General features: G+C 70.7%; 49 protein-coding genes, 1 tRNA gene and 3 pseudogenes (1 of these 53 running past the window's edge). 26 read left to right on the forward strand and 27 right to left on the reverse strand.

The genetic code is table 11. The annotated features are described in order from the left end of the window. The 5 genes from ACZ9QC_RS21715 to ACZ9QC_RS21735 form a co-directional block, all read left to right on the forward strand. Positions 1 to 1198, forward strand: partial view of a sensor histidine kinase gene (locus ACZ9QC_RS21715; protein ID WP_472914657.1) — the 3' portion only. It extends 605 nt beyond the left edge of the window; 1198 of the gene's 1803 nt are visible here — the last part of the coding sequence; its start codon lies beyond the left edge, outside the window; its stop codon occupies positions 1196 to 1198. A gap of 40 nt (positions 1199 to 1238) precedes the next feature. After that, positions 1239 to 2765, forward strand: a complete 1527-nt coding sequence (locus ACZ9QC_RS21720) for a bifunctional glycosyltransferase family 2/GtrA family protein (RefSeq protein ID WP_472914658.1) — start codon at positions 1239 to 1241, stop codon at positions 2763 to 2765. Next, on the forward strand, positions 2762 to 5023 hold the full coding sequence (locus tag ACZ9QC_RS21725; protein ID WP_472914659.1) for an ArnT family glycosyltransferase: 2262 nt from the start codon (positions 2762 to 2764) through the stop codon (positions 5021 to 5023). Before ACZ9QC_RS21720 ends, ACZ9QC_RS21725 begins: the two co-directional genes overlap by 4 nt. 209 nt (positions 5024 to 5232) lie before the next feature. Further along, the gene (locus tag ACZ9QC_RS21730) at positions 5233 to 6735 is read left to right on the forward strand and encodes an MFS transporter (RefSeq protein WP_472914660.1); all 1503 of its coding nucleotides are present in this window, start codon (positions 5233 to 5235) and stop codon (positions 6733 to 6735) included. A 193-nt stretch (positions 6736 to 6928) separates the two neighbouring features. Beyond that, entirely contained in the window at positions 6929 to 7690 is a 762-nt protein-coding gene (locus ACZ9QC_RS21735; protein WP_472914661.1) for a TetR/AcrR family transcriptional regulator, read from the forward strand. A 74-nt stretch (positions 7691 to 7764) separates the two neighbouring features. On the opposite strand, the gene ACZ9QC_RS21740 is transcribed toward ACZ9QC_RS21735, so the two are convergent. The 4 genes from ACZ9QC_RS21740 to ACZ9QC_RS21755 all read right to left on the reverse strand — a co-directional run bounded on the left by ACZ9QC_RS21740 (position 7765) and on the right by ACZ9QC_RS21755 (position 12557). Further along, positions 7765 to 8229, reverse strand: a complete 465-nt coding sequence (locus ACZ9QC_RS21740; RefSeq protein WP_472914662.1) for a PPOX class F420-dependent oxidoreductase — start codon at positions 8227 to 8229, stop codon at positions 7765 to 7767. A gap of 163 nt (positions 8230 to 8392) precedes the next feature. After that, complete coding sequence (locus tag ACZ9QC_RS21745; RefSeq protein ID WP_472914663.1) at positions 8393 to 9280, reverse strand: YceI family protein; 888 nt, start codon at positions 9278 to 9280, stop codon at positions 8393 to 8395. A gap of 132 nt (positions 9281 to 9412) precedes the next feature. Further along, positions 9413 to 11851: an MFS transporter gene (locus ACZ9QC_RS21750; RefSeq protein WP_472921754.1), complete on the reverse strand. Its 2439-nt coding sequence runs from the start codon at positions 11849 to 11851 to the stop codon at positions 9413 to 9415. Between the two features lie 217 nt (positions 11852 to 12068). Next, positions 12069 to 12557, reverse strand: coding sequence for a MarR family winged helix-turn-helix transcriptional regulator (locus ACZ9QC_RS21755; protein WP_472914664.1), 489 nt, complete (start codon positions 12555 to 12557; stop codon positions 12069 to 12071). A 172-nt stretch (positions 12558 to 12729) separates the two neighbouring features. Between ACZ9QC_RS21755 and ACZ9QC_RS21760 the strand changes: the two genes are divergently transcribed. Next, positions 12730 to 12930 (forward strand): hypothetical protein, encoded by a 201-nt coding sequence (locus ACZ9QC_RS21760; RefSeq protein WP_472914665.1) that lies wholly within the window; start codon positions 12730 to 12732, stop codon positions 12928 to 12930. Between the two features lie 441 nt (positions 12931 to 13371). Here the strand turns inward: ACZ9QC_RS21760 and ACZ9QC_RS21765 are convergent, their stop codons facing one another. The 8 genes from ACZ9QC_RS21765 to ACZ9QC_RS21800 all read right to left on the reverse strand — a co-directional run bounded on the left by ACZ9QC_RS21765 (position 13372) and on the right by ACZ9QC_RS21800 (position 18581). After that, positions 13372 to 14292, reverse strand: coding sequence for an RNA polymerase sigma factor SigF (locus ACZ9QC_RS21765; RefSeq protein WP_215456774.1), 921 nt, complete (start codon positions 14290 to 14292; stop codon positions 13372 to 13374). A 525-nt stretch (positions 14293 to 14817) separates the two neighbouring features. Next, complete coding sequence (locus ACZ9QC_RS21770) at positions 14818 to 15705, reverse strand: RNA polymerase sigma factor SigF (protein ID WP_472914666.1); 888 nt, start codon at positions 15703 to 15705, stop codon at positions 14818 to 14820. 249 nt (positions 15706 to 15954) lie between these two features. Next, a complete protein-coding gene (locus ACZ9QC_RS21775; RefSeq protein WP_472914667.1) occupies positions 15955 to 16248 on the reverse strand; it encodes a Dabb family protein in 294 nt (97 codons plus the stop codon). Between the two features lie 57 nt (positions 16249 to 16305). Further along, entirely contained in the window at positions 16306 to 16518 is a 213-nt protein-coding gene (locus tag ACZ9QC_RS21780) for a hypothetical protein (RefSeq protein WP_472921989.1), read from the reverse strand. A 110-nt stretch (positions 16519 to 16628) separates the two neighbouring features. Next, positions 16629 to 16713, reverse strand: a tRNA-Ser gene (locus tag ACZ9QC_RS21785). A 77-nt stretch (positions 16714 to 16790) separates the two neighbouring features. Beyond that, positions 16791 to 17276 carry a nucleoside deaminase gene (locus ACZ9QC_RS21790; protein WP_472921755.1) on the reverse strand — a complete coding sequence of 162 codons (486 nt, stop codon included), beginning with the start codon at positions 17274 to 17276 and terminating at the stop codon, positions 16791 to 16793. A gap of 190 nt (positions 17277 to 17466) precedes the next feature. Next, positions 17467 to 17991, reverse strand: a complete 525-nt coding sequence (locus tag ACZ9QC_RS21795; RefSeq protein WP_472921756.1) for a tRNA adenosine deaminase-associated protein — start codon at positions 17989 to 17991, stop codon at positions 17467 to 17469. Between the two features lie 380 nt (positions 17992 to 18371). Beyond that, a complete protein-coding gene (locus ACZ9QC_RS21800; protein ID WP_472914668.1) occupies positions 18372 to 18581 on the reverse strand; it encodes a hypothetical protein in 210 nt (69 codons plus the stop codon). 302 nt (positions 18582 to 18883) lie between these two features. Between ACZ9QC_RS21800 and upp the strand changes: the two genes are divergently transcribed. After that, on the forward strand, positions 18884 to 19519 hold the full coding sequence (gene upp / locus ACZ9QC_RS21805; RefSeq protein WP_184892106.1) for a uracil phosphoribosyltransferase: 636 nt from the start codon (positions 18884 to 18886) through the stop codon (positions 19517 to 19519). Positions 19520 to 19537: 18 nt separating this feature from the next. Here upp and ACZ9QC_RS21810 read toward each other — a convergent pair whose 3' ends face one another. The 7 genes and pseudogenes from ACZ9QC_RS21810 to ACZ9QC_RS21840 all read right to left on the reverse strand — a co-directional run. After that, a complete protein-coding gene (locus ACZ9QC_RS21810; RefSeq protein WP_472921757.1) occupies positions 19538 to 20224 on the reverse strand; it encodes a LytR C-terminal domain-containing protein in 687 nt (228 codons plus the stop codon). 312 nt (positions 20225 to 20536) lie between these two features. Beyond that, entirely contained in the window at positions 20537 to 20833 is a 297-nt protein-coding gene (locus ACZ9QC_RS21815) for a type II toxin-antitoxin system VapB family antitoxin (RefSeq protein ID WP_003999914.1), read from the reverse strand. Between the two features lie 334 nt (positions 20834 to 21167). Next, a complete protein-coding gene (locus ACZ9QC_RS21820; protein ID WP_472914669.1) occupies positions 21168 to 21335 on the reverse strand; it encodes a hypothetical protein in 168 nt (55 codons plus the stop codon). 60 nt (positions 21336 to 21395) lie between these two features. Further along, positions 21396 to 21782: a hypothetical protein gene (locus ACZ9QC_RS21825; protein WP_472914670.1), complete on the reverse strand. Its 387-nt coding sequence runs from the start codon at positions 21780 to 21782 to the stop codon at positions 21396 to 21398. Positions 21783 to 22602: 820 nt separating this feature from the next. Beyond that, the gene (locus ACZ9QC_RS21830) at positions 22603 to 23196 is read right to left on the reverse strand and encodes an HhH-GPD-type base excision DNA repair protein (protein WP_472914671.1); all 594 of its coding nucleotides are present in this window, start codon (positions 23194 to 23196) and stop codon (positions 22603 to 22605) included. A gap of 116 nt (positions 23197 to 23312) precedes the next feature. Beyond that, the gene (locus ACZ9QC_RS21835; protein WP_472921758.1) at positions 23313 to 23849 is read right to left on the reverse strand and encodes an SIP domain-containing protein; all 537 of its coding nucleotides are present in this window, start codon (positions 23847 to 23849) and stop codon (positions 23313 to 23315) included. Continuing rightward, positions 23835 to 24302, reverse strand: a pseudogene (locus tag ACZ9QC_RS21840) (siderophore-interacting protein); the annotation flags it as partial. The pseudogene ACZ9QC_RS21840 and the gene ACZ9QC_RS21835, both read right to left, overlap by 15 nt. A gap of 79 nt (positions 24303 to 24381) precedes the next feature. On the opposite strand from ACZ9QC_RS21840, the gene ACZ9QC_RS21845 reads away from it, so the two are divergent. From ACZ9QC_RS21845 to ACZ9QC_RS21860, 4 genes are all read left to right on the forward strand, one after another. Further along, on the forward strand, positions 24382 to 26751 hold the full coding sequence (locus ACZ9QC_RS21845; protein WP_472914672.1) for a penicillin acylase family protein: 2370 nt from the start codon (positions 24382 to 24384) through the stop codon (positions 26749 to 26751). Beyond that, entirely contained in the window at positions 26741 to 27403 is a 663-nt protein-coding gene (locus ACZ9QC_RS21850; protein WP_472914673.1) for a GNAT family N-acetyltransferase, read from the forward strand. The genes ACZ9QC_RS21845 and ACZ9QC_RS21850 overlap by 11 nt, the downstream gene beginning before the upstream one ends. A gap of 27 nt (positions 27404 to 27430) precedes the next feature. Further along, on the forward strand, positions 27431 to 27931 hold the full coding sequence (locus ACZ9QC_RS21855) for a cupin domain-containing protein (RefSeq protein WP_472914674.1): 501 nt from the start codon (positions 27431 to 27433) through the stop codon (positions 27929 to 27931). A 414-nt stretch (positions 27932 to 28345) separates the two neighbouring features. Continuing rightward, positions 28346 to 30403: a copper resistance CopC/CopD family protein gene (locus tag ACZ9QC_RS21860; RefSeq protein WP_472914675.1), complete on the forward strand. Its 2058-nt coding sequence runs from the start codon at positions 28346 to 28348 to the stop codon at positions 30401 to 30403. Positions 30404 to 30458: 55 nt separating this feature from the next. Here ACZ9QC_RS21860 and ACZ9QC_RS21865 read toward each other — a convergent pair whose 3' ends face one another. Then, positions 30459 to 31547 (reverse strand): DUF72 domain-containing protein, encoded by a 1089-nt coding sequence (locus ACZ9QC_RS21865; protein WP_472914676.1) that lies wholly within the window; start codon positions 31545 to 31547, stop codon positions 30459 to 30461. A gap of 99 nt (positions 31548 to 31646) precedes the next feature. Next, entirely contained in the window at positions 31647 to 32627 is a 981-nt protein-coding gene (locus tag ACZ9QC_RS21870; RefSeq protein WP_472914677.1) for a TauD/TfdA dioxygenase family protein, read from the reverse strand. Positions 32628 to 32884: 257 nt separating this feature from the next. Between ACZ9QC_RS21870 and ACZ9QC_RS21875 the strand changes: the two genes are divergently transcribed. Beyond that, the gene (locus tag ACZ9QC_RS21875; RefSeq protein ID WP_472914678.1) at positions 32885 to 33841 is read left to right on the forward strand and encodes an NAD(P)-dependent oxidoreductase; all 957 of its coding nucleotides are present in this window, start codon (positions 32885 to 32887) and stop codon (positions 33839 to 33841) included. Between the two features lie 112 nt (positions 33842 to 33953). On the opposite strand, the gene ACZ9QC_RS21880 is transcribed toward ACZ9QC_RS21875, so the two are convergent. Both ACZ9QC_RS21880 and ACZ9QC_RS21885 read right to left on the reverse strand, forming a co-directional pair. Next, entirely contained in the window at positions 33954 to 35315 is a 1362-nt protein-coding gene (locus ACZ9QC_RS21880; RefSeq protein WP_472914679.1) for a cation:proton antiporter, read from the reverse strand. 6 nt (positions 35316 to 35321) lie between these two features. After that, positions 35322 to 35807, reverse strand: coding sequence for a cation:proton antiporter regulatory subunit (locus ACZ9QC_RS21885; RefSeq protein WP_472914680.1), 486 nt, complete (start codon positions 35805 to 35807; stop codon positions 35322 to 35324). 444 nt (positions 35808 to 36251) lie between these two features. On the opposite strand from ACZ9QC_RS21885, the gene ACZ9QC_RS21890 reads away from it, so the two are divergent. From ACZ9QC_RS21890 to gap, 3 genes are all read left to right on the forward strand, one after another. Continuing rightward, entirely contained in the window at positions 36252 to 36695 is a 444-nt protein-coding gene (locus ACZ9QC_RS21890) for a hypothetical protein (protein ID WP_472921759.1), read from the forward strand. A 72-nt stretch (positions 36696 to 36767) separates the two neighbouring features. Beyond that, positions 36768 to 37727, forward strand: coding sequence for a GlxA family transcriptional regulator (locus ACZ9QC_RS21895; protein WP_472914681.1), 960 nt, complete (start codon positions 36768 to 36770; stop codon positions 37725 to 37727). Between the two features lie 116 nt (positions 37728 to 37843). Then, a complete protein-coding gene (gene gap / locus ACZ9QC_RS21900) occupies positions 37844 to 38920 on the forward strand; it encodes a type I glyceraldehyde-3-phosphate dehydrogenase (protein WP_472914682.1) in 1077 nt (358 codons plus the stop codon). Positions 38921 to 39020: 100 nt separating this feature from the next. On the opposite strand, the pseudogene ACZ9QC_RS21905 reads toward gap, so the two are convergent. Continuing rightward, a pseudogene (locus ACZ9QC_RS21905) lies at positions 39021 to 39143 on the reverse strand (PIN domain nuclease); the annotation flags it as partial. Positions 39144 to 39178: 35 nt separating this feature from the next. After that, positions 39179 to 41606 (reverse strand): annotated as a pseudogene (locus ACZ9QC_RS21910) (helicase-associated domain-containing protein). A gap of 1313 nt (positions 41607 to 42919) precedes the next feature. Here ACZ9QC_RS21910 and ACZ9QC_RS21915 point away from each other — a divergent pair. The 4 genes from ACZ9QC_RS21915 to ACZ9QC_RS21930 all read left to right on the forward strand — a co-directional run bounded on the left by ACZ9QC_RS21915 (position 42920) and on the right by ACZ9QC_RS21930 (position 47059). Next, on the forward strand, positions 42920 to 44200 hold the full coding sequence (locus ACZ9QC_RS21915) for a DNA sulfur modification protein DndB (RefSeq protein ID WP_472914683.1): 1281 nt from the start codon (positions 42920 to 42922) through the stop codon (positions 44198 to 44200). A gap of 81 nt (positions 44201 to 44281) precedes the next feature. After that, positions 44282 to 45343 (forward strand): HNH endonuclease, encoded by a 1062-nt coding sequence (locus ACZ9QC_RS21920; protein ID WP_472914684.1) that lies wholly within the window; start codon positions 44282 to 44284, stop codon positions 45341 to 45343. 649 nt (positions 45344 to 45992) lie between these two features. Then, a complete protein-coding gene (locus tag ACZ9QC_RS21925) occupies positions 45993 to 46232 on the forward strand; it encodes a hypothetical protein (RefSeq protein ID WP_472914685.1) in 240 nt (79 codons plus the stop codon). A gap of 2 nt (positions 46233 to 46234) precedes the next feature. Next, positions 46235 to 47059, forward strand: a complete 825-nt coding sequence (locus ACZ9QC_RS21930; RefSeq protein WP_472914686.1) for a helix-turn-helix transcriptional regulator — start codon at positions 46235 to 46237, stop codon at positions 47057 to 47059. Between the two features lie 254 nt (positions 47060 to 47313). Here the strand turns inward: ACZ9QC_RS21930 and ACZ9QC_RS21935 are convergent, their stop codons facing one another. Both ACZ9QC_RS21935 and ACZ9QC_RS21940 read right to left on the reverse strand, forming a co-directional pair. Next, a complete protein-coding gene (locus tag ACZ9QC_RS21935) occupies positions 47314 to 47997 on the reverse strand; it encodes a P-loop nucleotide/nucleoside kinase family protein (RefSeq protein ID WP_472914687.1) in 684 nt (227 codons plus the stop codon). Continuing rightward, entirely contained in the window at positions 47994 to 48752 is a 759-nt protein-coding gene (locus ACZ9QC_RS21940) for a GntR family transcriptional regulator (protein ID WP_472914688.1), read from the reverse strand. Before ACZ9QC_RS21940 ends, ACZ9QC_RS21935 begins: the two co-directional genes overlap by 4 nt. A 619-nt stretch (positions 48753 to 49371) precedes the next feature. Between ACZ9QC_RS21940 and ACZ9QC_RS21945 the strand changes: the two genes are divergently transcribed. The 7 genes from ACZ9QC_RS21945 to ACZ9QC_RS21975 all read left to right on the forward strand — a co-directional run bounded on the left by ACZ9QC_RS21945 (position 49372) and on the right by ACZ9QC_RS21975 (position 56485). Beyond that, on the forward strand, positions 49372 to 49638 hold the full coding sequence (locus ACZ9QC_RS21945; RefSeq protein ID WP_472914689.1) for a DUF6284 family protein: 267 nt from the start codon (positions 49372 to 49374) through the stop codon (positions 49636 to 49638). 56 nt (positions 49639 to 49694) lie between these two features. After that, positions 49695 to 49925 carry a DUF6303 family protein gene (locus ACZ9QC_RS21950; protein ID WP_472914690.1) on the forward strand — a complete coding sequence of 77 codons (231 nt, stop codon included), beginning with the start codon at positions 49695 to 49697 and terminating at the stop codon, positions 49923 to 49925. Further along, positions 49922 to 50971 (forward strand): DUF2637 domain-containing protein, encoded by a 1050-nt coding sequence (locus ACZ9QC_RS21955; RefSeq protein ID WP_472914691.1) that lies wholly within the window; start codon positions 49922 to 49924, stop codon positions 50969 to 50971. Before ACZ9QC_RS21950 ends, ACZ9QC_RS21955 begins: the two co-directional genes overlap by 4 nt. Then, positions 50968 to 52044: a hypothetical protein gene (locus ACZ9QC_RS21960; protein WP_472914692.1), complete on the forward strand. Its 1077-nt coding sequence runs from the start codon at positions 50968 to 50970 to the stop codon at positions 52042 to 52044. Before ACZ9QC_RS21955 ends, ACZ9QC_RS21960 begins: the two co-directional genes overlap by 4 nt. 212 nt (positions 52045 to 52256) lie before the next feature. Further along, on the forward strand, positions 52257 to 53831 hold the full coding sequence (locus tag ACZ9QC_RS21965; protein ID WP_472914693.1) for a hypothetical protein: 1575 nt from the start codon (positions 52257 to 52259) through the stop codon (positions 53829 to 53831). A 1-nt stretch (position 53832) separates the two neighbouring features. Beyond that, positions 53833 to 55941 carry a hypothetical protein gene (locus tag ACZ9QC_RS21970; RefSeq protein ID WP_472914694.1) on the forward strand — a complete coding sequence of 703 codons (2109 nt, stop codon included), beginning with the start codon at positions 53833 to 53835 and terminating at the stop codon, positions 55939 to 55941. Between the two features lie 232 nt (positions 55942 to 56173). After that, on the forward strand, positions 56174 to 56485 hold the full coding sequence (locus ACZ9QC_RS21975) for a hypothetical protein (RefSeq protein WP_472914695.1): 312 nt from the start codon (positions 56174 to 56176) through the stop codon (positions 56483 to 56485). Positions 56486 to 56566: the final 81 nt, after the last annotated feature.

Consider the following 56566-nt stretch of genomic DNA (forward strand, 5'->3'; position numbering starts at 1 on the left):
CAGCAACACCCTCAGCACCCTCATCGCCGTGGAGCTCAGCGTCACCGGCGCCGGGCTCGTCGCCGCCGGCATCGCCGGGTCCGTGCTCGTCGGGGTCGCGCTGCGGCCGCTGCGGAAGGTGGCGGCCACCGCGACCCGGGTCTCCGAGCTGCCGTTGCACACCGGTGAGGTGACCCTCAACGAGCGGGTGTCGGCATCCGAGACCGATCCGCACACCGAGGTCGGCCAGGTCGGCGCCGCGCTCAACCGCATGCTCGACCACATCCACGGCGCCCTGCACTCACGGCAGGAGAGCGAGACGCGCGTACGGCAGTTCGTGGCCGACGCCAGTCACGAGCTGAGGACGCCGCTCGCGTCGATCCGCGGGTACGCCGAGCTGACCCGGCGCGGCCGGGAGGAGATCGGGCCCGACACCCGGCACGCGCTCGGGCGGATCGAGTCCGAGTCCGGGCGGATGACCATGCTCGTCGAGGACCTGCTGCTGCTCGCGCGGCTCGACGCGGGACGGCCGTTGCAGTTCGAGCGGACCGACCTCATCCCCCTCGTCGTGGACACCGTCAGCGACGCGCGCGTCGCCGGGCGGAGCCACAGCTGGCGGCTCGACCTGCCGGACACCCCCGCCCTCGTGTCGGCGGACGCGGCGCGGCTCCAGCAGGTGCTCGTCAACCTGCTCGCCAACGCCCGGACGCACACGCCACCCGGCACCACCGTCACCGCACGCGTGCAGCGGCGCGGGCCGTGGATGTGCGTCGACGTCGAGGACGACGGACAGGGCATCCCGGAGGAGTTGCTGCCGCACGTGTTCGAGCGGTTCGCGCGCGGGGACTCGTCGCGGTCCAGGGTCTCCGGCTCGACCGGACTCGGGCTCGCCATCGTGCAGGCCGTCGCCGACGCGCACGGCGGTGCCGTGACCGTCGACAGCGTGCCCGGCAGGACCGTGTTCACCGTGCATCTGCCGGCCCTCGGCCGCGACGCACCGCTGCTCGACGACGCGGCGAACTGGGAGCTCGAAGACGTCCAGCCCGACGTCCAGCCCGACGTCCAGTCCGACGGCGAGCACCACAGTGAGCACCACGGTCAGCACGACGGCGGGTTCGACCGCGCACTCGACCGCGCACTCGACCGCGCCTTCGACGGGAGCGGGTCGGTGACCGGCGCGACACCTGACCATCGGACTCACAGGCCCACCACAGTGTGAGCACACGGGCATAACAGAGCGGCTCGCGAATGTGGTCGGCATGCGAACCGACTCTTCTCCCGGCACCCTGCCGGCGCGGGAGCACCTCCCGGCCGGAAACGCCGGTACGCCTGTCCTGGACGTAGTGATCCCCGTCTACAACGAGGAGAAGGACCTCCGGCCGTGCGTGCTCAGACTGCACGAGCACCTCGCGCACACGTTCCCGTACACGTTCCGCATCACGATCGCGGACAACGCGTCGACGGACACCACCCCGCGGGTGGCGGCACGGCTGGCGGCGGAGCTCCCCGAGGTGACGTCCTTCCGCCTGGAACAGAAGGGACGCGGGCGGGCCCTGCGGACGGTGTGGTCCGCGTCCGACGCGCCGGTCCTCGCCTATATGGACGTGGACCTGTCGACGGACCTCAACGCCCTGCTCCCGCTCGTCGCCCCGTTGATCTCCGGCCACTCGGACCTCGCGATCGGCTCCCGGCTCGCCCGCTCCTCGCGGGTGGTGCGCGGCACCAAGCGGGAGTTCATCAGCCGCGCGTACAACCTGATCCTGCGCGGCTCGCTGCAGGCCCGGTTCTCGGACGCGCAGTGCGGGTTCAAGGCGATACGCCGGGACGTCGCCCAGGCGCTGCTGCCCCTGGTCGAGGACACCGGGTGGTTCTTCGACACCGAGATGCTGGTGCTCGCGGAGCGGGCCGGGCTCAGGATCCATGAGGTCCCGGTGGACTGGGTCGACGACCCGAACTCGACCGTCCACATCGTGAAGACGGCCACCGACGACCTCAAGGGTGTCTGGCGGGTGGGCAAGGCGCTGGCCACCGGGTCCCTCGCGCTCGACCGGCTCGCACGGCCGTTCGGGGACGATCCGCGGGACCGCGAGATCCAGGACGTGCCGCGCGGCCTCGCCCGCCAGCTCCTCGGTTTCTGTGTGGTGGGTGGCCTCTCCACCCTGTTCTACCTGCTCCTCTACAGCGGCTTCCGGGCCCTCTCCGGGGCGCAGATCGCCAACGCGCTCGCCCTGCTGGTGTCGGCGATCGCCAACACGGCCGCCAACCGACGGCTGACCTTCGGCGTCCGGGGCCGCGGTGGTGTCATCAAGCACCAGGCGCAGGGGCTGGTGGTGTTCGGCATCGGACTGGCCCTCACCAGCGGCTCGCTCGCCGCGCTGAACGCGGCGACCTCCGACCCCGCGCACTCCACGGAACTGGCGGTCCTCGTCGCGGCCAACCTCGCGGCGACGGTGCTGCGGTTCCTGCTCTTCCGGGCGTGGGTGTTCCCGGACCGGCGTGACGGGTCGTTCGTCGACGGCTCGTTCGTCGACGGTTCCCGTGTCGACGGCTCCCGTGTCGAGGGCCCGACCGTCGTCGCCTCGCACCACCCGGTTCCGTACCAGCCGGAGCCGTACGGCCATCCGGACCGGTTCCAGCCGACGCACACCACGACCCCGTACCCCACGACCCCGTACCCCACGACCCCGTTCCGCGCCGGAGAAGCCGCGGACCGCACCTGGGGGGAGCCGACCGTGCAGATGCGGCCGGTGGGCCCGCACGATCAGGATTCGAGGAACGCACGATGACCGCGCAGTTCGAGACGACGAGCCGGCCGGGCGGTCCCGGTCGCGCCCCCGCCCCCGGTCCCGGCCCAGACTGGGGACCGCCGCCCACCCCGACCGCCGTACAGGAACCGGTTGTTCCGGAGACACCCGCCGAGCCCCCGGCCCCGGGCGCGGGCGAGCCCGGGCAGCCCTTCGCGAAGCGCCTGTGGAGAGGCAGGCCCGAGGACCACCGCTGGATCCGCCCCGGCTTCCTCCTCGCCCTCCTGCTCATCGGCGGGCTCTACACCTGGAACCTCACGGCCTCCGGATACGCCAACTCCTTCTACTCGGCGGCCGTACAGGCGGGCAGCCAGTCCTGGAAGGCCTTCTTCTTCGGCTCGCTGGACTCCGCCAACGCGATCACCGTCGACAAGCCCCCGGCCTCCCTCTGGCCGATGGCGCTGTCGGTGCGGCTGTTCGGCCTGAACTCCTTCGCGATCCTGTTCCCGCAGGTCCTGATGGCCGTCGCCACCGCCGGGGTGCTGTGGGCGGCCGTACGCCGTCGCTTCAACGCCACGGCCGGCTTCGTCACCATGGCCGTGTTCGCGCTCACGCCGGTCGCCGCGCTGATGTTCCGCTTCAACAACCCGGACGCGGCGCTCGCGCTGTTGATGGCCGCGGCGGTCTACTGCACGCTGCGCGCGATGGAGAAGGCGCAGACGAAGTGGCTGGTCTGGGCGGGTGTCGCCATCGGCCTCGCCTTCCTGGTCAAGACGTTGCAGGCGTTCCTGATCCTGCCGGTCCTCGCGCTCGTGTACGTCGTCCTCGCACCGGCTTCGGTGAAGAAGCGGGTCAGCCAGGTGCTGCTCGCCGGGCTCGCGATGGTCGTGGCCGGCGGCTGGTGGGTCGCGATCGTCGAGTTGTGGCCCGCGTCCTCCCGCCCGTACATCGGCGGCTCGCAGAACAACTCCTTCCTCGAACTGACCTTCGGCTACAACGGTCTCGGCCGTCTCAACGGCGAGGAGACCGGCAGCGTAGGTGGTGGAGGAGGCGGCGGTGGCGGCAACTGGGGCGAGACCGGTTGGGACCGGATGTTCAACTCCTCCATCGGCGGTCAGATCTCCTGGCTGATCCCGGCCGCGCTGATCCTCCTCGGCGCCGCGATCTGGGCCACGCGGAAGCTGAAGCGCGCGGACACGACCCGTGCGGCCTTCCTCCTCTGGGGCGGCTCGCTGCTGATCACCATGGTGGTCTTCAGCTTCATGCAGGGCATCTTCCACGAGTACTACACGGTGGCTCTCGCCCCCTACATCGCGCCGCTGATCGGCATGGGCGCGGCGCTGCTCTGGGACCGGCGGGACAAGTTCTGGGCGTCGATCACGCTGGCCGCCGCCATGACGGCCACGGCCGTCTGGGGTTACGTCCTCCTCAACCGCTCCTCCGAGTACCTGCCCTGGCTGAAGTGGGTCGTGCTCGTCGGCGGTCTGGTCGCCGCGCTCGGGCTGGTCTTCGTGGCCAGGCTCGGGCGGCGGCTGGCCCTGGCGGTCGTCGGGCTGAGCCTCGTCACGGCGGTGGCGGGCCCGACGGCGTACACCCTCACCACCCTCAACGAGGGGCACACCGGTTCGATCGTGACGGCCGGACCGTCGACCCGCGGGGGCATGGGCGGTGGCCCCGGCGGCATGGGCGGCGGTCCCGGTGGGGGCGGTGGTCCCGGTGGTGGCGGTGGCGGAATGCCGGGTCAGAACAACCAACAGGGCAACGGTCAGATGGGCCAGCCCCCGACCGGCGGCTTCGGCGGCGGCCAGAACAACCAGCAGGGTCAAGGGCAGCAGAACCAGCAGGGGCAGCAGGGGCAGCAGGGCCAGGGCAACGGCCAGACGCAGGACGGTGACGGCGGTCGCACGGCCGGCGGCGGCGGTGGCGGCATGGGCGGCCTGATCAACGGCACTTCCGTCAGCGACGAGGCCAAGGAGTTGCTGGAGAAGAACGCGGGGGACTACACCTGGGCGGCCGCCGCCATCGGCGCCCAGAACGCGGCGAGCTACCAGCTCTCCACCGGCGACCCCGTCATGTCGATCGGCGGCTTCAACGGCACCGACCCGTCCCCGACCCTCGCGGAGTTCAAGAAGTACGTGGCGGACGGCAAGATCCACTACTTTATCGCCGGTGGCTCGGGCGGCCGCATGGGCGGCGGCAGCGACGGCACCTCCTCGCAGATCAGCTCCTGGGTCCAGGAGAACTTCGAGTCGGTGACGGTCGACGGCACGACGTTCTACGACCTCACGCAGGCGAAGTAGGCCAAGGCCAAGGCCGCGACACGAGCGGGGTGGTGGCCCGGGGTGCGGACGAACCTCGGGCCACCACCCTTTTTCCTCCGCCCCCACCAGGTCTCTCCTCCACCCCCACCAGGCCTTTCGTACGGCCCCACCAGGCCTTTCGTGCGCCACCTGAAACCGCGTCCGCACCGCGTTGTACGCCGTATAAGAACTGTTCTACGGTGTACAGCATGTCGACCCCCACCGCCCCCACCGCCCCCTCCCCCCAGGGGCACCCACAGCGCTGGCTCATCCTCGGTGTCATCTGTCTCGCGCAGCTGACCGTGCTGCTGGACAACACCGTGCTGAACGTGGCGATCCCGTCGCTCACCGCGGAGTTGGGGGCGGCCACCTCGGACATCCAATGGATGATCAACGCCTACTCGCTGGTGCAGTCGGGCCTGCTGCTCACCGCCGGCAGCGCGGCCGACCGCTATGGCCGCAAGAAGATGCTGATCGCGGGTCTGGTGCTGTTCGGCATCGGCTCGCTCGTGGCCGGACTCGCCCATTCCACAGGGCAGTTGATCGCCGCACGGGCCGGGATGGGTGTCGGCGGCGCGCTGCTGCTGACCGCGACCCTCGCCGTCGCCATGCAGATCTTCACGCCCGAGGAGCAGCCGAGGGCGATCGGCATCTGGGCGGCGGTCAACGCGCTCGGCTTCGCGGCCGGCCCCCTCCTCGGCGGCTTCATGCTCGGTCACTTCTGGTGGGGCGCCATCTTCCTGATCAACCTGCCGGTCGCCGCGCTCGGCGTGGTGGCCGTGATCGCGCTGGTCCCCGAGTCGAAGAATCCGCAGGGCGACCGGCCGGACCTGCTGGGCGCGCTGCTGTCGACCGTCGGAATGACCGCCCTCGTCTACGCGATCATCTCGGGCCCCGAACACGGCTGGACCTCGGGCCGCGTACTCGCCACGGCCGCCGTCGCCGCAGTCGTCCTGGTGGCGTTCGCGTACTGGGAGAGCCGTATCCCGTACCCCATGCTGGACCTCCAGTTCTTCCGCGACCGCCGCTTCACGGGTGCCGTCGCCGGGGCCGTCCTCATCACCTTCGGCATGGGAGGCGCGCTCTTCCTCCTCACCCAGCATCTGCAGTTCGTGCTCGGCTACGACGCGTTGGAGGCGGGGCTGCGGACCGCGCCGCTCGCCCTGGTCGTCGTCGTCCTCAACTTCTCGGGGCTGTCGGCGAAGTGGACGGCGAGGCTCGGGACGCCGACGTCCATCGCGCTGGGGATGGTGCTGATGGCGAGCGGGCTGGTCTCCATCGCCACGATGGCCTCCGGCGGTTACGCCGGGACACTGCTCGGGCTGGTGCTGATCGGGGTGGGCTGCGCGGTCGCCAACCCCGCGATGGCGCACGCGATCATGAGCGCGATCCCGCCGGCCAAGGCCGGGGTGGGCGCCGGGATCAACGGCACGCTCGCGGAGTTCGGCACGGGGCTGGGCGTGGCGGTGCTGGGGGCCGTGCTCAACTCGCGGTTCGCGGCGCTGGTTTCGGTGGCGGCGGCGTCGCTGCCGGCGGCGTTGGCGGGGGCGGACACGGCTGCTGAGCGGGCGGCGGTGGTGTCGGCGTTCTCCTCCGGAGTGGAGACGAGTCTGGTGGTGGGGGCGGTGGCTGTGCTGCTCGGGGGGTTGGTGGCGGCGGGGCTGCTGCGCAGGGCGGAGAAGGGGGAGCGGGAGTTGGTGGGCGCCTCATAGGGCGGGGGGCCCTGCTGTCGGGGGGCTTCGGGTTGTGCGTGGTTGCTCGCGCAGTTCCCCGCGCCCCTGGAGGGCGTGCCGCGCGCGGCCCTACCACGCTCCCTGAAAGGGCGCGTGGCCCTTCCCAGTGCGGCATCCGCCTAGCATCGTCACCGGCGGAGAAACAGAGGAAGCCGTTCTCGGAAGGTGCGTCATGGTGAAGGGAGCCGGTCGGTCCGGAGGTTCCGCGCGGGCCAGTGTGTGGCTGGACGAGAAGGCGCGGGGCGGACGGGGCGGACAGCCCTCGGGGCTGGACCGGGAGCGGATCACCGTGACGGCCGTGCGGCTGCTGGACGCCGAGGGGCTCGCCAAGTTCTCGATGCGGCGGCTGGCGGCCGAGCTGCACGTGACGGCGATGTCGGTCTACTGGTACGTGGACACCAAGGACGACCTGCTGGAACTTGCCCTCGACCAGGTCTTCGACGAGATGCGGCTGCCCCCGCCCGGCTCCGACGAGGACTGGCGGGACCAACTGCGCACGCTGGCCGGAGAGTACCGGGCGGTCCTGGTCCGCCACCCCTGGGTGTCGCCCCTCGCGGGCACCTTCCTCAACATCGGCCCGCGCGCGCTGGACTTCTCGCTCGCCGTGCAGCGCGTGATCCGCCGCACCGGGCTGCCGGCGCGCGGCCAGGCCGGTGCCATCGCGGCGGTCTTCCAGTTCGTGTACGGCTTCGGCACCATCGAGGGCCACTTCGCGCAGCGCTCCGCCACGGCCGGGATGACCCAGGAGGAGTACTTCCGCGAGGCCATGCGCGCGGTGTCCGACTCCCTCGCACCCCATGAGGTCATCCAGCACTCCGCCGACCTCATGGAGGCCCGCGGCGGCGAGACCGTCGAGGAGATGCGCGAACGCGACTTCGGCTACGCCCTGGACACCCTCGTCGCCGGCATCGAGGTGATGGCGACGAGGGGTTGAGAAGCGCTCAGCTGTCATCGCGGACGGCGACGAGGGGGTGAGAGGCGCCCTCGTCGAGGACGGCGACGAGGGCGCTACCGCGCCAGCCGTGCCGGGAAGCCGCCGGTGGCCACCGGTCCCCACCTCACCGGGGTGATCCGGATGATCGACTTGCCCTGCTTGATCATCGCCTCGCGGTACTCGTCCCAGTCCGGGTGCTCGCCCGAGATGTTGCGGAAGTACTCCACCAGGGGCTCGACCGAGTCCGGCGAGTCGATGACCTCGGCCGTGCCGTCGATCTGTACCCAGGGGCCGTCCCAGTCGTCGCTCAGCACGACGACGCTCACGCGCTCGTCCCGCTTGGCGTTCCGGGTCTTGGCCCGCTCGGGGTACGTGGAGACCACGATCCGGCCCGAGTCGTCGACACCGCAGGTCAGCGGGGAGGCCTGAGGGCCGCCGTCGGACCGCCGGGTGAGCAGGAGCGCCCGGTGCCGGGGGCGTACGAAGTCGAGCAGTTCTTCGAGGGAGACCGACGTGTTGGTCGCGATGTTCCGTGCCATGCGCTCAGCGTAGGGCCGAGGGCGCCTAATAGCTTGGGGGGACTGCGGTTCGGCGGGTGCGGGTGCGGGTGCGGGTGCGGCTGCCGGTGCGGGTGCGTTGGGGCTGTTCGCGCCCACGCGGCGGAGCCGCACATCGATACAGCCCGCGCCCCCGCAGGGCACGCTACGCGCCGCCCTGCACCGCCTGTACGTCCAGCTCGACCCTCAGCGTCGTGCCGATCGCCGCGATTCCCGCCTGCACCACCTGGTTGTAGTTCATGGCGAAGTCCGCACGGCGGAGTTCGGCGGTGGCCCGGAACGCGGCGCGGGTGCCGCCCCACGGGTCCGCGCCGGTGCCCAGGTAGGCCAGGTCCAGGTCGACCGGCCGTACGATCCCGCGCATGCTCAGCTCGCCGTGGACGGTCCACCGGTCCGGGCCGACGGGCGTGAGGCCGGTCGAGACATAGGTGATCTCGGGGTGCCGTTCGACGTCGAGGAAGTCCGGGGAGCGCAGGTGCTGGTCCCGGGTCGCGTTCCCCGTGTCGATCGAGGCGGCCCGGATCACCGCCTCCACCCGGGACTTGGTCCCCTCGTCGGGGGTCGGGGCGATCTCGACGGAGGCCGAGAAGTCGGTGAAGCGGCCGTGCACGCTGGAAATCCCGAGGTGCCGGGCCACGGCGGCGACGGAGGAGTGGGCGGGGTCGACGGTCCAGGGCCCGGGCGGCGGCAGTTCCGTACCACCCAGCCGGGTCAGCGTGACCGTACCGACCTCCGCCCCTCCGGTCGCGGTCACCAGGGCGCTGGAGGCCATCGGCGTGTAGCCGACCGCCGTCACGATCACCGTGTACGCGCCCGGCGCGAGCGGCGTGGGGTCGTGCACGACCCCTTCGGCGTCCGCCTCGGCGCGCAGCACCTGCGTCCCGGTCATGTCCGTCACGGTGACGACCGCGTGCGACACGGCCCAGCCGTCCCGGGTACGAATCCTCGCGGTCAGCCCGGCCCGCCCGGTGGGCCCTGCCGGTCCGGCCGGGCCCACCTGTTCTGTCCGCCCTGCCTGCCCTGCCGGTTCCATGTCCGTCAACTCCTCAGCATGCGACCGGCCGGTGGAGCGGGGGGAGGCTCCACCGGCCGGTGGTTCAACTGTCATCTGCCCGAAGGCCCGAAAGCCCGAGAACTCGGAGGCACGAGAACTCGGAGGCCCGAACTACTCGCCGGGGTGCGCGAGTTCGATGTCGTGGCCGTCGACGCCGGGGCCGCTGACCGTCAGGGCCGTGGCCACGGGCGGGTAACCGGTCGCGATGACCGTGTACTCGCCGCTGTCCAGGTCGGCGAAGGCGTACGCCCCGTCCGCGCCGGTGGTGGCCGTGCCTACCACGTTGCCCGCCGCGTCGACGATGGTCACGCGGGCGTCGGCCAGCACCCCGCCCGCTGCCCGTACGACCCCCTGGAGCCGGGCCCCGGCCTCCAGGTCGATCTCGATCCGGGTGATCCCGGTGCCGCCGACCTCGACGGGCAGGGCACGCGGGCGGAACCCGGCGGCGTTCACCGCGACGGTCACCCCGCCCGGCACCAGCTCGCCGAAGCCGAACTCGCCCTGCTCACCGGTGACTCCACTGGCCAGCACGTCGCCACGCACATCGGTCACGACGACCATGGCGTCCTGCACGCCCTGTCCGGCCCCGGCGGCCCGCACCACGCCGCTCAGCCCGCTGGTCCCGCTGAGCAGGATGTCGTACGCGACCGGCTCGTCGTTCACGACGACCGTGGACGCCTGCGGCTGGAACCCGTCGGCGGCCGCGATCAGGACGTACGACCCGGCGGCGGGCGCGTCCACCGAGTAGGCCCCGCCGGCCCCCGCGACCGAACGGCCGAGCTGCCGCCCGCCGAGCGAGATCAGGGTGACGGCGGCCCGCGGCACGGGCACGCCCTCGGCGCCGCGGACCTGCCCCCGTACGGGGATGCCGCTGCCGGTACCGCCGCCGGCACCGCTGCCGGCGCCCGTGACCGGGGCGACTTCGGTCGAGGCCGTTGCCGCCGCCCGGGGTGCCTCGGCCGTGGCCGAGCCGGTGGACACCGTGGCCGGAGTCTCGGCCGGGAGCGCCTCGGTCGGCCGGGCCGCGTCGGACGCCTGGGCCGCCTGGGCTGCCTGGGCGAGCGCTCCGGTGGTCCGCAGCGGGACCTCCTTGATGAAGAGGGAGAAGACGAGCGCGAGGACGGCGAAGGGGGCGGCGTAGAGGAAGACGTCTCCGATGCCGTGGCCGTAGGCGCTCTCGATGACCGCGCGGATCGGTGCGGGCAGCGCGTCCAGGTCGGGGATCTCACCGTGGCCCGAGCCCGAGCCGGAGACCCCGAGCTTGGCGAGGCCCTCCTCGGCGTAGTGCGTGATCCGGTGGCTCAGCACCGCGCCCAGCGCCGAGACGCCGATCGCGCCGCCGAGGGAGCGGAAGAAGGTGACGACCGAGCTGGCGGCGCCGAGGTCGCTCGGGGCGACCTGGTTCTGCGTGCACAGCACCAGGTTCTGCATCATCATGCCGACGCCGAGCCCGAGCAGCGCCATGAAGATCGCCACGTGCCAGTACGGGGTGTCGTGGCGGAGGGTGCCCAGCAGGCCGAGGCCCGCGGTGACCAGCACACTGCCGGCGAGCAGCCAGGCCTTCCAGCGGCCGGTGCGGGTGATGACCAGTCCGGAGACGGTCGAGGAGACGAACAGACCGGCGATCATCGGGATGGTCAGGACGCCGGACATGGTCGGGGACTTGTCGCGGGCCAGCTGGAAGTACTGGCTGAAGAAGATGGTGCCGGAGAACATCGCGACGCCGACGAAGAGCGAGGCCAACGAGGCCAGGGTGATCGTCCGGTTGCGGAACAGCCGCAGCGGGACGATCGGCTCGCTCGCCTTCGCCTCGACGAGGAGGAAGAGCCCCAGCAGCAGAATCGTGCCGCCGACCATCGTGTACGTCTGCCACGACACCCAGTCGTACTTGTCACCGGCGAAGGTCACCCAGATCAGCAGCAGGCAGACCGCGGCGGTGATGAGGAACGCGCCGGCCCAGTCGACCTTGGCCTTGCGCCTGACGACCGGCAGGTGCAGCGTCCGCTGGAGCACGATCAGGGCGATGACGGCGAAGGGGACACCGACGTAGAAGCACCAGCGCCAGCCGAGCCAGCTCGTGTCGGTGATGACACCGCCGACCAGCGGACCGCCGACCATGGCGGTGGCGAAGGTGGCGCCGAGGTAGCCGTTGTACCGGCCGCGCTCACGCGGGGAGATCATCGCCGCGAGGATGATCTGGGCCAGCGAGGAGAGCCCGCCCATGCCGATGCCCTGGACCGCGCGGAACCCGATGAGCATCCCGGCGTTCTGCGAGAGTCCGGCGGCGGCCGATCCCAGCACGAAGATCACGAGCGCGAGCTGGATCAGCAGCTTCTTGGAGAACAGGTCGGCGAGCTTGCCCCACAGCGGGGTGGACGCGGTCATCGCCAGCAGCGACGCGGTCACCACCCAGGTGTACGCGCTCTGGCCGCCGCCGAGGTCCTTGATGATGTCCGGCAGCGCGTTCGACACGATCGTCGACGACAGGATCGCCACGAACATGCCGAGCAGCAGCCCGGTCAGCGCTTCCATGATCTGCCGGTGGGTCATCGGGGCGTGGTCGCCACCGCTGTGGGGGGCACCCTTGGCGGGTCCTCCACCGTGCTTGGCGTGAGCCCGCACACCGGCTGGTGTGGTCGTTGCCATGGGGCTTCCTTTTCCTACGGGTCTTTGCGGGTGTACGGGTTGTGGGGTGGCCGCCGCGACGTGGACGTTCGGGTCGCCCGCGTTCCCGGCCGAACTCGGTCGCTCTCGGCGAACTAGGCCGCTATACGGACGTGCGGGTCGGCGGGGTCGGTGCGGCCGGCGGGGTCGGCGTCCGGGCCGGCGCGGGGGCGTCGAAGCTCTCCCGCAGCCGGGCCAGGAGCCGGGTCAGTTGTCCGACCTCGTCGTCGGACCAGTCGCTCAGCCGGGCGGCCATCAGTCGGCTGGTGCGCCGGTACAGCTCGGTGACCACGTCCCGGCCCTCGGGGGTCAGGCACAGGATGCGTGAGCGTTTGTCCGCCGGGTCGGGGAGGCGTTCGATCCAGCCCCGCTCGGCGACGTGCGCGACGTGTCGGCTGGTCACCGACATGTCGACGGAGAGCAGCTCGGCGAGCCTGCTCATCCGCATCTCGCCGTGCCGGCCCAGCAGCTTCAGGACTCCCGCCGATCCGCCGGGGCACTCGTACGGCAGCATCCGTGCGATCTCCCGGTTGACGGCCCCGATGGCGCTGAGCTGACGGGCCAGCTCCTCGTAGTGCGCTTGCCCGGCCATGGAGTCCCTCCCGCTTTGTTGCTTAGGGCAACCATAGGACTGGATGGTTGCTACAGGCAAATGGAATCGGGGTTCGCGCGGCCCAAGTCTTGGCAAAGGGGAACGTTCGGGGTCTCCCGGGCGGACAACCCCGCTTGGGCGCGTCCTGCCGGATTCGCTAAGGTCTCGGGCCATGGCCGACAACCAGAACCCCCAGGGCAACTACGACCCCGCGGGGAGCACGCAGATGTTCCGCGCCTTCGTCGACGAGACGCCGGCGGGGGGCCGACAGGTCGCCGCGACCGGGTCGTCCGGGCCGCGGGTCGGTGTGATCGTCGGTGTGATCGCGGCGGTGGCGGTGGTGGCCGCGGTGGTGTGGCTCGCGCTGGTGTGAGGCCGTCAGGTGGGCTGCCTGTGCCTACTCGGCTGCCGGTGCCTACCCGGCTGCCGGGTGCGGTGCGTTGGCGGCCGCGGGCCCGGTGGGGCTTCTCGCGCAGTTCCCCGCGCCCCTGAAAAGCAGGGGCTGCGCCCCGTGCTTTTCATCGGCCGCGGCCCCGGCGTCTTTCATCGGCCGCAGCCTCGCCGTCCCTCAGGCCGGCAGGTCTTGGTCTTGGTCTCTTGGGGGCGCGGGGAACTGCGCGAGCAACCACGAACCACCCGCACCCGCCACCCACCAGCGCACCGCACCACACCGCACCCGGCAGGCAATCAGGCGCCCCCGGTAGCCGAGTAGGCACCGGCCGTCGAGTAGGCGCCCCGCGGACGCGCTGACCGCCGGGTTGCCGTGGAGCTCGGCAACCCGGCGGTCACGTGTCAACGCGTGGCCGATGCGGCCTCAGTCGGAGATCAGGCCCTCACGGAGCTGAGCCAGGGTCCGGGTCAGGAGCCGGGAGACGTGCATCTGGGAGATGCCGACCTCTTCGCCGATCTGGGACTGCGTCATGTTCGCGAAGAACCGGAGCATGATGATCCGGCGCTCGCGCGGCGGCAGCTTGGCCAGCAGCGGCTTCAGGGACTCCCGGTACTCCACGCCCTCCAGCGCCGTGTCCTCGTAGCCGAGGCGGTCCGCGAGGGAGCCCTCGCCGCCGTCGTCCTCGGGCGCCGGGGAGTCGAGCGAGGACGCCGTGTACGCGTTGCCGACGGCGAGGCCGTCGACCACGTCCTCCTCCGAGACGCCCAGGACCGCGGCGAGTTCGGTGACCGTCGGCGAGCGGTCGAGCTTCTGCGAGAGCTCGTCACTGGCCTTGGTGAGCGCCAGCCGCAGCTCCTGCAGCCGCCGCGGCACCCGGACCGACCATGACGTGTCGCGGAAGAAGCGCTTGATCTCGCCCACGACCGTCGGCATCGCGAACGTCGGGAACTCCACGCCCCGTTCGCAGTCGAAGCGGTCGATCGCCTTGATCAGGCCGATTGTGCCGACCTGGACGATGTCCTCCATCGGTTCGTTGCGCGACCGGAAACGTGCGGCGGCGTAACGCACCAGCGGGAGGTTGAGCTCGATCAGGGTGTCCCGGACGTAGGCGCGCTCGGGGCTGTTCTCGTCCAACGCGGCGAGCCGCAGGAACAGGGAGCGGGACAGGGTGCGGGTGTCGATGTTCGCCGAGGCCGACAAGGCCGGGAACTCAGACGCCGGCGGAGCCTGGGGACCGGGAAGGCCCTCGAGCGCCTGAAGGTCCTGAGGGGCCTGGATAGCGTCGGGCGCGGTTTCGCTCTTGGCGAGCGTGAGCACCTTCGAGCTGCCCTGGTCTGCGGACATGCCACCCCCTTTGGGTCGCGGACGGTCGCGGCGGACGCTCCCGTCGTAAGGAACGCAGCCTCCACCTGAATACCGGCGGCGAGGCCACGGCAAACGCGCTGGGGGAAGAATGTCACACGTCGGCAACGCGATGTAGTGACATGTCGACATGGAGAGGGTGAATAGGCCCTGGAAAGAGGCGTTCTGATGGTGTTTCAGTGCAGATCGACCTGAAAGAGCATCAAAGAGCGATTCGCTCTCACCGGTGATATCTCGACAGCGCATTCGGTCACGCCCATGGCCTGCGCACGTGTACCGCTGGCCGATTCTGTGCGCCCCGCCTGCCATCGTGCGCCCCGCGTGCCCCATGGTCCATCCGGGAAGGTGTGGACGGTTCCTTGTTACCGAGGGTCACGCGCGAATGCCCTGTCAGGGGTGCGGTGAAGGAGCGACCGGCCCCCGACCCATCGCGCACCCGCAGATGGCCATGAACCCGGCCGGCGAGCAGGCGCCCGACGGCCGGGCGGGGCGCTACACCGCGGAGCGCTACACCTCGATCCGGTTGGCCGACCGCAGCCGTGCGAAGCTCCGCGCCAGCAGCCGCGACACATGCATCTGGGAGACCCCCAGTTCGGCGCTGATCTGCGACTGCGTGAGGTTGCTGTAGTAGCGGAGCAGCAGGATCCGCTGCTCGCGTTCGGGGAGTTGGACGAGGAGGTGCCGTACGAGGTCACGGTGTTCGACCCCGTCGAGTTCGGGGTCCTCGTAGCCGAGCCGGTCGAGCAGTCCCGGCAGCCCGTCGCCCTCCTGCGCTGCCTCCAGCGAGGTCGCGTGGTACGAGCGGCCCGCCTCGATGCAGGACAGGACCTCCTCCTCGCTGATGCGCAACCGCTCGGCGATCTCCGCGGTGGAGGGGGTGCGGCCGAAGGCGGTGGTGAGATCCTCGGTCGCGCTGTTCACCTGGACCCACAGCTCGTGCAGCCGACGCGGGACGTGGACCGTGCGGACGTTGTCGCGGAAGTACCGCTTGATCTCCCCGACGACGGTCGGCATGGCGAAGGTCGGGAACTGCACGCCGCGGTCGGGGTCGAAGCGGTCGATCGCGTTGATCAGTCCGATGGTGCCGACCTGGACCACGTCCTCCATGGGCTCGTTGCGGGAGCGGAAACGGGCGGCCGCGTAGCGCACGAGCGGGAGGTTCGCCTCGATGAGCGCCCCGCGCACGCGGTTGTGCTCCGGAGTGCCCGGCGCCAGATGCTTCAGCTCGCCGAACAGGACCTGGGTGAGGGCCCGGGTGTCGGCGCCGCGACGTTTCTCCGGGGCGGGGGCCGTGGCCTGGCTGGTGACCTGGGCCGGTGCGGCATCGGGAGCGGGGACGTCTTCCTGGGGAGGCGCAGTACTGGCCGACACGGTCAACGCCACCTCTTCATCCATCAACTCAACCGTCAAAAGCGGTCATAGCATCACAAGACATGTGCACTGTGATCAAGCACCACATATCGCCGTGTTGAGAAAAAAGCCCCGCGCTGCGGGAGCACGGGGCGGAGAAGACGTGAGGAACGAACGCCGGAAAGGCGCTGGGGAGGGGCGGAGGCGGACCGCGGAAGCGGGTGCGGCTGAGGCTGAGAACGGGAAGGTGCGGCTCAGCGCGGGCGGGTGCGGCTCAGCGCGAGGGGGTGCGGCTCAGAACTCGTAGTCGGCGATGATCCACGTCGAGAACTCGTGCCACAGCGCCACGCCCGCCTGGTGGTCCGGGTGCTCGACGTACGTCCGCAGCGCGTCCGCGTCGTCGAACGCGGAGTTGATCGCGAAGTCGTAGGCGATGGGGCGGTCGCTGACGTTCCAGCCCAGCTCCCAGAAGCGGATCTCGCCGATCCTGCCGTCGAGCGCGCGGAACGCGTCCACACCCTTCACGACCCGCGGGTCGTCGCGCTCGACGCCCTCGTTGAGCTTGAAGAGGACCAGGTGGCGGATCATGGGTGCTCCGGAGTGGTCGTACGAGGTGCTGGGCAGCGGCGGCCCGGGACCCGGGGTCTACTGGGCCCCGTCGGCGATCCAGGTGAAGAAGTCGCCGATGGCCTGGGCGGCGTTGGAGATGCCCTCGAACCCTATCTGGACGTAGTCGGCGGCGTTTTCCGGGTCTGTGATGATCACGTAGGCCACGAAGACCACAAGCACGTACAGTGCGATCTTCTTCCCCTGTACCGCCACCGCGGCCTCCCCCGCCTTGTGCCCTGTGGGCCCCATGGGTCCCTCTTTGTCGGCGGCGAGTGTAACCCGATCATGCGTTCGCAGGAGAGGCTGCGGAGCCGTGGAACGCAGGAAGGGCCCCGTCTGACGACGGGGCCCTTCTCCAGCGGTAGCGGAGGGATTTGAACCCTCGGTGACTTGCGCCACACTCGCTTTCGAGGCGAGCTCCTTCGGCCGCTCGGACACGCTACCGAGGGAGACCTTACAGCAAGGTGGGGCGTGCTTTGAAATCGGTATCGGGCGGGGGCGGAGCCCGGTGCCGGCGGGGCTCAGCGGGTGCGGAAGAAGTCGGTGAGAAGACGGGCGCAGTCGTCGGCGAGGACCCCCTCGACGACCTCGGGGCGGTGGTTGAGACGACGGTCGCGTACGACGTCCCAGAGGGAGCCGGCGGCTCCGGCCTTCTCGTCGCGCGCCCCGTAGACGACGCGGTCGACCCTCGACTGCACCAGGGCGCCCGCGCACATCGTGCAGGGTTCGAGGGTGACGACGAGGGTGCAGCCGGTGAGCCGCCATTCGCCCGCCCGTCTCCCGCCACCACCCTTGCCGGAGGCGCTTCGCGCCGCTGAATCTCTCAAAGCCACGGCGGCGCGGCGGACGGCGAGCACCTCCGCGTGCGCGGTGGGGTCGCCGGTCGCTTCGCGTTCGTTGTGTCCGGCGGCCAGTACGGTCGTGCCGTCCGGGGCCAGGACGACCGCGCCGACCGGGACGTCACCGCCCTCGGCGGCCCGCCTCGCCTCGACCAGGGCGAGGCGCATCGCGGCCCGCCACGGGTCGCGCACGGGATCGATCCCGGCCGATGCGTCCGCGCCGCTCGCGCCAGCCCCTCCGGCGGCGCCGGTCGCTCCGGTCGAGCCAGTCGCGCCCGTCGAGCCGGTGGCGCCCGTCGCTCCGGTGGAGCCGGTTGCCTCGGTCACCGGGGGAAGTCCCCCGGCGGGTACGGCGGAGTCAGCGGACCGTCTCCAGGACTTCCGACGCTCCGAGGGCCTCGGCGATCGAGCTGAGGGCGTCGTCGGCGTCGAGAGCGCGCAGCTCCTTCTCGCTCACGCCCAGGTCGTCGAGGATCTCGGTGTCGCCTACGGGGCTGTGCGGAACGGCCTCGGTGCTCGTGTCGTCGTCATCGTCGTCCGGCTCGCCGTCCTCCGTCCCGTCCAGGTCGAGGGATTCCAGGTCGGCGTCGATGTCGCCGGGCTCCCTCCCGAGCAGTTCGTCGGTGAGCAGGATCTCGCCGTAGCTGCTGCGGGCAGCGGCGGCGGCGTCCGACACGTAGATACGAGGGTCGTCCTCGCCATCGATGCGGACGACGCCGAACCACGCGTCCTCCTGCTCGATGAGCACCAGCACCGTGTCGTCGTCGGGCGAGGCTTCACGGGCCAGGTCGGCCAGATCCGACAGGGTTTCCACATCGTCGAGCTCTGTGTCGCTCGCTTCCCACCCGTCTTCGGTGCGCGCGAGCAGTGCGGCGAAGTACACCGTGACTCTCCCACTGGTCATAGGTGTGCCGGTCGGGGGTCCCCCCGGCGGAGGTTGTGGGTGGGGAGGCTTGCGGTCCGAGCCCCACCCACTCGGAATCGTGGCAGAAACAGAGCGCACAGGGGACGTCTTCGGCTCCCTGTGTCCGGCTCTTTTGATCGCCGGTGGGTCCGCCGTTCACCTGCGTACCTGTTGCCGCCACCAGCGGATCGTACGCGCAGTTCCTGGCCGCATATGCACGACCACCCCGTGAACGCCCCACACAGACCCCACGAACCCGGCGCATGGGCCCCCATGGGCGCGTCCGCGGAGGGCCGGAGACGGCGGGTGGGGCGGGGCGAGGGACGGAGGAAGGGCCCGGAGGGCGGGGCGCCCCGGGGTCACCAGCGGAACGTGCGCATGCGCATGGCGTGGCGCAGGCGCGCGGCCTTGGCGCGGCGGGGCTGGACGCGGTCGCGCAGCTCCCGCGCCTCCGTCAGCTCCCGCAGGAACTGCGCCCGCCGTCGCCGTCGCGCCGCGTCGCTCTCCGAGCCGGTCTCGCGTGTGCTCTCGCGCGTGCTTTCTCGTGTGCGCTCGGCCGCTCCCGCCATCTCCTCAACCCCCTGGGTCGCACGGTCCGACGCCTGCCCGCGCCCGCGGGGTGCCTCGGCCGGTCCGCCCCTGGTCCGCGCGGTCCCGCCCGCCGTTCGTGCTGGCTTGTCGGTCATGTGCCCCCGCTCGGCCGTCGGCTGCTGATCGGCGGCGGTTCCGGAGTGGGCGAACGTCGGGCCTCGGCTCGTTCGGGCGCCGCTCTGTTCATCCCACTTTCCCTCCGACGGCGGGTTTGATGCCATCGGGAAGGGCGGACCGTGCGGGGGCGCTCGCGCATGCCGCCCCGGTTACTGTTGTGGACATGCGTCTCCATGTCGTCGACCACCCTCTGGTCGCTCACAAGCTCACCACGCTGCGCGACCAGCGCACCGACTCCCCGACCTTCCGTCGTCTCGCCGACGAACTGGTCACCCTGCTCGCCTACGAGGCCACGCGGGACGTGCGCACCGAGCTCGTCGACATCACGACGCCGGTCGCCGCGACCACCGGCGTCAAGCTCTCCCACCCGCGCCCGCTCGTCGTGCCGATCCTGCGGGCCGGCCTCGGCATGCTCGACGGCATGGTCCGGCTGCTGCCGACCGCCGAGGTGGGCTTCCTGGGCATGATCCGCAACGAGGAGACGCTGGAGGCCTCCACGTACGCCACCCGCATGCCGGAGGACCTCTCCGGGCGCCAGGTGTACGTCCTCGACCCCATGCTCGCGACCGGCGGCACCCTCGTCGCCGCGATCCGTGAGCTGATCGCCCGCGGCGCCGACGACGTGACCGCCGTGGTGCTCCTCGCCGCCCCCGAGGGCGTCGAGGTCATGGAGCGCGAGCTGGCCGGCGCCCCCGTGACGGTCGTGACGGCCGCGGTCGACGAGCGCCTCAACGAGCACGGCTACATCGTGCCGGGCCTGGGAGACGCGGGCGACCGGCTGTACGGCGCCGCCGAGTAGCCGGAGCGGGGTTCCGCCTCAGCAGGTCCTCGTCGTGGTGGGCGTCGGCTCGGGGCTGGTCAGATCGGCCAGCGCCTTGTCGGCGTCCTTCTGCTTGCTGAGGGCCTTGAAGCCGGTACCGATGATCAGGTCCACCTCGGTGGCCTTCGTGCGGCCGTCGGTCTTCAGCTGGGCACCGGTGAGCTGGGTGTTGAGAACGGGCAGCGCCGCGTCCTCGGCGGCCTTCGCGCCGAGCAGGAGCGCGGCGCCCTTGACCTTCTTGTCGTACTCCTTCGTCGCGTTCCCCACGTTGCCGATGCGGAAGCCGCGCTTCTTCAACTCGTCGGCGGTGTCCTTGGCGAGGCCCGCGCGGGGCGTGGCGTTGAGGACGTTGACGGTGATCTTGCCGGGCGCGGGGAAGCCGTTCACCGACGCGCCGGGCTTGTCGGCCCTGTCGGCCGTGCCCCTGTCGGCCTTGCCGGACTTCCCGGCCGATCCGCTCGCCTTCGGGGACGGGCTCACCCGGGTCGCGCAGTCGGCCTTGGGGCCGGCCGCCGCGGCCTGGTCCTCGTCGCCCGTGAAGACGTCGATGAGCTGCAGGGTTCCCCAGCCGACGAGGCCGAGCGCGGCCGTGGACGCGACGACCGCGAGGACGAGCCTGCGGCGCCTCCTGGGCCGGCGCAGCCTCGGGTACTTGTCCCCCGTGATCCGGTACTGGCCGCCCATGCCGGGAGGAGTCAGCATGCTCATGGGCGCAGCGTAGTGCCGTTGGGCGGCGATGCCTACTAGATGATCATTCACCGCGCTGCAGTCCAACCCGAAAGGGCCAACGGGCCGATGGGGTCAAAGGCCGGTGGGTCAAAGGCCGACGGACCGATGGGCGGCGGGGTTACACGCCGATGGGCCGACGGGTGGTGGGGCCGACGGGTGGTGGGGCCGAAGGCCGGTGGGCTGACGGGCGGTCAGGCCACCGGGCGGTCAGGCCACCGGGCGGTTCGGGCGGGCGCGGGTGAGGGGCCGCCCGGCCGTGGAGGGCGGCTAGTCCAGTTCGAGGACGCGTGCGTGCAGGACCTGGCGTTGTTGGAGGGCGGCGCGGACCGCGCGGTGGAGGCCGTCCTCCAGGTACAGATCGCCCTGCCACTTCACCACGTGCGCGAAGAGGTCGCCGTAGAAGGTGGAGTCCTCGGCGAGGAGGGTCTCCAGGTCCAACTGCCCCTTGGTCGTCACGAGCTGATCGAGGCGGACCGGGCGCGGCGCGACGTCCGCCCACTGCCGGGTGCTTTCCCGGCCGTGGTCGGGGTACGGCCGGCCGTTTCCGATGCGCTTGAAGATCACACGGAAAGCCTACCGGTCCAGACGTTCCGGGCGCAGCCATGGCGACGGAGTGCGACCCCCGAAAAGGCGCCGCGAAGTGGGGCAAAAGGGTAATTCTGTGGGGGTTCGGTGGTGGTCATGGGCGCGCGGTGGGGCCATTTGGGGGCGCGAAGGGGGCGCTGTGCGGGGCGTCGGGAATTCTCCGCGCTCGTGGGCCGCCCATCCGCGGTTCTTCCTGGCTTCGCCGGGATCGCCCGTATGTCGGCCGGGTTCCGGTGCGCGTGGAGGGTGAACGCCCTGGAGCTGGTGGGGTACAGGGCGCTTCACCTGGGTGAGTTGAGGGATCGGCGTCGGGTCAGCCGTGGTTCGGGTCCCGCCGCGGCTGCTTGTCGGTGTCGCCGACCCGGGAGTGTTCGGATGTCCGTTCGGATTCCGGCTCGGGGGCGCGGGCGGGGGCAGGGGCGCTGCGATGGGCCTCTGCCTGAAGGAGCGCGCGAACGACCGTGTAGGGGTCTGCGGGCATGGGGGTCTCCTGTCCTGTGCTTGGGGTGTGGTCTGTGGGTCGAGTGAGCCGGGGGCTCGCTCAGCAGCGCAGGACCACGGAGCGCAGGGCGTGGAGGGGGTACGTGTGCCCGGGCCAGGGTGGGGCGGGGTGGAGGTGGTGGCCGGGCGGGGGCGTCGGCGAGGGGCGGGGGGACCTGACCGGGGCCGAGCGCGGTGGGGCGACCGGGCGGGGCGCGTGGCGGTTCTGGGGCCGGGGGGCGCTCTCGAGCAGGTCGCACTCGGCGGCGGGGAGTTCGCTCGACAGCGTGAGCGGGAGGGAGGGAGCGGCGTGGGTGGCGGCGTGTTCGGTGGGGACGAGCAGGACGATGGTGAGCGCGAGCACCCTCAGCCAGACCCTGCGCCGCGCGTACCGCCTGCCCCGGACACGCGGGGTGTCCGTGGGGCGGGAGCGGGCGCTGGGGTGCACGGGGGATGTTTTCCAGGGGCGGGTGTGCGTGTACCGGGTGGAGCCGGGGATCCGCTCGGTCGGCGTAGGGGGGAGGGGGAGGCGGAGCGTTGGGGGGAGGTGGGAACGCGGGGACGCGGGCGAGGTGGTCACGCAGTCGCCCGGTAACGGTGGCCAGGCGGCCAGCTCGACGGCCAGGCGGCCACCCTGGTGGCGCGGCGGCCACCCCGGCGGCTCCCTGACCCCCAGGCTCTTCCTGGCCTCCTTAGCTTCTGTGCCTTCCGAGCCCTCGGCCTCTCGGCCTTCCGAGCGTCGGCTCCCGGGCCTCCCGGTCTCCTGGCTGCAGAGCCTCCGAGTCCCTCAGGTCCTTGGCCTTTCGGCTTTCGGGGTCCCCGGCCTTCCGGCCTTCCGTGCTCCCAGGAACCTCGTGGTCTTCCGGCCTCGTGGTCTTCCGGCCTTCTGCTCTTCCGAGCGCCCGAGCCCCGGCCTCCTGGCCCCCTGGCCTCCCGAGCCCTGGCCTCCTGGCTTCCGAGCGCCGGCTCCCGGGCCTCCCGGACTCCTGGCTGCAGAGCCTCCGAGTCCCTCAGGTTCTCGGCCTTTCGGCTTTCGGGGCCCCCGGCCTTCCGGCCTTCCGCCCTTCCAGGAGCCTTGCGGCCTAGTACTCTTCCGGGCCTCCGAGCCCCTAGCCACTGGCCCCCAGCCCAGGTCCTCGGCCTCTCGGGCTTCCGTGCTCCCAAGCCTTCCGGCCTTCCGCCTTCCAGGCCGCCCCGGGTCTCCCGGCCCCGTATTTATGACCGGCTCCGCTCTCTTCAGGCTGTCGGGGGGCGACCAGGGCGCCCCGTTACTTGCCGGAGGCCTTCGCGGCTTTGGCCGCTGCCTTCATCTCCTGTTTGTGCGCGCGGACCTTGGCCAGGGATTCGGGTCCTTTGATGTCGGCCACGGAGCGGAAGGAGTCGGGGTCGCCGTACGAGCCCGCGGCCTCGCGCCAGCCGGTGGGGTGGACGCCGAGTTGTTTCCCGAGGAGGGCCAGGAAGATCTGGGCCTTCTGGTGGCCGAAGCCGGGGAGGGATTCGAGGCGGGAGAGGAGCTCCTTGCCGGTCGTCACGTCCTGCCAGACCGCGCTCGCGTCACCGTCGTAGTGCTCGACGAGGTACTGGCACAGCTGCTGGATCCGCTTCGCCATGGAGCCCGGGTAGCGGTGGACCGCGGGCTTGGTGGACAGCAGCGCGGCGAAGGACTCCGGGTCGGTCGCCGCGATCTCGTGGGCGTCCAGGTCGTCGGCGCCGAGGCGTTGGGCGATGGTCCAGGGGCCCTTGAACGCCCACTCCATCGGTACTTGCTGGTCCAACAGCATGCCGACCAGCGCGGCGAGGGGACTACGGCCGAGGAGGTCGTCCGCTTCGGGGTCCTGGGCGAGGTGAAGGGTGACGTTCATGCCCCGATGATCACCCGTCCCCCGCCGTGCCGCAGCCCGGCCTCGGATCCGCTTCGTCGGGGCGACGGACCGGGGCGCGGTCGTGTGTGCGGGGAAGGCGGGGCCCTCGGGCTTCGTCAGGGGCGCCAGTAGCCGAGGGCGTGGATGCGTTGCTTCGGCAGGCCCAGTTCCTTGCGGAAGTGCGCCGTCAGGGAACGGGTGGTCGCCGTGTCGCAGGCGATCCAGACGTAGGGGTCGGGGGTGTCGGCGAGCAGGGCGGGGGCGTCGGCCTTCACCTGGGCGATCAGGTGTGCGCCGGCGTCCTGACGTGAGATCGGGCGGACGTCGTGGCGGGAGGGATCGACACGGAAGGGGAGCCCGCCCGTGCCAGTGACGGCGCCTGTGCCAGTGACGGCGCCCGGCCCCGAGCTGGCCCCCGTTCCCGAGCTGCCCTCCGTCCCCGAGCTGGCCTTCGGCCCCGAGCTGGCCTTCGGCCCCGTGCCGCCCTCCGGCCCCGTGCCGCCCTCCGGCCCCGAGCCGGCGCCCGTCCCCGAGCCGGCCTCCGGCCCCGTGCCGCCCTCCGTCCCTGAGTCGGTGGCCCTGGGCGCCCCCGCCGGCCCCGAGGTCCGCGCCTCGCGCGTCGCCTCCGCGTCCGTAGGGGTCTCGAACCAGATCGTCGCCGGGGCCGAGGGGAGGGCGGTGAGGAGGGAGTTGATGGCGGGGAGGGAGGCCGGGTCGCCGATGACGAGGAGGTGGGAGGGGGCCGGGTCCGGGTCGGTGAAGGCGGTGCCCTGGACCGTGGCCTCGATGGTGTCACCCGGCTTCGCGGCGCGAGCCCAGTCGCTGGCGTGACCGTCGTGGAGGGCGAACTCCAGGCTGAAGGTGCCGGCCGCCGGGTCGGGGTCCACCAGGGTGTACGCCCGCTGGTGCGGTTTGCCGGCGGCGTCGAACCAGAGGCGGACCCACATCGTCGGATGGACGCCGGTGACCGCGAGCATGCCGCCGTCGGTGAGGTGAATCCGGCGGTAGTGCTCGGTGACTTGTTCCGCACCGGTCACCGTGAGGACGAAGTCCTTGCCCCGGAGCAGTTTGAGGACCGCCCCCTCCCAACCGTGCCCCTGCCCCATGGATTCTGCACCCTTCACGTACGCTTTGATCACGGATTGCTTAGGTGAGGCTAACCTAAATCACAGGCGGGGTGCAGAAATGCGGGACATCAGCGGTGTGCGGGGGCATGCTCGGGGGAGTGATTCAAGCCATGCCGGCTGTGCGGGCCATGCCAGCCATGCGGGCCATGGGGGCCTGGGGGGCCATGGGGCGTACGGGACTTTCCGTGATGCCTGGGGCATTCCGCATCTGCGCGCCACCGACGCCCGCGCTCTCGCCCACGCCCAGGGCCGGGTCACGGCCCTCGACCGGGCCTGGCAGCTGGAGGTCGAACGCCACCGTGTGCAGGGCACCTCGGCCGCCTTCCTCGGCGTGGACTCCCTCGGCTGGGACCGGTTCGCGAGACGGGCGCGTCTGGAGGACACGGCCCGAAGATGCTTCGCGCGGCTGGAGCGTACGGATCCGGAGAGCGCCGACTGGGTCCGCGCGTACGTGGAAGGCGTGAACGACGGACTCGTCGAGGGCGCCCGGCGCGCGCCCGAGTTCGCTCGTGCCGGGCTCGTGCCCGGCCGCTGGGAGGCCTGGCACCCGCTCGGGGTCTGGATCGCCACGCACATCCTGTTCGCCGGGTTCCCCGCCAAGCTCTGGCGCGAGGAGGCCGTACGGCATCTCGGAGCCGACGCGATCGGGCTCTTCGCCACCGACGGGCCCGCCACCTCCGGCAGCAACGGGTGGCTCGTCGACGGGTCCCGGACGGCCACCGGACGGGCCGTCATCGCCGGTGATCCGCACCGGTTCATCGAGGAGCCCGGGGTCTACCAGCAGATCCACCTCTCCTGCCCCGAGTTCGACGTCGTCGGCCTCGCCGTCCCGGGTATGCCGGGCATCGCCCACTTCGGTCACACCGGCGACGTGGCCTGGGCCATCACCAACGCCATGGCCGACTACCAGGATCTGTACCGGGAACGACTGCGGGTGGGGGTTCGCGAGGAGGCCGACCACCGGCCCGGGGGCGGGGAGGGCGGAGGTGTCGTCGAGGCGCTGGACCCCGACGGGGTGTGGCGGGCCGTGCACCGGCACGTGGAGGTCATCGAGGTCGCGGGCGGGGAGCCCGTCGAGGTCGAGGTGATCGAGACCGCTCGGGGGCCGGTCGTCATCGGGGGCCTGGACACCGACCCTGCTCCGGGTGACTCCGAGCCGGTCGGTCCCCTCAGCCTCCGGTATCCGCCGCGGGTGACCGGGGAACTCGGGATCGAGGCGCTGCTGCCGCTCCTCCGGGCCCGTGAGGTCGCCGACGTGGACCGCGCGTTCGACCGGTGGGCCGAGCCGGTGAACGTCGTGCAGGCCGCGGACACGCGGGGCGGGGTGCTGCACCGGGTGGCGGGCCGGGTGCCGGTGCGGAGCCGGGACAACCGGACGCGGGTGGTCGCGGCCTGGGAGCCGGGGCACGAGTGGGAAGGGTGGCACGAGACGCCGTACGGCACGTTCGAGGACGGTGTCGCGGTGATGGCCAACCAGCGTGGCCCGGCGACTCCGTTGGGCGTCGAGTTCGCTCCGCCGCACCGGGCGGAACGTATTCGCGCGCTGCTGGACGAGAAGCGGGTGTGGTCCGCCACGGACATGCCCGCGATCCACATGGACACCCATCTGGCCTCCGCCGGGCCCCTGTTGGCGCGCGTGGCCGCCGTCACCACCACCGACACCGCCGCGGCCGCGCTGCGCGAGCGGCTGCTCCGGTGGGACCGGCGGATGGGGGCCGACAGTGTCGACGCGGCGGCGTACGCGGCCTTGCGGGGGGCCGTCGTACGGCGGCTCGCCGCGGAGCCCGCCTTCGCGGCGCTCGCGGTGCCGCCGGCGTACCCCGAGGTCTTTCGCCCGTGGCTGTCGCTGACCGTGCGGATCGGGTTCGCGCTCGAACATCTGCTGCGGGCCGAGGAGTTGTACGGGATCGACCGGGACGCGCTCGTGCGGGAGGCGCTGGAGGAGGTCGCCGGCCTCGACACGGGGCGCTGGGGCGACGGCCACAGGCTCGTGCCCTGGCGTGCGCTCCCGGACGACGGCGCGGGCGGGCGTCCTGGCGGCGACACGGACGAGCGTTCCGGCACCGACGCCGGTGCCGACGGCCGTCGCGGCGACGGTGCCGACGGCCGTCCGCCTGTCGTCCCCGAGCCGGGGCTCGCCGGTGATCACGACTGTGTGCTCTGTACCTCCGCGGTCCCCGGCATCACCGACCTCAGCGCTCGCGGGCCCGCCGCCCGGTACGTGTGGGATCTGGCCCGGCGCGAGGACAGCCTCTGGGTGGTGCCGTTCGGGGCGTCCGGTGTCGGCGGGTCGCCTCACCACCGCGATCAACTGCCCCTGTGGCTCAGGGGAGATCTCGTACCGGTCGTCACGGACTGGGACCGGTTCACCAAGGACGACGACGTCGACGTCGACCACAGCAGCGAGGAGAAGCGTCATGACCGTTGAGCCCCAGGGGGCCACGACCGTCGAGCCCCGGGAGTCCCGGGAGTGCGGTGCGTCGTACGCCGACCGTGCGGCCGTGCACGAGCAGGCGGTGGACGGGTTCGGGACCCTGCGGATCCTGCCGTTGGACGCGAAGGCCGACGCCGCCGTGGTGCACGGCTGGGTGCGGGAACCGAGGGCCGAGTTCTGGGGCATGAACGGGCTCACGCAGGAGCAGGTCCGGGAGATCTACGAGGGCCTGGAGGCCTTCGACACGCACCACGCCTACCTCGCGGTGCGCGACGGCGAGCCCGTCGGGCTGCTGCAGACGTACGAGCCCGAGGCCGACCGGGTCGGCGAGTGCTACGACGTCGAGCCCGGGGACATCGGCGTCCATGTGCTGCTGGCGCCCGCCGGGGAGGCGGGAGCGCGGCCGGGGTGGTCGTCCGCGGTGCTGGCGGCCTTCACGTCGTACGTGTTCGTCGGGCTGGACCGGCGGCGGGTCGTCGTCGACCCCGACGAGCGGAACGAGAAGGCGATCGCGCGGTTCACCCGGCAGGGGTTCGCGCCCGGGCCCGCCGTCGTACTGCCGGAGATCGATCTGCCGGAGGTGTATCTGCCCGAGAAGCGGGCCCGGTTGGCCTTCCTGCGGCGGGAGACCGTGTTCGGTCAGTAGTTCGGGTGGTGGGCGTAGCCTCGGCGGATGACTCCCGAAGACCTCATAGCGCACTACGAGTTGGAGCCCATACCGCGCGAGGGCGGACGTTTCCGTCAGACGTGGGCCGGGCCCGAGCGGGGTGACGGGCGGCCCGAGGGGACCGCGATCGTCGCCCTGCTCACCACCGAACCCGGCGACTACTCCGCCCTGCACCGGCTGCCCGGCGACGAGATCTGGCACTTCCACCTCGGCGATCCGCTGCGGATGCTGCTGCTCGCCCCGGACGGGTCCTCGCGGACCGTCGTCCTCGGGCCGGACGTGCTCGGCGGGCAGCACGTGCAGTACGTCGTGCCAGCGGGGACCTGGATGGGGGCGCGCGTCCTGGGCGGTGGGGGTGGCGTCGGCGGTGGTGGGGGCTGGACCTTGTTCGGGTGCACGATGGCGCCGGGGTTCACCTACGAGGGGTACGAGCACGGGGACGCCGCGGAGCTGGCTCGGCTGTACCCGGACCGGGCCGCGGAGATAGGGGAGCTGGGGCGGGCGTAGGTACGGTGGCGGCCTGTACGGATCGCGTTGAACGGGGCGTTCGTGGTGTGCGTACCTGTTCGAGGAGTCCGAGAGCCGGCGACCGTGGATCCGGAGCACTACGTGGACCGAGGCAGGTACAGCGACCCCGTCGACGACAGGGCCAGGGGCTGGGACGAAGGCCGTACCCGAACCCGGGAACGGGACTGGGCGCGGGAACGGCGACGGCAACGGCAACGGCGATGGGAACGGCAACGGCAACGGGTCGAGAGCCGCGGCGAGGACAGAGGCGTGAGGCGATATGACGGAACCGGCGGGGCCACCGGCGGATCCGGAGGCCGTACGGCGGGCTCTCTCGGGGGCCGGGCCGGAGGCCGGGGCGCCGGATGGGGCGGAGGGCCGGTCGGTCGGCGGGCCCGAGGGGTTCAGCGCCTGGTGCTGCTGGGCACCGTGCTGGTCCTGTTCCTCCTCGGCGGGGCGGGTACCGCGTCCGCGCACGCCGCCCTCAAGGGAAGCGATCCCGTCGACGGAAGCGTCCTCGACGCCGCTCCCCGGGACATCACCCTCCGCTTCACCGAGTCGGTAAGCCTCCTGGAGGACTCCCTCCGCGTCATCGACCCGGAGAACCGGGCGGTCGACACGGGCAAGCCGGGGCGCGCGGGCGGCCGGGCCGACACGGTTCGGGTCACCCTCCCCACCGGCCTCGGCGACGGCACGTACACGATCGCCTGGCGTGTGGTCTCGGCCGACAGCCACCCCATCTCGGGCGCCCTGCTCTTCTCCATCGGCGAGCCGTCCGCGACCGCCGCGGCCCTCCCCGCCGACCTCACCGAGGACCCGCTCACCTCATCCCTCTACGACATCACCCGGTACTTCGCGTACGGCGCCCTCGCCCTGCTCATCGGCGTGACCTTCTTCCTGGCGGTCGTGCTCGGCGGGCCGAGCGAGGTGCTGCGCAAGCTGCTGCTGTCCGGCTGGCTGGCCCTGCTGCTGGCCTCGGCGGCCCTGCTGCTGCTTCGTGGACCGTACGAGCGGGGCAGCGGGATCGGGACCGCCCTCGACCCCTCCCTGCTGCGCGACACGCTGGTCAGCCGGCCGGGGCTCGCGCTGCTGGCCCGGCTGGGCCTGCTCGCGGTGGCCGCCCTCCTCCTCGTACGCGTACGCCGGCAGGGGGACCGGCAGGAGTGGGGGAAGGGTGCGCTCGTCTGCGGGGCGCTGCTCTCTGTCGGTCTCGCCGGGACCTGGGCGGCCGCGGAGCACGCCTCCGCCGGTATCCAGGTGCCGGTCGCGATGACCTCCTCCGTGCTGCATCTGCTCGCCATGGCCGTCTGGCTGGGCGGGCTGACCGCACTGCTGACCGTCCTGTACCGGGCGCCGAGGACGCTGACGGCCGCCGTGGTCCACCGGTTCTCCCGGCTCGCCTTCGTCTCGGTGGTCGTCCTGGTCGTCACCGGCGTCTACCAGTCCTGGCGCGGCCTCGGCTCTTGGTCCGCCTTCACCTCCACGGCGTACGGGGAGGTCCTCGTCGCCAAGCTGGTCGCGGTGCTGCTTCTGCTGGCGGCGGCGGCGTTCTCGCGGCGCTGGACGGGCCGGGTGGGGGCGGCCGAAGGGCGGGAGCGGGGTGAGGTTCGTGAGCAGGGCGAGGTGCGTGAGTCGGGCGAAGTGCGTGACTCGGGCGCGGTTCCTGAGCAGGCGGGCGCGGCCGTGCCGGCGACCGTGGCGGTCTCGGCGGCGGTGAAGGTGACGGCGCGGGTGCCGGAGCGGGCGCCCCGGCGTGTGGGAGCCGGCGAGGCGGCCGACGCTTCCGACGACGCCGCCGACCGGGCTTCCGGGGGTGCGGGCGATCAGGGGGATGGCGAGGGCTCGTCCGACACCGCCGGCTCCTCGCACCCCTCCGCCTCTTCCACCCTCTCCGCCTCTTCCACCCTCTCCGCCTCTTCCACCCCCTTCACCACCTCCATCCCCTCCACCTCACCGTCTTCTGAGGACTCCCCCGGCGATCTGCCCCGCCAGGGGCTCAGGCGTTCCGTGCTCGCGGAGTTCACCGTCGCGGTCGTCGTGCTGGTGATCACCACCGTGTTGACGGGGACCCTGCCGGGGCGGGCGGCGGTGGAGATCGCCGAGGAGAGCGCGGGACAGGCGGCCGGCGGTGTCACGGCCTCCTCGTCGACGGTCCCCTTCGACGTCGGCACCCCGAACGGCCACGGCAAGGTCCAGATCGACCTCGGCCCGGGGCGGGTGGGCAGGAACTCCGTGCAGGCCGTGGTCTTCGGCCCCGACGACGGCATCGCCACCGTCCCGGAACTGCGACTCACCTTCACCCTGAAGTCCCAGAAGATCGGCCCGATCGACGCGAAGCTCACCGACCGCGGCGGCTACTGGGCCACGGACACCCTCCAACTCCCTCTGCCCGGCAGGTGGACGATGAAGCTCACGGTCCGCACGACGGACATCGACCAGGTCACGGTGGAGAAGTCGGTGCGGGTGAGTTAGTGACCAGTGGCCTCCCTGGGGGCCTTTACTGGTGGCCTTTCCGGTGGCGGCGGGGTCACGCCGTGTCGAGCACCCGCCGCATCGTCTCCGCCGCCCTCACGGCCGCGTCGGCGCAGCAGTTGTTGAAGAGGACGTGCAGTTCGTCGACCTGTTCGGCGGCCTCCCGCAACCGGGGTGCCCACGCGCGGAGTTCGGCCTCGGTGTACGCGTACCGGAAGCGGTCCTCCTTGCTGCCCGTGCCCCAGGCCGGGCTGCGGCCGTGGAACCGTACGACGGCGAGATCCGGGGAGGTGACGGGGACGAAGGGCGGCACGGAGGACTCCAGTCCCTGGGCCATGTCGACCCCCACGGCGACAAGGCCGAGCCGGGACAGTAACGCCGCCGTACGGTCGGCCTGTTCGCCCTGCCACCACGCCGGGTGCCGGAACTCGACCGAGACGGGCCAGCCGGCCGTACGCTCCGCACACTCCTCCAGCGTCTGTTCCGGAGTCCTCTCGGCGAGCCTCCCGGAAGCCCGCACCGGCGTGGTCCGGGAAGTCCTCACCGACGAGGTGCTCCCGGAAGCCCTCGGCGCCGACGTGCTCCCGGAAGGTCTCGGCACCGACGTGCTCCGAGAAGTCCTCACCGGCGTGCTGAGGGCGGCCCTGCTCGGCCGATGTGCGTCCGCCTCCTCCTCCGCCTCCTCCGGCTCCTCCGGCTCCTCCGGCCCTCTGCCCGGCGCGAACCACGGCGGGAACTGGAACAGCACCGCTCCCAGCCGCCCCGCCGTCCGCAACGGCTCGATGGCGTGGGCGAACCGCTCCCAGACCCGGTCCAGTACGGCGGCGGGGGCCCCGCGGCGCAGTTCAGCCCCCAGGGACTCCCGCAGGTCCGCGGGGAGGGCCGCCGGGCGGGTCGGGTGGCCGGTGAGGAGGGAGAACGCCTTGACGTCGAAGCGGAATTCGGGCGGTGTCCGCTCGGCCCACAGCAGGCTGTTGCGGCGGCTGGGCAGGGCGTAGTAGCCGGAATCCACCTCGACGACCGGGAACTGCTCGGCGTAGTAACGGAGTCGGGGCTCGGGGTCGCGATGGCCGCGTGGGTACCAGCCGCTGGCCAGCAGCGCGCGGTCGGTCCAGGAGCAGGTTCCGACGAGTACATCACCCATGCGGTGCCGGTTACCCGAAATCCGGTCCTGACCACGTACCGACCGACGACCGCGCCGAACGGGCCGACTCGCCCACGGCGGGCCACGCGGCCTCCGTCGCTACGCGCTCCGGTCGTGGAGCGGTGCGCCGCAGAGGGACTTGGACGGGGTGCCGTCCACGCCGACCGGCGGGTCCCCGGCGACCATGACCCGGTGCATGATGCGCGGGAAGTCCAGGTGGGCGGTGTCGCTGGGGGCCAGGTGGACGGTGGCGCGGTTGTCCCAGAGAGCCACCGACCCCGGCTCCCAGCGGAAGCGGACCGTGTACTCGGGGCGGGTGATCTGCTCGACGAACAGTTCCAGGAGGAGCCGGCTCTCGGCCCGGGTGACGTCGACGATGTTCTCGACGTAGTACGGGTTGATGTACAGGATCCGTTCGCCGGTCTCGGGGTGGACGCGGACCACCGGGTGGACGGAGGCGACCTGGTGGTCCTGGAGGTGGCGGAGATAGGGGTCCGGGCCGGACCGGGCGAGGTAGCCGACGCCGAGCCGGTGCTCGGCGCGCAGCCCGTCGGCGAACCGGCGCACCGGCTCGGACAGGCCCGCGTAGGCGGTCGCGAGGTTCGCCCAGGTGGTGTCACCGCCGTACGGGGGCACGCGTTCGGCGCGGAGCAGGGTCAGCGCGGGCGGGTCGATGCGCGCGGTGTGGTCGGCGTGCCAGCCCCGGAGGGTCGAGTGACGGCGGCGCTCCAGCCATTCGGCCTGGTCCATGCCGTGCTTGCGGCCCAGTTCCTGCCGGTCGGCGGTGGTCTCGATCTCGGGGTGCCCGGCGGGGGAGACCGAGCCCCGCGATCGCAGCCGGATCGGCTCCCCGAGGCGGCGCGCGAACGCGATCTGCGCGGCGTGGTCCAGCCGCTGCCCCCGGAAGAACACGACCTTCCAGCGGAGCAGCGCCGCGCGGATGCCGGCGACCGTCGCGTCGTCGAGCGGGGCGGCGAGGTCGACGCCGTGGATGTCGGCGCCGATGTACCCGGAGGCCGGGCGTACGTCCAGACCGCCGCCGGTGGGCCCCGTCGAGGACCTGTTCGTGTCGATGCTCACCTGGCCCGGTCTTCCCACGCCACCGCCCGCGCATGCGGCCCGGCCGTGAGCTGACCTGATCCCTCGCCTCGTCGGGCTGACCTGATCCCTCACCCCGTCGAGCTGACCTGATCCCTCACCCCGTCGGGTTCCGACGTCCTCGCGTTCAGCTGTGCGCCGCCTCCGCCAAGTGCCTCCCGCCCGGTGTCGTAGCGGCCTCCACCCCTCCCCGAGCTGCGAAACTGCCAACGCACTGTACGCGGCAGGAAGTTGGCGTCATGACTGACAAGCTCACCGTAAGCGTCCTGGGTACCGGCATCATGGGGGCCGCGATGGCCCGCAACCTGGTCCGCGCCGGTCACACCGTGCGGGTGTGGAACCGCACCCGGCAGAAGGCCGAGGCCCTCGCCGCCGACGGTGCGCAGGTCGCCGGAACCCCGGCGGAGGCCGTACGCGGTGCCGACGTGGTGCTCACCGTGCTGTACGACGGGGCAGCGGCCAGGGACGTGATGCGGGAGGCGGGGTCCGCGCTCGGCCCCGGCACGGCCTGGGTCCAGTCCACCACCGCCGGACTGGAGGCCGTCGCCGAACTGGCCGCGCTGGCCGACGAACACGGACTGCTCTTCTACGACGCCCCGGTCCTCGGCACACGGCAGCCGGCCGAGGCGGGGCAGCTGACGGTGCTGGCGGCGGGGCCGGTCGCGGGCCGGGAGACGGTGACCCCGGTGTTCGACGCCGTGGGCGCCCGTACGGTCTGGACCGGCGAGGACGGCGCGGCGGGCACCGCGACCCGGCTCAAACTGGTGGCCAACAGCTGGGTGCTGGCCGCCACCAACGCGGCCGGAGAGGTCCTCGCCCTGTCCAAGGCCCTGGATGTCGACCCGCGCTCCTTCTTCGCGATCATCGAGGGCGGCCCGCTCGACATGGGCTATCTGCGCGCCAAGTCCGCGCTGATCCTCGACGGTGGCCTGTCCCCGGCGTCCTTCGCGGTCTCGACCGCCGCCAAGGACGCCCGCCTGATCGTCGAGGCCGGGGAGCGGTACGGGGTACGCCTCGACGTGGCCGCCGCCGGCGCCGAACGCCTGGCCCGCGCCGCCGCACAGGGCCACGCGGACGAGGACATGGCGGCCGCGTACTTCGCGAGCTTCGAGGAGGGCGAGGGAGAGGGCGAGGTCGAGGGAGAGGGAGAGGGTGAGGGTGAGGGAACAGGTGGTTCCGCAGGGGGACGTGGCTGACGTTCCCGCCTCCGGCACCGGAACTCACGCGGGGTGCACTGTCTTGCCACATGCCGCACTGTCCTGCCACCTGGGACGCCCGCCACGGCCCCCTTCCTCGCAACGCACGCGGTCATCTGTCGGCCGGCACACCGTCACCCAGTTCGGTCGACGCGGGATCACCTGGTCCGGCCGACGTGCGATCACCCGGTCCGGTCGGCGGGCCTTCCGCCGCGGCCGGCCCGCGCCCACCCCATCGGTCGGTGACCCACATCGCCACCGGCTCCGTCCACCGGGCGGTCAGCGGGCCGACGATCACCAGGATGAGGACGTACGCCGTGGCCAGCGGGCCGAGGGACGGTTCGATGCCGGCGGTGACGGCGAGCCCGGCGATGACGATCGAGAACTCGCCGCGCGCGACGAGCGTGCCGCCCGCCCGCCACCGCCCCTTGGTGGAGATACCGGCCCGGCGCGCGGCCCAGTACCCGGTGGCGACCTTCGTCAGCGCGGTGACGAAGGCGAGGGCGAGCGCGGGCAGCAGCACCGGCGGAATGCTGGCGGGGTCGGTGTGCAGGCCGAAGAAGACGAAGAACACGGCGGCGAACAGGTCCCGCAGCGGCGCCAGCAGACTGTGCGCGCCCTCGGCCACCTCACCCGACAACGCGATGCCCACCAGGAACGCGCCCACCGCCGCCGACACCTGCAACTGCTGCGCGAGCCCGGCGACGACGAGCGTCACCCCCAGCACGACGAGCAGCAGCTTCTCGGGATCGTCGCTGGAGACGAAGCGCGAGATGTGCCGGCCGTAGCGCACGGCCACCACGAGCACGACCCCGGCGGTACCGAGCGCGATGGCCAGCGTCGCGCTGCCCGCCGCGAGCCCGGCCCCGGCCAGGAGCGCGGTGAGGATGGGCAGGTAGACGGCCATGGAGAGGTCTTCGAGGACCAGGATGCTGAGGATGACGGGGGTTTCGCGGTTGCCGAGCCGTCCGAGGTCGCCGAGGACCTTGGCGATGACGCCGGAGGAGGAGATCCAGGTGACGCCGGCGAGGACGACGGCGGCGACGGGTCCCCAGCCGAGCAGCAGTGCCATGGCGGCGCCGGGCAGGGCGTTGAGGGCGGCGTCGACGAGTCCGGCGGGGTACTGGGTCTTGAGGTTGGAGACGAGGTCGCTGGCGGTGTATTCCAGGCCGAGCATGAGCAGCAGCAGGATCACGCCGATCTCGGCGCCGATCGCCACGAACTCCTCGCTGGTGCCGAGCGGCAGCAACCCGCCCTTCCCGAAGGCGAGTCCGGCCAGCAGATACAACGGGATCGGCGAGAGCCGGAACCGCCCGGCGAACCGCCCCAGCAGTCCCAGCCCGAGGATGATCGCGCCGAACTCGATCAGGAAGACGGCGGAGGAGTGCCCCGAGGACCCCGAGGACGCCGAGGACGACGACTGGGCGAGAAGGTGCGCGACGGGCTGATCGGTGATGTGGACAGCGAGGTGCATGAGGGCTCACGTCCGCCCGAGTATCGCGGCGGCGGTGTCCACGCCCTCACGGGTGCCGATCACGATGAGCGTGTCACCGCCGGCCAGCCGGAAGTCCGGCATCGGCGACGGAATCGCCTCGGCCCGCCGCAGTACGGCCACGATCGACGCGCCCGTCTCGGTCCGCATCCGGGTGTCGCCCAGGACGCGCCCGTTCCAGTGCGAGGTCGACGCCAGTTCGATCCGCTCCGCGACGAGCCCCAACTCCGTGGTGGACAGCAGGTTCGGGCTGTGGTGGTCCGCCGCCAGCGCGTCGACTAGGGCAGTCGCCTCGCCCGAAGTGAGCCGTACCGACAGCGCGCACGCGTCCGGATCGTCCTTGCGGTACGCGCTCAACGTCCGCGCACCGTCCCGATGAGCGACCACCGAGATCCGCCGCTGCTCCCTGGTCGTGAGGTCGTAACGGACCCCGATTCCCGGCAACGGCGTACTGCTGAGGCGCGGAGCACCCACAGTTGGCCTCCTGTCTGATTCGGATATGTCATCGGACAACCGACGGTGCCACCCTAACGAGACCTCGAACACCGGCCTCCGGCCGCCGGGTGGGCCCTCCGATGGAACAATCCCCCTTCACCCCCCGGGACCGGCACACCAACCCGGTCGAGAGGGCTGACCGAAAGGAACCAGCACCATGACCCCCACGGGTGTCCCCACCCCCCGCACAGCGGGCACCCCGACGGCACACGCCACGGCCCCCCGGACCCGGACCAGCACCCCACGGACGGCCCACCCGAGGAGCAGGACGAGAGCCCCCCGGACCGCGCCGATACCCTCCCCTCCCAGAGCTCTCTCCCCTCACATGCTTTCCTCGACCCCGACCTCGACCTCGACCCCGACCAGGACCTCGACCGCGCGCCGCCCCGTCCCGCGAGGCCTCCAGACCCCCGGAGCGTGCCCGTGATCCAGTGGGTGTCCCTGGGGAGCGGCCCGCGCCCCGTCCCCCAACCCGCGGCGACCCCTTTGGTGTGGGCGACGGCCTTCGGGGGCGCGATGGCGCTGGTGGCCCTCCTGAACGCACTGGTCGGCACGGACCGCCCCGGCCTCGCCCTGGCGGCCCTGTCCCTGCTCGCCGCACTGCTCGGCGTGTACGCCCGCTTCATCGCGGCCCCCGGTACGGCCGCCCTGTGCTGGCTGTTCCTCAACGGCTTCGCCATCCCACCCGCAGGGGTCCTGACCTGGGCCAACCCCCGCGACACCTTCTGGCTGGTCTGCCTCCTCACCGCGGCCCTCACCGGCACGACCCTGGCCCGCCTCCTCCAGGCCCGCGCCGCCTACCGCCGCCTCACCACGGCCCACGCCCCACCCACCCCCGAGCCGCCGGACTGGCCGTACACCCACTGACCGCGACCGCGACAACATGCCCTGGTGCGCGGGGCGTAGGGACCGGCCACCGGCTCCTCGTACCCTGTCCCCGTGCCGTCGTCCTCCCGCCTGCACCGCGTCGCCGTCCTGGTGCTCGTGGGTGCGAAGCCGCTCGATGTCGGCATCCCCGCGCAGGTGTTCACGACCCGCGCGAGCATGCCGTACGAGGTGCGCGTGTGCGGGGCGACCCCCGGTCTCGTGACCGGCGGCGACGGCCTGTCGTACTACGTCGCCCACGGACTCGACGCGCTCGCCTGGGCCGACATCGTCTTCATCCCCGGGTACCGGTTCCCGGACCGCGACGACCCGCCGCGGGCCGTCGTCGAGGCGCTGATCGAGGCCCACGCCCGGGGCACGCGGCTCGCCGCCATCTCGACGGGCGCCTTCGCGCTCGCCGCGACGGGCCTGCTCGACGGCAGACGCGCCACGACGCACTGGCACTACGCACGGGCGCTCGCGGCGAAGCATCCGCTGGTCCGGGTCGACGAGAACGTGCTGTTCGTCGACGAGGGGAGCGTGCTGACGTCGGCGGGCGCCGCCTCCGGCATCGACCTGTGCCTGCACATCCTGCGCGGCGACCTCGGAGTGGCCGCGTCGAACCACGCGGCCCGGCGCCTGGTCGCGGCCCCGTACCGCAGCGGCGGCCAGGCGCAGTACGTACCGCGCAGTGTGCCCGAGCCGCTCGGGGAGCGGTTCGCCGCCACCCGTGAATGGGCGCTGCACCGGCTCGACGAGCCCCTCACCCTGGACATTCTCGCCGGGCACGCGGCGGTCTCGCCGCGTACGTTCTCGCGGCGCTTCGTCGAGGACACGGGGTACACGCCGATGCAGTGGGTCATGCGGGCCCGCATCGACGTGGCGCGTGAGCTGCTGGAGCGCTCGCAGCGGAGCGTCGAGCAGATCGCCGCCGACGTCGGGTTGGGCACGGGCGCGAATCTGCGGCTGCACTTCCAGCGCGTCCTGGGCACCACACCGAGCGAGTACCGGCGCACCTTCACCCAGGGCGAGTAGCCCGTCGCCATATGGCGCGATCCTTTTGAACCGTGGCGATCACGCCGCTGTCCCGGCCGTGTGCCGCGCGCGACGCTGGTGGCGAATCGACGAATCGAAGGGACAGGACACCGCTCATGACTCGCATCGCGATCAACGGATTCGGCCGCATCGGACGCAACGTGCTGCGCGCACTGCTCGAACGCGACAGCACCAGCGGCAACGGCAACGCCAAGGGCAACGGCAGTGACCGCGACCGCGACCGCGATCTCGATGTCGATCTCGATGTCGATCTCGAAATCGTCGCCGTCAACGACCTCACGGAGCCCGCCACCCTCGCCAGGCTGCTCGCCTACGACAGCACCGCCGGCCGTCTCGGACGTCCGGTGACCGTCGAGGGGAACACCCTGGTCGTCGACGGCCGCCGGATCACGGTGCTGGCCGAGCGTGAGCCCGCGCAGCTGCCGTGGGCCGAACTCGGCGTCGACATCGTCCTGGAGGCCACCGGCCGCTTCACCTCGGCGAAGGCAGCCCGGGCCCACCTCGACGCGGGCGCGAAGAAGGTGCTCGTCAGCGCACCGTCGGACGGCGCGGACGTCACGCTCGCGTACGGCGTCAACACCGACGCGTACGACCCGGACGTACACACGATCGTCTCGAACGCGTCGTGCACGACCAACGCGCTCGCGCCGCTGGCCGCGGTCCTCGACGAACTGGCCGGCATCGAGCACGGCTTCATGACGACGGTGCACGCCTACACGCAGGAGCAGAACCTCCAGGACGGCCCGCACCGCGACGCCCGCCGCGCCCGCGCCGCGGCCGTCAACATCGTGCCGACCACGACGGGCGCCGCCAAGGCGATCGGCCTGGTCCTGCCGAACCTGGACGGCAAGCTGTCCGGCGACTCGATCCGGGTCCCCGTCCCGGTCGGTTCGATCGTGGAACTCAACACGACCGTGGCCCGGGACGTGACGCGCGACGAGGTCCTGGCGGCGTACCGCGCGGCGGCGGAGGGCCCGCTCGTCGGCGTCCTCGAGTACTCGGAAGACCCGCTGGTCTCCGCCGACATCACGGGCAACCCGGCCTCGTCGATCTTCGACTCGGCCCTCACCCGCGTCGACGGCCGCCACATCAAGGTGGTCGCCTGGTACGACAACGAGTGGGGCTTCTCGAACCGGGTCATAGACACCCTCACCCTCCTGGCCACCCCCTGACGACGCCCGACCCCGACGACGTGCCCGTTGCTGCACTGGCGGAGGACACGAGATTCGAACTGGTGAGGGGGCAACCGGAACCGCAGCCATCGCCGGCCTGTTCGCCGCTCTCCGGGCCGTACCACTGGAGAGCCTGCCCGGTCACTGCCGCGATGCCGGCGAAGTCGTGGTCGCGGTGCAGGAGGGTGAGCCCCTGCAGCTCGGCCGTCGCGGCGACGACGAGATGGGGTCACGTATGTCGCGCGAGGTGTCCGAGTCCTACGCGGGCATCACGCCATGGATGCGGGAGAGAGTGAAGACGCGTTCCGCTTCGCGCAGGTGGCACCACGCGTCGAGGTAGGGCGGGTCGAGTTCCAGGTCGCTGAGGGTCCGTACGGTCCGGTTGCCCGAGGTGGCGACGTACTCGACCGTGATGGCCGCACCGGTGTCGATGGCATGGGCGACCTGGCGGACGTCGCTGTACGACAGGTGCTTCGCGTAACCGGCGACGATCTCCTCGGTGTCCGTCCCGAAAGGCACCCCGCTGCCGAACGGGTCGGGTTCCGGTGCCGTCGGCGGGGCCTTGAGCAGCCGGTCGGCCAGGACGTCCATCCCGGCGTCGGTGGGCAGGTCCGAGGCGCGGGTCGCGGTGGTCCGGGGGGCGCGCCGCCCGACCTTCCCTCGCGGGGGCGGGACGGCGGCGGCCCTCTGCGGCCGGCGCTTCTCGATGCGTACCGTTCCCCCGGCGGTCTCGGCGACCGGGGCGTAGCCCGCGGCGCGGAGCGCGGCGAGAGTGGTCGCGGGTGGGCTGCCACTGACCAGGACCGTCGGGGCGAGCTGCCGCAGGGCGAGCTTGGACAGTGCGCGGTGGGCGGCGAGTTCGGCCAGGAGCGCGGGTTCGTCGCCGTGGATGACACAGGCCGCGGGGGCGATGCGCACCCGTCCATGACCTCGCGCGGTGTCGGCGATGAGATAGGTCAGTGGCTGCGGCAGGGCCGTGGCGGAGCTACCGGCCAGGTCGGCTGCGATGTCGTCCGGGGTGAGGCCGGCGTCCAGGGCCCGACGGATGCTGCCGGCACTGAAGCGCCACACCGACGCCGTGCCACTGGTCTCCCGGTCGGCCATCGAATCCAGCAGCGCCGAGAGCCGCTTGGACGGGGTGCCGGCGACGACGGCGGTGAGGTCGGCGCCGATCCGGGCCGTCGTGGTCGCGGGGGGCAGCAGCCGCCGGGCCGTGATGTCGAGCTCTTCGTCGGCGTGGGCCGCCAGGTGGGCACCGAGTGGGGACAGCGCACCCCGTGCCAGCACGCCCAGCAGTTCGCCTTCGCGGATCACGCTGCTGAACGGTGCCGTGTCCTCGGGCGAGGCATCGTCGGCGAGCGGACGGTGCCAGGCCACGAGCGGCCCCAGCTCCGAAGCGACCTTCACACCCTGTCCTGCCGGGAGCCCCGCCGCCGCGGTGAGCAGCCCGTGGCGGGCTTGCAGACAACCGCCGCAAGGGGGCGCACCGGCGAGCGCGGGAAGCGCCTTGTTGTCCTCGTCGCGCGCCCGGGTCGGGGTGAGCGGCAGGTCCCGCCATGCCCGGAGCAGCACGGCGAGTTGTTCTGCGGGCTCCTGCTCGGCCCAGGTGTCGTACGCCTCGGTGGGAGGCACGCGATCGCCGTCGCGGGCCAGCAGCCCGGCGGCGTACGCGGTCTCCAGGGCGATACGTACGACGGCGTCGTCCGCTTGGGCTGCCCTGCCGAGCCGGGCCAGTTCACGTGCTCCGATCCCGCCCGACTTCAGCCGGGTCGGTGGAGCGGTCGCGCACGCCGACAGGACGGAGGCGGCATGGGCCGCGAACGCGGTGGCGGCCACCGCGGCCTCCCGCTCCACCTCCGAGGAGGTGACGGGCACCAACTCCATGACAGGCGGCAGAGGTTCGAACGGAGCGTGCCAATCGGGGCCCCGGCAGAGCCAAGGCCACCTCGACCGGCATCCGGACGGGCCCGTACCGGTGACGGTCCTGGAGCAGAAGCCCGCGGTCGAGTGCCCAACGGGCGCCGGGTGGGAGATCGAGTCCAGGAGCCCCTAACACGACGAACGGTGACGGACGCGGCGTGGACCTGGCGCTCTGCTCAAGCAACTTCCGGGTGGCCGCCGGTGCCTCCGCCACCAACGCGGTGACCCGTTCCGCGTCACTGTGATGCTCCACCAGCGCCGCGAGTCGCTGCTGCTTGGTACCCGGAGGCTTGACGCCCAGGACCGCCAGCATGCCGCGCAGTCCCTCCGATGTGGTGTCCGTCAGCAGCTCCGCCAGCGGGGCGTCGAGCCCCAGGGGCGTGCTCCACGCCTGCCGCAGAGGCGCGGCCATGTGGAGTGCCTCGTTGCCGTCGTGCCACACGAGCGCCCGATCCGACAGAGCCTCCAGGGTCGCGTCCAGCGCGTGCACCGCCGCAGGGGACGTCGAGCCGAGCAACTCCGCGAGGCTGTCGCGGGTCGCTCCCGCTCCCAGGGCCGCCAGCGCCTCGGCGACCTGCAAGCACGGCAGCGTGAGCTGGGGCAGGACGAGTGCCACGGACCCCGGACGCTGGAGACGGTCCGCCAGTTCCCCCAACGAGCGGGGTTCCGGAGAGGAGGCCGCGTCCTCCCGTATGGCGAGTACGCGTGCCAGGCGGGAATGGTCGAGTCGGCTCAGCCAGGTGGCAAGCGTCGATCGGGACTTCATGAGGGTGCACCTCGACAGACAGGAACGTCACAGGCGGGCCGAACTCGCTTCGGCGCCATGGTCAAGGATGGCGCAGTTCCATGATCCGCGGATGCCGTACGAAGACGAAGACAGAGCCCACGGCACCTCCCCGCCGGGCCCAGCCCGACGAGAAGAGCCGACGGCAGGAGAAGATCCGGCTGCCCGCTCGCCGAACCAGTGCACGACGAGGAGCCGAGCCGCGATCGCGTCTCGGCTCCTCGTTTCGCCGTGTACGCACGAAGACAGAAACTGAAAACCCAACTGAGACGGTAAGCGGACGGACAACGACGAAGGGCCCCACCGCAAGCGGTGGGGCCCTTCGACATCGTGCCCGGTGAGGCACTGGCGGAGGATACGAGATTCGAACTCGTGAGGGGTTGCCCCCAACACGCTTTCCAACTCTGCTGGTTGCCGTTCCGGGTCGTTCAGGCCCGTTCAGACACTGCGTGTCGCGTCCTATTGGCACTGCCGTGAACGAGCGCGAACTCCCACGGACGAGACTGCCGTTGAGACTGAACGCAATGCCAGTCGGGCTGCCTCTCATGCCGACTCGAAGGGTATGAGAAGGGAAGCGCGAAGCTGGGCATCTACCTGTCCGTGCCTGGCAACGTGCTCTATACCCCCACACGGGTGCAAGCGGCGCGCATTGTACCTTAGCCAAGCCTTTTGACGTGGTGTACAGTTTCTGTTGTTGGACGCCTTGTCCTGGTTGGCAAGGTGCCGAACATGACGAAGGGCCTAGCTCGTGCCAGAGCCAGGCCCTCCATGCAGTAACACGAGCCCGGTCGCCTACACACAGGCCGGGCTCGCTGCTTTTCCAGCGGCCCGCCGCGGCCGGGCGTACTCGTGCGTGGGCGCTCCCTAGTTGCCTAAGAGGCGTACTGCACCACGATGGCGGCAAGCGCCAGGATCAGCCCAATCACACCGATGGTTACCTGGGCCTTCTCAGGTCCGGTCCACCGCCGACGAGGCTTCTCACCATTGAGACTTGCCACTTCGCGCCCTCCCATCGTCCAGCCCTGACCTCTCAGGGCGTTACGCCGAACTCCCTTTTGGTGTCCGACGAGTTGAGGGGAGGATCGAGGAGCGCGATCACCACACTACTCTATCTGTACGTCACCAACTTAACGTACACACGTCACTCGGGATGCGTTCGGCCCGACGCGGCACCGTCTGCACTGACGTACCATCAGTACATCGTACCGCCACTGTTTTTGCAAACAACTCCAGTGTATCGACAAACAGTTTGCGCAAACAGTGCGGCAGCAAGGGCAAACCACGTGGGGGTTGACATGCCGACTTTGCACACGGCGATCCGCGCACAGATGGGATCGACTCCGTACTACGTGACCACCATGAGGGTCAGCGACCTCGTCCAGATCGCCCGACCGGCGAGCGAACAAGAGAAGTGGGCTACTACCGGCCTGACCGAACGCCTGCAACGCGAACTCAACAGTGCACGCGTCCACTCGGAGATCGCCCCCTACTTGGCCAACTCCCCAGATCGGTTCTTCGGCGCGCTCATTCTCCTCCTCGAAGCCGATGAGGAACCGCAGTTCGAACCGTTCAGCGACCTAGCTAAGGGCCTACCGAGGGCGTACCAGGCAGCCCTGTCGAAGAACCCCTTCGGCTTCCTCACCATCGAGAGCGGCGACCGGATCATCCTCGATGGCCAGCACCGCTTTGCTGCACTGCGAGAGGTGGTCATCGACAGGTTGATCGAAGGCAGCTACGCGAAGGACGTTGCCAATGACGAGGTGACCGTCATCATCGTCCCGCACATCAGCACCCAGCACACCAGGAAGATCTTCAACAAGGTCAACCGCTACGCGAAGAACACCAGCCGCGGAGACAACATCCTCACCAGCGAGGATGACGGCTTCGCCATCCTCACCCGCAGGCTCGCGGATGACGATGGCCCGTTGGCCGGCCGAAACCACAAGGGCGAGTCGCTCGTCAACTACAAGAACAACACCATCGCTGATCGCAGCGTTCAGCTCACCACGCTCAGCGCGGTCTACGAAACCGTCCGCGTCATCGCCGAGCACTACGGGGTGGCAGATGAACTCAATGAGAAGAAGACGCACGTACGCCCCTCGGACGAGGTTCTGGACGAGGGGTACGAGCAGGTGCAGGGCTGGTGGACGACCGTGCTGGACGGCATGCCGATGCTCAAGCATGGCCGCGACAACACCAAGGTGCTACCAGACCTGCGGGCCAAAGACGCCAGCCATGGACTGCTGTTCAAGCCCGCCACCCATATCGTGCTATTCCAGGCGCTCTCCCAGATCCTGAAGGCTGACCCGAACTTGACACTCCAGGAGGCCGTGGAGCGCGCCTATCAGATCGACTGGGGGATCACGAGCCACCTCTGGCGGGATGTCCTGATCAACTCCGCCTACAACATCCTCACGAAGAAGGAGAACTACAACCTCGCTGCCGACTTCATGACCTACCTCGTCATCGGCGAGAAGATGGCAGCCAACGACATCGAGATGCTACGTATCCGCATCGCGACAGCCCGCGGCGCGGACCTTGCCTCCTTCACGCTTCCGGAACCGTTGACCAACTGAGCTGGCCGTCAGCGGGTATCGCCCCCGGACGGCCTGAAATCGGACCACGCCAGTGTCGTACCTCGTGCCTACACTCCGCTCATGGACAAGGGAGCGATCTCGCGGGACGACATCCTCAAGACACTCGCTGAGTACGATGAGTTGACGCGAGAGGTCTTCCTGGAGACCTATGGGTACGGCAAGGCGAGCAAGTATCTGATTCTTCACGAGGGTAGGGAGTACGACTCCAAGGCTGTGGCCGGTGTGGCGCACAAGCACCAGCACGGCAGGCCGCTCACGAAGGGCGAGCTCATTGGGGGCGTAGGCCGTGGTCATGCTGTCGAGTGGCTTAAGCGGGAGGGCTTCGTCATCGGGGTCTCTCGCAATCCCAACTGGACCCGCGACGAGCTCATTCTCGCCTGTGACGTGGTAGCCAAGAACGGATGGCAGGGGCTCGACGCAGAGGATCCACGCATCGCTGATCTCTCCCACTACCTTCAACTGCTCGGCGCCTACCCGCCGGAGGAGCGGGCTCTCACCTACCGCAACCGGAACGGCGCGGCACGCAAGACATTCGACATCGCTACACATCATCCGGACTACGCCAAGAAGAAGACCAAGGGCGGCGAATTGGACCGAGAGGTCCTCCGCGACTTCCTGGAGCGGCCGGATGAGATGGCGCATGCTGCCGAGCTGCTGCGCGAGGGACTGGCGAACGGCACCTTGAAGGCCATCGTGGCGGACGACGATGACGACGACGCCGAGGACGAGGCCAGCGCCCCCGAGGGCAAGGTGTTGTACCGACGCCACCGGACGCGCGAGCGCAACAAGGGCCTACGGAATAAGAAGATCGCCGCTGTACTGAAGGCTGGCGGCTCTTTGGCTTGTGAGGCTTGCGGCTTCGACTTCGCGGCCATCTACGGCGAGCGTGGTGAGGGCTACATCGAATGCCACCACGTCGTCCCACTGCATGAGGCCGGCGAGGGGACGACCAAGCTGTCCGACCTGGCCCTCATCTGCTCGAACTGCCATCGGATGATCCACCGTAGTGCACCATGGCCCACACCGGCGGAGTTGCGCGCGCTGATTCAAGCACGCGCCAACGGAATTGCATTGCTGCTGCCCTCCCCTAGAGACGTCCGCGCAGCGGCCAGCCGTCGATAGACACCAGCTGTCTTCCGTGTCCACCCTACTCACGCTTCATTTCTGGGATGGGAAGGCCAACTCATCCTGCGGATAGTCGCGAGGACTTGAAAGCCCTACCTCTCGATGCGAACTACGGGCCGGGTGGTCGCCGAAGCTTCCTGAGCAGATCAGGAGGGCTACTAAGGTCGGCGACTGTCAATCCCGGTCCCTGGTCGACATAGTTGCTGTACAGCACTGCAGTGGCGCATGCGATCTTCGGCATACGCCACTGCAGGGAGAAACAGCCTTCGCGGCAACGTGCTGCTTCTCGACGTTCCCGGAGCCCACAGCAGCCGGGTAGAGGTGCCCGCCTTCGGCCGCCTCCGTGACTCAACGAGTACAAGGTCCCTCCGCTGCGGTCCAGCAGCAAGGCCAGCCAACGGTACAAAATTGCGGGAATCTGAGCATGCAGTTGCTTGCTGATCAGGGGTTTCATCCTTCAAGTTCCTGCTCGCCTACATCGGGGCCTGCCGCCTCCAGGTTGGGCCGTACCTGCCGGAATCACCGCGGTGCGAGTGGGCTGACTGCTCAATGCCTGCCAAAATCGACTCTCGTGAGCCAGGGCGACGGCAACCGCCCTGTCACGCAGCCGAGTTGGAGCCCACGCACACCTGGAGGACCATCCCTGATGGCCGCACAAATCAGCAGTCTCAACTGTGTCGAGCCCGCACCGCAGCCGCTCACGCTTCCCGAAGTAATCCTCGTGGTGGTCGTGGTGGTACTGGCGGCCAGCCTCACCTTGTCCGGAACTTCACCTTTGGTGTTCTACATCACCATTGGGAACGCCGGCGTCTTCGCGATGCGCTTCGGTCGGCGGGTGCGGCTACATGCTGGTACCTCTCGCCTGGCGCCTGATGCGGTTGCTTGATCGTGGGACGTCACGAATCCCCAATCGCTACATGTAGTGCATCCCTTTATGCTCTCGCGTCGTGGCTTCGCGCCCGGCGCGAGAGCGCGGGATACAGCTACGAACAACTAGCGCGCTTCACTGCATGCAGCGAGGACACTCTTAGGCGTGCAGCCTCGGGAAAAAAGATTCCCAGATTGAATGTCGTTCGCGAGTTCGCCAACGCCTGTGGCGCAGATCCGCGTGAAGCAGAGCGTCTATGGCAAAAGGCACGGTACGAAGCCGCGAAAGAATCAGCTCCTCGGGGCTCGACCAATTCTGCACATGTCGATTACGTTCAGAACTACTCGGAGCTTTATTCCGCCTTGGTTGAGCTCTACCGCAAGGATGGCTGTCGCTCCTACCGCGAGCTGAGCGAACGAGCTGGTGGGCACGGACGGCTTCCTCCCACCACTATCAGTCGGATTCTCACCAAGGACTACCTACCACGCCGGGACTTCGTCATAGCCTTCGCCCGGGCCTGCGGGGTGCAGGGATCTGCGCTGGATTCGTGGGGGATGGCTTGGGAGCGCGCCGATGCAGAACTCCGAGAACAAGAGGAAAGGGCAAAGCGATCCCGGAAATCCTGGCGCGAGCGATCAAAACGCGCTTCAAGGACCAGTCAGGACCCGTATCATAGCGCCGCCCAGAGAGGGCCTGGGCGGTATCGCATCGTCGATTGCGCTGGGTGCTATCGAGTGATTGTCGAACCTGAAGCTGCCCTCACTGGGCAATTCTGGTGTCTGGACTGCGGTCGAGATCGGATACCGAGAATTTCGCGAGCCAAGATGGCCGATAACTGCACGTGACTACGGAAAGCTGAAATCACGCACAATCACCCACTACTCCGGCTCCTGCGCACGCCACGCGCATAGGGCGCCCCTGCCGGAGGCGCCGCTTGGGCCTGCTCTCACCTGCGGAAACAGTGTTCGGGGGCATTCATCCCCGTTCATTCTCGGGTCCCCGTTCGGCGCATGAACGGCTATGGACGGCGCCGGACGGGGGTGAATGAGACGGAAACTGAGACGGAGTGCTGTCCGGCTGACCTGTGCGTCTGCCCCCTCTAAGCGTCAGGGCGAGAGGCTTCCAGAGCTGCGATCACGGCCGCCGGGTCACCGTCGTACAGCAGGTGCGGTTCATCTGCCTGTGGGGGGACGAACCGCTTGCGGTACCGCTGTAGGTCGCTCTCGGAGAAGTAGATCGAGTTCGGATCGTTCGCGTGGAAGTCGTTGCGCTTGCTGATCCTCGCCCACAGCTCGTCATGGCTGGCTGCCAAGTAGACCAGCACCGGAGTCGCGCCAGCGTCGATGGCGATGGCTCGCCACCTTGCCCGGTCTTCCGGGGTCCAAAAGCCGTGATCAACCACGACATCGTGCCCGGCCTTGAGCTGCTCCCGGAGGTCGACCGCCACGTCTCCGAGGACGGGCCGCTCAAGGGTGGGGAAGACGCCCCTGGGGAAGTCCACGCCATATACGCCGTGCCGACGGAACATCTCTTCATCCGGGCACAGTCGAATGAACCCACGGGCGGTCAGGGCGCGGGAAAGAGTTGTCTTGCCGGAGCCGGGGAGCCCGGCCATAAGGACGCAGAACGGCGGGTGTAGGGGCATCGATCTCGTCATGGTTCGGGAGATGGTGGCCACCTCCGCATCGGCTTCGGGCTTGATTGTGCCAGCCCTGCGGGCCGTAGGCAGTGCTTCTAGGCGGTCTTCGAGCACGCTCACAAGCGGGCCGTCCACGACCGTCACGGGGAGACCTCCGATTCTGTGCGCCATGTGCGGCCGGGCCCGCCGAGGTCCACGCCGTATTCCACGATGTTGCCCTCGCTGTCCACGAACTTGGCTGTCATCACGACTACCGGGTCCGTCGGCAGGTTGTCAGGGTCCAGTTCCAGAAGCCGGGCGTACTCCGATGTGACCAGGCGCGCGGAAGCGGTGTCAATGCGGTGGCTGATCGGGTGACCGGTCGTCTGGGCAATGAGCTGGAGCGACGTACCCCCTGTCAGACGCTCGCTCGCCGCTAGCTGAGGGATCAGCTTCCCGTACCGAGCGGGAATCCACGACGTGCTGTGCGCGACGATGCCGTGCCGGTCCCGGTACACGCGGCTGCGGCGCACCACGTCGGAGCCGGGCCGAATGTCCAGCGCTTGCGCGACTTCATCGGGCGCCGGCACTACGGCCGCCTGGTGTGAGTCGGACCGTTCGCCTGCCCCCCAGCTCGACCCGGTACGGCGTCCCCGGTCCTGCCGCTGCGCCCCGGACGACATCGGCGCTGGCTGGTCCAGCACTTCGGTGCCGATGCCGTGGATGCCACGGACAAGCCCCTCGTTGCGCAGCTTGCGCAAGGCTTTCTCGGCTGTCGCCGTACTCACCTTCCACTCTTCCGAGAGGTTCTTGATGCTCGGCAAGAGGGTCCCCGGCTGGAGCTGACCAGATGTAATCAGCTCCGTGTAGTGGGCGGCAATCTTCGCGTAAGGCGCCCGATTGTCGGCCTGGCCTGCCATGTTGCCCGCTCCCTGTCGTCACTTCCCTGAGGTTCCCTAGCTTACTGCTTGACACCGCAGGGAACCCTAGGGAACCTTAGGGATGTGCCCGCCGTTCGGTTCGCCGGACAGCGGGTGCCGGACCTCAATGCGCCCTGATTCAGGGCCCGTTCGAGGTCAAGGGGCCCGGGACAGAGCGGGCCGAGGGCGCACCCGACCCTTTGCACTCGGGAGGGCTTAGGCCGAAAGGCCACGTCTCCATATGCCTGAAACGGGAGCTCGTGTTCCCGAAGGAGACCTGTCCACGTCCGCTTCCACGCGAGGGGGCTCCGTGCGCAGTCAACGAAGAACCTGGGCGCCGCCGCGATCGACCGGCCGACGGCGCCTGTGCACCATCCCGGTTCGCGGCGGCTCTGTTCCGCCGATAAATAAGCCGGTCACCCCTTCTTCCTGCCATCGCAGTGGCTAGCGCTGCGGCCGGTTGCCTCCCTCGCCCGTCCGGGGTCGCGTACTGCGCGGGACTCGTACGGGCGGGGCTGAGGGGAGCCGGATGTTCCGACTTCGAACGGTGCGCGGCCCCGGTGCTGGAACACCGGGGCCGCTGTTCGGGCCGTTCCACTGCTGAGAGGAACCACGACCCATGAAGCACATCGGTGCTGTTCAGGCGGTTGTTACCGCCGCCGACGACTTCGACCGTGAACCGACGCTCGCGGAGCTGGACGCGATCGCGGTCGAGACGCCGCTCATCGACGCGGACGTCGAGTTGCTGGACGTGCGGATCAGCCTGCTGGACCGCACGCCGACCGAGGTGGACCACCAGCGCATCCGCCGGGCGCGGCGCAAGGTGCTGGCCGCGCGCCGGTCGCTGGCGAACCGGGGCGGTGCCGTCGCGTCGGTGGTGGCGTGATGGCGCGGGAACTGCGAGCGTAACTGTCGGCGAGTTCGGGTGGGTGGCGGCTGTTCGTGGCCGTGCGCGGCTCGATCGATCCGTGGCCCGAGTACAGCTTCGGGCCCGGTGAGCGGGTGCCGACGTTCACGCAGCGGGCGCGAGCGCTCACGGCGCTGGGGTTCGTTCAGGCACCGGCGGCGGTGTGGGAGTGGACGGAGTTCAGCACGGACCCCGCCGACCCCGCCTCCCCGGTGTGGCTGCTCGCCTCCACCTGGGTGGATTCCCGGCCGGAGGTGGCCCCGTGAACAGTGTTCAGATCCGTTCAGCTGAGCGCGCCCTGTCCGTCGGCACGTGGCTGATCGTGGCCGGCGCGATGCTGTACTCGATCCTCACCGTCACCCCGCTCGCCGCCGCCCACACCCCCGACCGGTGGGACTGGACAGCCCCGATCCTCCCGCTCGTGGTGGACGCGGCGGTCGTGATCGTGGTCCGCCTCGATGCGGTGCTGGCCCGTCTCGGGGGCCACGGCGGGAAGTGGCCGGTGGTGCTGCGCTGGATGACCGGCTGCATGACCCTCGCCCTGAACGTCGCCGACTCCGCCCTGAACAACGACCTGGTCGGCGTGGCCGTGCACGCGGTCGCGCCGCTGCTACTGATCGTCACCGCAGAGACCGGCCTCGCCTACCGGCGCGCCATCACAACGGCCGTCGCGGAGCTGGAGAACCAGCAGCGCACGGAGCGGGAGGCACGCGAACGGGCCGCCGACGAACGGCGCGAAGCCGCCGTGCGTCGGGCCCGTGAGGAACGCGAGCACGCCGCCGCGATGGCCCGTGAACAGCGTGAGCACGAAGCCCGGTTGGCCCGTGAACAGACCGAGCGGGAGGAGCGGGCCCGCCGCGAGGAACGCGAGCAGCAGGCGGCCCGCGAGCGTGCTGAGCGGGAGGCTCGTGAACACGCTGAACGCGAGCGTGAACAGCAGCAGGCCGACCGTGAACGCCGTGAACGCGAGGAGACCGAGCGCCGCGCCAGCGAGCAGGCAGAGCGCGAGGCTCGTGAACACGCCGCGCGTGCCGAGCGGGCTGAGCGTGAACGCCGTGAACACGCTGAACGCGAGGAGCAGGCCGAGCGTGAACGCGCCGCGCTGCTCGCGCTCGGACCGGCCACGGAGAAGTTCACCGAGGACCGGGCACGCCGGCTCGTGAAGGCAGCGTTCGACACCGGGTTGCCGGTGCGGGCGGCTGCCGAACTGTGCGGCTGGTCAGTCGGCTGGGTCTCCGCCCGCTACGCCGAACACCGCGACGCCGGCCACCTCGCCGCCGCGTCGTCGGCGCTGGAAGGAGCCAGCACGTGACGGCCCGCAGCAAGAAGAAGCGGGTCGTGGCGGACATGTTCCCGGGCATGGCCGACCGCATCACCGGCCGGCCGCCCAAGGCAGAAGCTGAGCCTGCGGCGCTGACCTTGGATGAGGCGATCGCCCGCTCGTTCGCGATCCTCGATCGCGTGCTGGCCGCGTTCCCGGTGGAGTCGGTCATCGGGCTGTTCTCTGGCGGCAATGACTCGGTAGTCGTCAACCACCTCTTTCGGCACCGCGTTGATGCGATCGCGCACGTCAACACCGGCACCGGTATCCCGGAGACCACCCAGCACGTCCGCGACGTGGTCGCCGCCTGGGGCCTGCGTCTGTATGAGCTGCATCCCAAGCACTCCTATCGGGATCTCGTGCTCGGCAACGTGCTGGCCACCCGGGGCAAGAACGTCGGCCGGCCGGTGTGGAAGGGCTTCCCCGGCCCGGCCGGCCACAGCGTGATGTACCGGCGGTTGAAGGATGAGCCGTTGCAGCGGCTGCGGGGCGAGATCATCGGCCGCCGGGGACGCTCCCGGAACCTGGTCTACCTGGGCGGGATGCGGTGGGCGGAGACCGACCGCCGATTTCGCAACGCCGAAGAGGTCGACCGCGAAGGCGCCCTGCTCTGGGTCTCGCCCATCGTGCACTGGACCGACGCCCACATGCGCGAATACCGAGACCGGCACCGCTGCACCCTCCCCCACCAGCACACCGAACACATGCTGTGCACACCGGACGCTCTGCCGTTGAACGAGGTCACCGTTCACCTGCACATGTCGGGCGAGTGCCTCTGCCTGGCCTACGCCAAGCCCGGTGAACCGGATGAGATCGAGTTCTTCTACCCCCACGCCGCCAAACCGCACCGCGAGCTGGAGCGCGAGGCAGAAGCGCTCGGGCTGACCGCGTGCAAGTGGGGCCAGCGCCCGCCGGGCGAACGCACCCGACGCCGGTCGGCCGGACGGCTGTGCGCCAAGTGCGACGGCATCGAGGGACAGACCGATCTCCTCGCCGAATGGCGCGAGACAGGGCTGATCACCCCCGGCCAGTACGCCACCTTCACCCGTGCCGAAGCCGCGTAACACCTGACCAAGTCGCGCTTCATGCACAGCCACGGCCTTGGCCTACAGAGATTGAGGCCAGAGGCCGCATCAGCTGGGAGGGATCCGCACGCGTAGGTGATCGGGTCTCCAAGAGTCACACCAACGTCACTCTGTCAAAAACGCGGGTCCGGCCGTCCACCTCCTACAGCGCCGGCCGGACCCTTCGACTCCCGCGAAGGAGTGCACTCAGCATGACGGAACTCAGTACGGAGCCGGTAGCCGTTCAGCCGGCACCGACCGATTCCCCGCCCCCGCCGCCCGACACCCCGCCCACTCCGGCAGTGAAGGAAGCGAAGGATGTGGAGCACACCCCGGGCGGCTGGCCGATCGTGCCGCTGGCCCTGTCCGGGGCGAACAGCACGGTGGGCACCGTCGCCGCCGCCTCCCTGGTCGGCGGCCCGGTCGCCGCCATGGTGGCCGCGACCGGCATGGTCGTCCTCGGCACCGTCGCCGCCGCCCGCTCCCGCACCCCCAACCCCCGCCGCGACGCCGCCCGCACAGCAGGCCGTAACGCCGCCCGCAGCGCGGGCCTGCGCAGCAGCGGTACCGGCACCCGCGGTGCGGGTGGTCGTTCGGCCGGTGCTCGTGCCGGTGGGTCCGGTGGCCGGTCGGGCAAGGCGCCCGGCCAGCACCGCCGCACCACCGGCCCCGCCGCCGGTCACGCCAGCACCGCGACCAGCGGCAAAACCCGCAGCAAGACCGGCAGCAACCCCGCCAAGAACAAGCCCGGCGGCGCGTCGAAGGCTGCGGGTAAGGCTGGGCAGGTCAAGGCGCTGCGCGCTGCGCAGAAGGCCGCGGCTGGTTCGCGGGCCGGGCAGCGGGCGCAGACCACCACCGCCCGGCGCGCGGTCGCCGACGCTCGCCGCAACGCCAAAGCCGCGGCCGGTAGGTCCGGTTCGGGGAAGCGGGCGGGGCTGGCCGGTCGTGTGATGGGTGGCGCCGTGCGGAAGGCGCGGGCCGCGCGGGACACGGCTGTCGCCAAGTCTCGTGCGCAGCGCGACGCGAAGACCGGCGCCACCGTGAAGGCGCAGCGTGCCGCCGTGCGTAAGGCGCCGGCCCGCAAGGCCGCCCGGCGCGCGCTGCGCCGGTCGGCGGCCCGGTTCCAGGGCCGCCGCCTGCTCGCCGCGCTGCTCGCCTTCCCCCTCGGTCTGCTGGGACTGATCACCACCCCGATCGGCCGGAAGTTCGGCATCGGGTGGCTGATGCACCCCGGCCGTCGCCTGTATCGGCGGATGGTCGATGCGGCTGCCGAGCAGGCCGCGGAGCGCGACGAGAACACCCGCAAGACCCTCCGCGAGGAGGAAGCCGCCGCCGATGCCGAAGCCACCGAGGACGGCACCGGCGGTATTGCCCATCAGGTCGAGCGGCCGGCCGCGAACGTTCCGACCCCTGCAACATCCCAGGTCAGTGAAGGAGAGAACGTGTCTGGTTTCCGGTTCGAAGAGGCGGCTGAGGAGATGGAGCAGGCCGCCAACGCCTACGACCCCGAGAACGCCATGGAGATCCTGGCCATGGTCGAGGGACTCCCGGCCGCGCTGACCAGCGTGGCGAACGTGATGAAGATCCTCGCGGAGCGTTCCGACTCGGAGTTTCCGCTGGAGAAGGAAGTCGCGGACGGCTTCAACGACATCTTCGGCGCCGTGATGAGCGCCGTGGCCGTGGCGGAGGACATGGGGCCGCTGTTCCGGCAGGCGCACGAGCAGGACATCGCCCGCCACGAGGACCCCCGCAACGGACCCGAGGCTGAGAAGGGCTGGAACGTCTGAGATGAGCAGCACCGCCACCGCAAAGAAGCAGCACGTCAGCAGTGGGCCGGTGCTGGATTGGGCGGCCGGTCACGGACCTGTGACCGGCGCTCTGTCCGCTACCACCGGAGCCTTCGCCGTCGCCACCGTCGGCGCCGCCACCAGCATGCCGCCCGGCTGGGCGCTCGCCGTCAGCGCCGCCGGCGCCCTCGGTCACACCGTCGCCGGCCTGCGGGTGCGCAACGCCGGCCGCACCCTGGCCACCCGCGCCGCCTCCTGGCTCGTCGGAGCGGGATGGACCACGTGGGCCATGACCCACGGCCCGCTCACCTGGGCCGCCCTCGGGTCGCTGGCCACTATCGGGGTCGGGATCGGGGCCGCCGCCCGCTCCGCTGCCCTGTACGAGGAAGCGCGCGAGGCGGAAGCGCTCGCTGTCGAGCAGCGGCAGATCATGCGGGAGTTGTCCGTTGAGCGGCGGGCGATCGCTGCCGAATGGATCGAGCGGATCCAGCGGATCTGCCACATCACGGTGCGGGTGCTGGGTGTGGAGAAGTGGGAGACCGGGGCCGGGTACTCCCTCGACCTCGAACCCCAGGGCGGCATCACCTACGACCGCATCGCCCAACACTCGGTAGCCCTGTCCGCCGATGCCAAGCTGCCGCACGGCTGCACCGCCACCGCCGGGCCCGGGATCCACCAGGGCCGCACCATCCTGGACGTGACCACCGTCAACGTCCTCAAGGATGACTGCCCCTACCCCGACGACTACGGGCCGCTCTCGGTCCTCACCGGTCTGCCGTGGGGGGTGCGCACGAACGGCGAGACGGTGGCCGCCTACCTGCGGGAGCAGTGCGCGCTGGTCGTCGGGCCGACCGGGTCGGGCAAGACGAACATGGTCCACACGATCCTGGCCGGGTTCGCCCGCGCCGAGGACGTCCTGACCTGGGTCATCGACCTCAACGCCGGATCCGCCGGCCTGCCCTGGGTCCTCCCGGCACTGAAAGGGGAGATCAAAGGGGAGGACGGCAAGCCGGTGCGGCCCGGTATCGACTGGCTCGCCGGCACCCACGAGGAAGCCCTCACCATGCTCGACGCCGCCCTCGCGATCGGCCTGCACCGCAAGAAGGCGTACCAGGACCTGCTGGCCAAGGCGAACACCGATCTCCTCCCCGTCAGTCCGAAGATTCCGCAGATTCTGCTGGTGATCGACGAGGGCGCGGAGATCCTGGTGAGCACCGACCGGCAGATGAAGGAACTGGCGAAGAAGATCCTGGAAGTCATCCGGATGCTCCGCGCCATGGGCGTACGCACCGTACTGACCGCGCTCGGGGCCACCGGCAGTGTGCTGGGGAACCTGATGATCCGCCGTGAGGGCAAGGTACGCGTCGCGCTCACCGGTGGGGAAACCGAGGGCATGGACCTGGGCAAGCTGTTCCCCGGCCGCAGGGGTCTGCGGGTGGAGCAGGCCCCGTACAAGGGGGCCGGGTTCATGGGCACCCCGGAGTCCCCGGCAGGGCTGTTCAAGGCGTGGCGGATCCTGCCCAACCAGATCCGCGAGATCACCACCGCCACGAGCGACCGGCACCCCCGCCTGGACGAGATCTCCGCCAAGGCGGCCGGGCCCGCCTACGCCCGCCGGTGGGACGCCGGCCGCACCGCGTGGATGCTCGACCACACCCCCGACGACGACCACGCCACCGCTGGTTCGTCCGGCGCGGGTACGGGTCTGCGGCTGTCCGCGCTCAGCGGGCGGGAGCCGACGCGAGTCTCGCCGGAGGACGAGATGCTCGCCCGTTTCCGGGCGGAGATCGATGCTCAGTTCGCCACCGCCTCCGAGCCGAACACCCCTGGCACCGAGGAGCCTCCGGCGGCCGGTGGGTTGAATCTGTCGGCGTTGCGGGGCGAGCAGGACAGCCCCGCGCAACAGGCCGCGCTCGCCGCACTGCTCGCCGCCGGACGGGCTGGCACCGGAGCGTCCGCGATCGCCCGGGCGCTCGCCGACACCTACGGCACGACCCGTCAGACGGTCGTCGGCTGGCTGAAAACGTGGATGCGAGACGGCACGTGCGTCCGCGTCGGAGAGGGCACCAAAGCCCGCTACGTCCACCACTCCCACGCGACGGACGACTGATCACTTGTCGCTTGTCGCCCCCGGCTCCCCACATGCCTGTCAGCGGGTCTGTGGGGCCCGGATATGGCTTGTGAGCTGGGAGGCGACAAGCGACAAGACAAGACAAGCGACAAGTCAGACGACAAGCACGCGACAAGAAGGACGACAAGCCACACGACAAGCAACCCACCCATCCGCACGGGCCCGCCCACCTGTCGGCGCGGGCCCGCGGCACACCCCGAGGGAGCCAGAAATGAGCCAGCACACCCCGCCCGGCCAGATGGCCCCGCACATCCCCGCCGACGACTACCGCCGCGCCCAAGCCACCGGACAGCCGCTCGTCATCCTCGTCCCGACCACCGCCCAGACCGGCATCCCGTGGCGACGCCTGCTCATCCCGTTCGCCATCGTCGGCGCCGTCGTCGTCGGTGGGTGGGGACTGGTCGCCGCCCTGTGCTTCCTGCTGGACGCCGCCGCTCACACCGCCACCGTCATCGCCGCCGCGGCCGGACCGATCGGGATCGGCGGCATCACCCTCCGCCTCGCCCGCTCCAAGAACACCTAGCTACGCCAAGGGCGGCCCCCACCTCTCGCCAAAGAACGCGGGGCCGCCCTTGCCAACCAGTCCTCAACAGACCTGTTGGAG

The organism is Streptomyces sp. HUAS MS02 (genome assembly GCF_055702265.1).

Coding starts and splice junctions, on each gene's coding strand:
- ACZ9QC_RS21790 (WP_472921755.1), bottom strand. CDS start 17,276: ATGCGCCTCGCCCTGGTCGAGGCGAGGCGGGCCGCCGAGGGCGGTGAC.
- ACZ9QC_RS21830 (WP_472914671.1), bottom strand. CDS start 23,196: ATGAACGTCACCCTTCACCTCGCCCAGGACCCCGAAGCGGACGACCTC.
- ACZ9QC_RS21740 (WP_472914662.1), bottom strand. CDS start 8,229: ATGGCACGGAACATCGCGACCAACACGTCGGTCTCCCTCGAAGAACTG.
- ACZ9QC_RS21875 (WP_472914678.1), top strand. CDS start 32,885: ATGACTGACAAGCTCACCGTAAGCGTCCTGGGTACCGGCATCATGGGG.
- upp (WP_184892106.1), top strand. CDS start 18,884: ATGCGTCTCCATGTCGTCGACCACCCTCTGGTCGCTCACAAGCTCACC.
- ACZ9QC_RS21750 (WP_472921754.1), bottom strand. CDS start 11,851: ATGACCCACCGGCAGATCATGGAAGCGCTGACCGGGCTGCTGCTCGGC.
- ACZ9QC_RS21720 (WP_472914658.1), top strand. CDS start 1,239: ATGCGAACCGACTCTTCTCCCGGCACCCTGCCGGCGCGGGAGCACCTC.
- ACZ9QC_RS21945 (WP_472914689.1), top strand. CDS start 49,372: ATGAAGCACATCGGTGCTGTTCAGGCGGTTGTTACCGCCGCCGACGAC.
- ACZ9QC_RS21865 (WP_472914676.1), bottom strand. CDS start 31,547: ATGGGTGATGTACTCGTCGGAACCTGCTCCTGGACCGACCGCGCGCTG.
- ACZ9QC_RS21755 (WP_472914664.1), bottom strand. CDS start 12,557: ATGGCCGGGCAAGCGCACTACGAGGAGCTGGCCCGTCAGCTCAGCGCC.
- ACZ9QC_RS21765 (WP_215456774.1), bottom strand. CDS start 14,292: ATGTCCGCAGACCAGGGCAGCTCGAAGGTGCTCACGCTCGCCAAGAGC.
- ACZ9QC_RS21925 (WP_472914685.1), top strand. CDS start 45,993: ATGGCCGCACAAATCAGCAGTCTCAACTGTGTCGAGCCCGCACCGCAG.
- ACZ9QC_RS21735 (WP_472914661.1), top strand. CDS start 6,929: ATGGTGAAGGGAGCCGGTCGGTCCGGAGGTTCCGCGCGGGCCAGTGTG.
- ACZ9QC_RS21775 (WP_472914667.1), bottom strand. CDS start 16,248: ATGATCCGCCACCTGGTCCTCTTCAAGCTCAACGAGGGCGTCGAGCGC.
- ACZ9QC_RS21770 (WP_472914666.1), bottom strand. CDS start 15,705: ATGGATGAAGAGGTGGCGTTGACCGTGTCGGCCAGTACTGCGCCTCCC.
- ACZ9QC_RS21760 (WP_472914665.1), top strand. CDS start 12,730: ATGGCCGACAACCAGAACCCCCAGGGCAACTACGACCCCGCGGGGAGC.
- ACZ9QC_RS21965 (WP_472914693.1), top strand. CDS start 52,257: ATGACGGAACTCAGTACGGAGCCGGTAGCCGTTCAGCCGGCACCGACC.
- ACZ9QC_RS21725 (WP_472914659.1), top strand. CDS start 2,762: ATGACCGCGCAGTTCGAGACGACGAGCCGGCCGGGCGGTCCCGGTCGC.
- ACZ9QC_RS21940 (WP_472914688.1), bottom strand. CDS start 48,752: ATGGCAGGCCAGGCCGACAATCGGGCGCCTTACGCGAAGATTGCCGCC.
- ACZ9QC_RS21975 (WP_472914695.1), top strand. CDS start 56,174: ATGAGCCAGCACACCCCGCCCGGCCAGATGGCCCCGCACATCCCCGCC.
- ACZ9QC_RS21920 (WP_472914684.1), top strand. CDS start 44,282: ATGGACAAGGGAGCGATCTCGCGGGACGACATCCTCAAGACACTCGCT.
- ACZ9QC_RS21745 (WP_472914663.1), bottom strand. CDS start 9,280: ATGGAACCGGCAGGGCAGGCAGGGCGGACAGAACAGGTGGGCCCGGCC.
- gap (WP_472914682.1), top strand. CDS start 37,844: ATGACTCGCATCGCGATCAACGGATTCGGCCGCATCGGACGCAACGTG.
- ACZ9QC_RS21970 (WP_472914694.1), top strand. CDS start 53,833: ATGAGCAGCACCGCCACCGCAAAGAAGCAGCACGTCAGCAGTGGGCCG.
- ACZ9QC_RS21800 (WP_472914668.1), bottom strand. CDS start 18,581: ATGGCGGGAGCGGCCGAGCGCACACGAGAAAGCACGCGCGAGAGCACA.
- ACZ9QC_RS21820 (WP_472914669.1), bottom strand. CDS start 21,335: ATGCCCGCAGACCCCTACACGGTCGTTCGCGCGCTCCTTCAGGCAGAG.
- ACZ9QC_RS21780 (WP_472921989.1), bottom strand. CDS start 16,518: ATGGGGCCCACAGGGCACAAGGCGGGGGAGGCCGCGGTGGCGGTACAG.
- ACZ9QC_RS21810 (WP_472921757.1), bottom strand. CDS start 20,224: ATGGGCGGCCAGTACCGGATCACGGGGGACAAGTACCCGAGGCTGCGC.
- ACZ9QC_RS21845 (WP_472914672.1), top strand. CDS start 24,382: ATGCGGGACATCAGCGGTGTGCGGGGGCATGCTCGGGGGAGTGATTCA.
- ACZ9QC_RS21850 (WP_472914673.1), top strand. CDS start 26,741: ATGACCGTTGAGCCCCAGGGGGCCACGACCGTCGAGCCCCGGGAGTCC.
- ACZ9QC_RS21730 (WP_472914660.1), top strand. CDS start 5,233: ATGTCGACCCCCACCGCCCCCACCGCCCCCTCCCCCCAGGGGCACCCA.
- ACZ9QC_RS21915 (WP_472914683.1), top strand. CDS start 42,920: ATGCCGACTTTGCACACGGCGATCCGCGCACAGATGGGATCGACTCCG.
- ACZ9QC_RS21880 (WP_472914679.1), bottom strand. CDS start 35,315: ATGCACCTCGCTGTCCACATCACCGATCAGCCCGTCGCGCACCTTCTC.
- ACZ9QC_RS21855 (WP_472914674.1), top strand. CDS start 27,431: ATGACTCCCGAAGACCTCATAGCGCACTACGAGTTGGAGCCCATACCG.